Source organism: Nocardia vinacea, from assembly GCF_035920345.1.
Taxonomy (GTDB): Bacteria; Actinomycetota; Actinomycetes; order Mycobacteriales; family Mycobacteriaceae; genus Nocardia; species Nocardia vinacea_A.
The window spans coordinates 6,022,268-6,079,938 of the sequence record NZ_CP109149.1; the positions used below are offsets into that span (position 1 = coordinate 6,022,268).

Sequence of the window (57,671 nt, forward strand, 5' to 3'; positions counted from 1 at the left end):
CTCGCCGATCGAGCTTGCCATTGGCATTGACCGGCATTTCGTCGAGGACAACCACCAGCGACGGCACCATGTAGTCCGGTAGGTCCCGGCGGGTGGATTCCAGCACGGTGGCCGGATCAACGGTGACGCCATGGTGGGCCACCACATATGCGACCAGATGATCGCCGCCCGCATGCCGATGCAGCAGCACCGCGGCCTGCGCGACCTGCTCATTGCGCAGCAGTGCCGCCTCGACCTCGCCGAGTTCGATGCGCAGCCCGCGCAGTTTGACCTGGAAGTCGATGCGGCCCAGATATTCCAGTTCGTCCGGACCACCCCCGCCATCGGTGCGCCAGCGGACCAGGTCGCCGGTGCGGTACATCCGGTCGCCCGGCGCGCCTTCCGGATTGGCCACGAAGCGGTCGGCCGTCAGTCCAGGACGGGCCACATAGCCGCGAGCCAGCTGCACGCCGGCGAGATAGAGCTCACCGATGACGCCACTGGCCACCGGCCGCAGATTGTCGTCCAGCACCAGCAATTCGGTGTCATCGGCGGGCGCGCCGATGGGGACGGTCGTGCTGTCGGCGGCGGTGACCTCGTGCGCGGTGACATCGACGGCAGCCTCGGTGGGGCCGTACAAGTTGTGCAGTGTCGCGCCGCTGATATCGCGGAAGGCGGCCGCGGTGGCGGCCGGTAGCGCCTCGCCGGAGGCGAATACCAGGCGCAGGGTCCGTGCCGCACTTTCGATCTGCGGTTCGGCCGCGAAGACCGCGAGCATGGAAGGCACGAAATGCGCGACCGTGACACCGCGTTCGGCGATCGTGCGCGCCAGATATGCCGGATCGCGATGACCATCCGGCGCCGCGATCACCAGTCGCGCACCGACCTGCAACGGCCAGAAGAACTCCCATACCGAGACGTCGAAGGTGAACGGCGTCTTCTGCAGCACCACATCATCGCCGCGTAGTCGATACAGCCGCTGGCGCCACCGCAGGTTGGCCAAAATCGAACGGTGCGATACCGCAACACCTTTCGGGCGTCCGGTCGATCCGGAGGTGAAGATGACGTAGGCCGTATTGTCCGCCGCGGGACGCGGGCGGTCATCGATCGACGCCCCTGCCTCGGCGGTGTCGAATTCGTCGATCCGCAGTACCCGAATATCCGGTCCGAGCTCGGGCTGGTCGTAGGTCGTGGTGAGTACCAGGACCGGTGCGGCGACCTCGAGCACGTAGCCGATGCGTTCGGCCGGATGCTCCGGATCGATCGGCACATACGCACCGCCCGCCTTCAGGATCGCGTACATGCCGATCAGCAGGTCGAACGAGCGTCGAACGGCAAGCCCCACCGGGCTGTCCGGGCCGACACCCAAGTCGATCAATCGCCGCGCGAGGGCGTTCACCCGGCCGTCGAACTCCGAATAGGTAAGCGTCGCGTAGCGACTCGATGGGGGGTGGTGGTCGGGCGACGGGTGGGCCAGCCTCGGGTGGGCCGGCGTCGCACCCGCGTACTCCAGGGCTACCGCGTCCGGTGTCCGGCGCACCTGTGCCTCGAATTCGCTGATCAGGGTCTCGATCGGCGCGAATACCGACGGCAGCACGTGGGCCGCCGCCGTCAGGGCGTCATCGAGCAGTCGCTCCAGCACGGTGCCGAGTGCGCCGTCCCCGGACTCCAGCAGGGCGGGCAGTTGGCTGGAGACCACGACCGATACCAGTGCGTCGGCACCGAGCCCGCCACCCATCGCCTCGTCCAGCACCATGATCTCGGTGGCCAGCACACCGTAGGTGATGGTGGTCCCGTCGTACCGCAGAGCGACCCGCTCCGGATCCAATTCGGCGACCTTATCGATCAGGATGGGTAGATCGTCGAGTCCGTACGCCCGGCGCAGTGCCGAATGATCGTATGCGGCACTACGATTGCCGAGTTTGCTGGATGCGACCGATTCTGCCTGGGACATCAGTTGATTCCTTCCGAATCGACTTCCGAATCCGAGTTGGAGAGCACAGCCCGCGCCTCGGTGCGCAGCGACCGCAGGACTGCGGCGAGACCACTGCCGCCGAGGGCGGCCAAGAGGCCGGGCACCAGCCCGGCGAGGGCGACATTGATGAGCGCTTCCGGTTTCGCGGTCGTCCCCATGGCCTTGGTGACCGTCGCGAGCTTGGCGGCCAGCTCGCCGAAGGTCACCGCGTGCGCGTCGTGGGTGAAAGCGACGGCACCGGGATCGATTTCGGCGGCAGCGGCGATCAGCGCGGGCAGGTCCGCCGGGCTGTCCGACCGTTCGCCACGGGACTGTTCGCCGCGAATATCGATGGCGCGAATCACGATCGCCGGATCATCCGCGACTACCTCGAATATCCGAAGTAGTCGCTCGGCGAACAGCCGGACCGTTGCGGCATCGAAAATGTCGGTCGCGTAGCCGAATCTCATATCCAGCCCGACCAGATCCCCTGCGGCGTCGAACAACTCGATGCCGGTGAGCTGCAGGTCGTATTTGGCGTCGGCCAGCGCGAGATCGAGCACCTCGACCTCGAGTCCGGGCAGCGCGACGCGGCCGGACGGCATGTTCTGGAAGGTGAACATCACCTGGAACAGCGGCGTATAGGCACTGGACCTGGTCCGGCCGACGGCATCGACCACCCGCTCGAACGGCACGTCGGCGTGTGACAGCGCCGCGATATCGCGATTCCTGGCCTGCCGAAGCAGATCCGCGAAACCGGTACGCGCGTCGACCTCGGTGCGCAGCACCACGGTATTGACGAACATGCCGATCAGGTCGTCTAGTTCACGTTCGCCACGGCCCGCGACCGGTGCGCCGATAGCGATATCCGGGGTGCCGGACAGTTTGGCCAGCAGGACCGCGAATGCACTGTGGATCAGGGTGAACAGGGTTGTGCCGTGCGCACTGGCAACCGCCTCCAGCCGCGCGGTGAGTACCGTGTCGACCTCGAAACCGACTGTGTCACCGCGCATATCCCTGCGCGGCGAACGCGGTCGATCGCTCGGCAATGAAAGTACTTCGGGCAGGCCCGCCAATTCCGTTGTCCAATAGTCGAGTTGCCGGGTCAGCAGGCTGTTCGGATCACGATCGGAGCCGAGCAACGCGCGTTGCCACACGCTGTAATCGGCGTACTGGATCGGCAATGGCTCCCAGTCCGGCGCGTCGCCCGCGATCCGGCTGAGGTAGGCACGCATGAGATCCCGCGTCATCGGGGCGACCGAATAGCCATCGGCGCTGATGTGGTGCAGCACCACCACGAGGACGTGCTCGTCGACGTCGGTGCGGAACAATGCCGCGCGGACCGGCGGCGACGAGGTGATATCGAAACCGGCGGCGACGAACTCAGCGATGCGCTCGTCGATATCACCCTGTTCCAAAAGGATCGGTTCCAGATCGACCTCGGCAACGTCCAGTACTTGCTGCACCGGTTCGGGCTCGGCATCCGGATATCGGGTGCGCAGGGTTTCGTGGCGTTCGATCACGTCCAGGATTGCCGCGCCGAGGGCAGCGATATCCAGTGCGCCGGTCAGACGCAGTGCGGCGGGGATGTTGTAGGCCGAGGAATCCGGGTCCAGCCGATTGACCACCCACATCCGCTGCTGTGCCAGCGATAGCGGGGCGGGCGCGGTGCCGGAACGTCGGGTCAGCGCGGGCCTGGTATCGGTTCCCCCGAGTTCGGCCAGTCGCGCGGCGAGCAGCCCGAGGGTCGGTGCGTCGAATACCGCGGCCACCGGGACCCGCACTCCGAGTGCCGAGCCCAGCTGCGCCGCCAGCCGGGTCGCCAGCAGAGAATTGCCCCCGAGCGCGAAGAAGTCGGTATCCAGCCCTACCGTTTCCTCGGCTGCGATCACCTCGACGAAGGTTGCCGCGACCAAGCGCTCCAGCTCACTGGTCGGTGCGCGGAAAGGAGCCGTGGTGAACAACGGCGCGGGCAGTGCGGCCCGATCAACCTTGCCATTGGCATTGAGCGGCAACGACTCCAGCACAACGATCGTGTTGGGCACCATGTAGGTGGGCAGCTCTGTAGCCACCGCCGCACGCAACGCATCGGCCAATTCGGCAGGAGCCGTCGAGGCCGGAACGGCAACATAGGCGATGAGCCGAGCTCCAGCATGCGCCACCGCGACCGCAGCGCGCACGTCGGGCAGCCGCAGCAGCGCGGCCTCCACCTCGCCGAGCTCGATCCGGAAACCGCCGATCTTGACCTGGAAGTCGGTGCGCTCCAAATATTCCAGCGTGCCCTCCGGACGCCAGCGGACAATATCGCCGGTCCGGTACATCGTCGCGCCGACGGCGCTCGCGAAGGGATCCGCGACGAAACGGTCGGCCGTCAGCGCGGGCCTGCGTTGATAGCCACGCGCCAATTGCGCACCGGCCAAATACAACTCACCGGGCACACCCACCGGGACCGGCTGCAGCCGTGCATCGAGCACGTAAACGCGACTGTTCCAGGCGGGCGTGCCGATCGGCACGATGTGGGTCGGGTCCGCATCGACTTCGAAGGCCGTGATCGACACGGCTGCCTCGGTCGGGCCGTACAGGTTGAACAGTCGTGCGCCGGAATGTCCGGCCCGACGACGGAATTCGATCGCGGTGGCGGGCGGCAGCGCCTCACCGATGGCAAGCACCTGCCGCAGTGAATTCGGCAGCGGCGCATCCGTTACCGCGAGCAGCATGCCGACCAGCGACGGTACGGCGTGCAGCACCGTCACCGCATGGCGTTCGATCAGGGCCCGCAGCCGGTCCGGATCGCGTTCGGTGCCGGGCTCGGTCACCACCAGGCGACCACCCGTCGTCAGGACCGACCAGAATTCCCACACCGACAGGTCGAAGGTTGCCGGAGTCTTGAGCAGCGCATTCGCCTCTGGCCCGAACGCGAATCGGTCACGCAGCCAGGCCAATTGGTTGACGATCGCCGCGTGCGAAATAGTGACGCCCTTGGGCGCTCCAGTCGAACCGGATGTGAAGATCACATATGCCGGATGCTCGATCCGCAAGGGGCGCGCCCGCTCGTCATCCGAAATCGAAGTCGCCGCGTAGTCAGCCAACTCGAGCCGATCCACTTCCATTACGGCAAGGGATGTTTCGATGGGCAAACCATCACGTGACGTGGTGAGCACACACACGGGCGCGGCCGTTTCGATGATGTACGCGATGCGGTCGACCGGATGATCCGGATCGATGGGCACATACGCACCACCGGCTCGCACCACCGCGTACATCGCGACAACCAACTCGACCGAGCGCCGCATAGCGAGCACCACGGTTGCCTCCGGACCGACCCCGTCGGCAATCAACTTGCGCGCCAACCTGTTGACTGCAGCATCGAATTCGGCATAGGTGAGTACTGATTCGGAGCTCGCATCGATCAACGCGACCCCCTCAGGCGTCAGCGCCACCTGAGCATCGACGAGATCCGCCAACGTCGCCGAGGCCACCGGATACGCGGTCCTATTCCACTCCTCGAGTAACCGCGCGCGTTCTGCCGAACCGAGCAGGTCGAATTCACCGACAGCCGTATCTGACTGGGCAACAACGGATTCGAATATCCGCAGCAGCTGCTCACTGAACCGCTGCGCACTAGCGGGCTCGAACAAGTCCGTCGCGAACCCGAGCGCAAGATCGATGCCCTCAGGCGAGCCGTCCGCACCGTAGTGATCGATAGCGAACAAGTGCAGATCGAATTGTGCGACCCCACTGTCGAATTCGACCTCTCGCACTTCGAGCCCGGGTAGCCGCAGTTCGCCGCGCTCGTGATTCTGGAACGAAAGCCCGACCTGGAACAGCGGATGCCGCGCCGTCGATCGTTCCGGATTCAACACCTCCACCAGGCGCTCGAACGGCACATCCGCATGCGAGAAGGCGGCGATATCGGCCGCCCTGACCCGTTCGAGCAATGCATCGAAGCTTTCACCGCCATCGACCCGAGTACGCAGCACCAGCGTGTTCACGAACATACCGATGACATCGTCGAGTTCCGCATCGCCCCGGCCCGCGATCGGCGTACCGACCGCGATATCCGAACTACCCGAAAGCCGAGCGAGAAGTGCGGAGAATGCCGCGTGTACAACCATGAACAGCGTTGCGCCACTGCGTCGTCCGAGCACGACGAGCGCACTGTGCAACGGTGCGTCGATCGCGAACTCTACTTTCGCACCGCGCAAACTCTGCCGCGCGGGCCGCGGGTGATCGGTAGGCAGCGCCAGCTGATCCGGCAGTCCGTCCAGCGTCCGTGTCCAGTACGCGATCTGCTGTGCCGAAAGCGATTCGGGCGCATCCTCGCTGCCGAGTAGCTTCCGCTGCCACAGTGCGAAATCCGCGTACTGCATGGCGGGCGGTGTCCAGCCGGGCGCGCTGTCATCCAGGCGTGCGCTGTACGCAAGCATCAGATCACGGACGAATGGTGCGAGCGAGGATCCGTCCGCCGCAATGTGATGCAGCACCGCCGCCAATACGAACTCCGCGCGCCCCGCTATCCGGAACAGCCGCATCCGCACCGGGATATCGACGGTCACGTCGAACGTGGTGGCGGCCAGCTCCCGAATTCGATCCGGCAGTTCGGCCGCAGAGATATCAATCGGATACAGCGACGGGATCGCCTGCACGACCGGCGCGATCAGTTGGGTCGCCGCACCGTCCACTTCCGGATACCGCGTCCGCAGCGACTCATGTCTGCCGATCAGATCCGCGACCGCGGCTCGTAGCGCCGCGATATTCAATGCGCCGGTGAGCCGCAGCGCCACCGGAATGTTGTAGGCAACGGAGTGCTGGTCGAACTGGTTGAGGAACCACATCCGCTGCTGTGCCGGGGAAAGCGGAATCCGGTCCGGACGGGCGCCGGCCACCAGCGCGGGCCTGGTCGCAGCCGTATCGCTCGCGTTGACCGCTGCGGCGAGGTCGGCGACCCGCGGCGATTCGAACAATGCGCGGACTCCGACGGTGCGCCCGAGCGCGGCGCCGATGCGAGCCGCGGCTTTCGCGGCCAGCAGGGAGGAACCGCCGAGGGCGAAGAAGTCGTCATCCGCGCCGATCAGACCGTCCATGCCGAGCACATCCGCGAAGACTCCGGCGACAATCTCCTCGACGACCGTCCCGGGCTTGCGATAAGTCGTCGCCTCGAACTCCGGCGCGGGCAACGCCGCCCGATCCAGCTTCCCGTTGACGGTCAATGGAATTCGATCCACCATCACGATCGCGGCGGGCACCATGTGCTCAGGCAACCGGCGCGCGAGCTGTTGTCGCAGCTCCGCCGTATCGACCGCGTCGAAGCCGACCACATACGCGACAATCCGCGGCTCATCCACCAGATCGCTGCGCACGACCACCGCCACCTCGCGCACCGCTGCGCTCACATCGAGTAGCGCCGCCTCGATCTCCCCCAACTCGATGCGGAACCCACGCAGGTTCACCTGCTGGTCGGCCCGGCCCAGATACTCCAACTCGCCGTCGGCCGTCCACCGTGCGAGGTCACCGGACCGATAGGCCAGCGCACCATCACCCGCGTACGGATCGGCCACGAACCGGCTCGCGGTGAGCGCGGGCCGTCCGAGATAGCCACGCGCCAACTGACCACCGGAGACGTAGATCTCGCCGGGTACCCCGACCGGCACCGGCCGCAGCCGCGCATCGAGCACCCGCACGACCAATCCGGGTATGGCCCCACCGATCACACTCGCCGAGCCGGTACCCGCCTCGATCGGCCGATAGGACACATGCACGGTGGTCTCGGTGATGCCGTACATATTCACCAGTCGAGGCGACCGCGGATGCCGAGCGAACCAGCCGACCAGCCGCTGCGGTTCCAATGCCTCGCCACCGAAAATCACATAGCGCAGGGCGAGTTCGGCAGGCTCCGCGGCAATCAGCTGATAGAAGGCCGACGGCGTCTGGTTCAGAACCGTCACCCGTTCCGCGGCCAGCAGTTCCAAGAACTGCTCTGGTGAACGCGAGGTGTAGTAGTCGACCACCACGAGTGTGCCGCCGTGCAGCAGCGCACCCCAGAGCTCCCAGACCGAGAAGTCGAAGGCGTAGGAGTGGAACAGGGTCCAGATATCCGAAGGCCCGAACTCGAAGTGGCACTGGGTGTTATCCAGCAGGCGCAGCACATTGCGGTGCGGGATGACCACACCCTTCGGGTTCCCGGTGGATCCGGAGGTGTAGATGACGTAAGCCGTATGAGCCGGATTCAGCGGCCTGCGTCGCTCCGCCTGGGTGATGGCGGTCGTACACTGATTCGTGGCAGCGATATCGATCACCGGCCCGCCGAACCAGCCGGGTGCCAATTCGGTTCCGGCGCTGGTTATCGCGCAGATCGGGCGGGCGTCATCGAGTACGTATTCGATCCGATCCGCCGGATAATTCGGATCGATCGGCAGATAACCGCCGCCCGCCTTGATCACCGCGACCAATGCGACGACCAGTTCCACCGACCGCGGCAACGCCACCGCAACCAGCGCTTCCGGGCCGACCCCCGCCGCGATCAACCGCCGGGCCAGCCGATTCGACCAGCTGTCGAGCTCGGCGTAGGTCAGCGATCGGGTGCCTGCGCGGACCGCGACGGATGTCGGATCGATCGCGGCGGCCAGCGCGAACCGGTCGGCCAGCGTGGCCGTCTCGGTGACATAAGTCCGTGTCGGAGTAGACCATTCGTGCAGCGCGCGATGCTGTTCCTCGGCGCTGAGCAATTGGATATCCCCGACCACGACCGTGGCATCGGCGGCGATGGCGGCCAACACCTGGGTGAACCGGCGGCCGAGTACCGCGATCGTGCCCGCATCGAAAAGATCTGTCGCATAGGTGATCTCGATTTCCATGCCATCCGCACGGCCATCGGCGTCATCGGATTCGACCACCGTGAACTGCAGATCGAATTTGGCTGCCGTCGCGTCGAATTCGACCGGACGCACCATGAGATCGGCGAGTTCGAGCGGCGGCAGCGTGAAGTTCTGGAAAGTCAACGCGACCTGGAACAGCGGATTTCGATTCTGCGCCCGCGTCGGCGCGATGATCTCGACGAGCCGCTCGAACGGCACGTCCGCATGCGACAGCGCTTCGATGTCCTGTGCGCGCACGGTATCCAGCACCGTCTCGAAGCGCGCCCTGGTGTCGATATGGGTGCGCAATACCAGGGTGTTGACGAACATCCCGACGAGCCCATCCAGCGCGGCATCACCGCGACCCGCGACCGGCGTGCCGATTGCGATGTCCTCACTCACCGACAAGCGAGACAACAAGACGGCCAGCGCCGCATGCATTGTGCTGAACAACGTTGTTTCCCGCTTGCGGGCCAGTTCGCGCAGTTCACTGTGCAGATCGGAGTCGATGCGGAGCCGGTGGGCGTCACCGCGATACGACGAGACGGCGGGGCGCGGCCGGTCCGTGGGAAGCTCGAGTTGTTCGGGCAGACCGGCCAGCGCACGCCGCCAGAAGGCGAGCTGCCGGTGCGCCTGCGACTCCGGATCCGCGTCGTCGCCCAGTGTTTCGGCTTGCCAGATCGTGTAGTCGGCGTACTGCACGGGCAATGCCGCCCATGCGGGCGCGATACCATCTCGACGTGCGCTGTAGGCGGTCATGAGATCGCGCGCGAGCGGTCCGAGCGAGAAGCCGTCGGCCGAAATATGGTGCAGCACAAGTGCTAGCACGTGTTCGTGGCCATCGGTGAACAGTCGGGCCCGCAGTGGCACCTCTGTGGTCAGATCGAACGTCGTCGCCGCGAATGCGGAAAGGTGCGGCTCGAGTTCCGCTTCGGTGATCAGCTCCGGTCGCAACGACGGAACAGCCGCGGCGATGATCACCTGCTCCGCGCCATCGGTTCCGTCGGGATAGACCGTCCGCAGTGTCTCGTGCCGAGCGACCACATCCGCCAGCGCGGCGGACAATGCCTCCACATCCAGATCGCCGGTCAGCCGCAGCGCCACCGGAATGTTATCGACGGCATCGCCCGGACCGGCGCAATCGTCGGCAAGGAACCGGTTGAGGAACCACATGCGCTGCTGAGCCGGTGAGAGCGGAATCCGCGCCGGGCGCGGGCGCGCGCTCAACGCGACATATCCGCGCCCCTGATGCGCCTCCGTCGCGGCCGCCAACTCCCCGACCGTGGCAGCCTCGAACAGCATCCGCACCGGCAGCCGCATATCCAGCGCCGCACCCAACCGGGCAACGACCTGGGTGGCGTTCAGTGAATTTCCACCGAGAGCGAAGAAATCATCGTCGAGGCCGACCAGCTCGACATTCAGCACCTCGGCAAAGGTCCGCGCAACGATTTCCTGGGTCGCCGTGACGGGAGCCCGGAAAACAGCAGCCTCGAATACGGGCGCCGGCAGCGCCTTCCGATCCAGTTTGCCGGACGCATTGAGCGGAAATTCATCGAGCACGACGAACGCAGACGGCACCATATACGCGGGCAGTTGCCTGCTCAGAGCGGATTTCAGGGCATCGGTATCGACACCGGGTTCTGCGATGACATAAGCGACCAGTTGCTGCCCGTCCAGCAGCACAACCACCGCCTGCGCAATCGAATCCAAGCCGGTGATCGCGGTTTCGATATCACCGAGCTCGATCCGCAGACCACGCAGCTTGACCTGGAAATCGGTGCGCCCCGAATACTCGAGCGCCCCATCCGCACGCCAGGTCACGAGATCCCCGGTCCGATACATCCGCGCACCATCGCCGAACGGATTCGCGACAAACCGATCACTCGTCAGATCCGGCCGTCCGATATATCCGCGCGCCAATTGCACACCGGCCAAATACAACTCGCCCGCAACTCCCACCGGCACCGGACGCAACCGCCCATCGAGCACATAGACCTGGGTGTTGAATACCGGCCCACCGATCGGCACGGTATCCACATCGGCATCGGTGACCTCGTGGCTGGTGACATCCACCGCCGCCTCGGTCGGGCCGTACAGATTGTGCACTGCCGCACCGGTCAGCTCACGCATCCGATGAGCAGGCTTGGGCGCCAACGCCTCCCCTGACGCAAATACCATCCGCAGCGAATCACAGTCAGCCGCTGCCGGTTCCGCGACGAACACCACCAACATCGACGGCACGAAATGCGCGACGCTGACGCGCTCGCGACGAATAACCCGCGCCAAATACGCCGGATCACGATGCCCATCCGGCCGCGCCATCACCAAACGCGCCCCGACCTGCAACGGCCAGAAGAACTCCCACACCGACACATCGAAGGTGGCAGGCGTCTTCTGCAGCACCACATCAGCAGGTGTGAGCGCGTAGGCGTCCTGCATCCACACCAGACGATTGACGATCGCCGCGTGCGAAACAGCGACACCCTTCGGCCGCCCCGTCGAGCCGGAGGTGAAGATCACGTACGCGGCATTGCCCGGGACCAAGGGGCCGAGGCGATCGTCATCGGTGACCGGAGCGTCCGAATAGTCGGAGGTATCGAACAGATCCACATCGAGCACCGCCCACGCGCCCGAACGCTCGTCGGTGTCGAGATCCAGCCCATCCTCCGAGCGCGTCAGCACGCACACCGGACGCGCCAGCCTCAGCGCCTGGGTGATCCGCTCGGCCGGATGCTCCGGATCCACGGGAACGTACGCACCGCCCGCCGTGAGCACGGCGTACGTGGCCACGACCAGATCCACCGAACGCCGCATGCCGATGGCCACGGTGACATCCGGACGAACCCCGATCGACACCAGCAGCCGCGCGAGCCTGTTCACCCGACCCGCGAATTCCCCATATGTCAGCGTCGCGCAGCGACTCGTTGGGGGGTGGCGGTCGGGCGACGGGTGGGCCAGCGTCGCGTAGCGACTCGTTGAGGGGTGGTGGTCGGGCGACGGGTGGGCCGGCGACTCGCCCTCGAAGGTGATCGCAGTGGCATCCGGCGTCCGCGCGACCTGCGCCTCGAACAGCGATACCAGCGTCGCACCGGCATCCACCGGATGCGCTGTCGCATTCCAGGCGTCGAGAATAAGCGCCCGCTCGTTGTCCGCGAGCAGATCGATATCGCCGATCCGCACGTGCGGATCCGCGACCGCATCGAGCACGCGCTGTAGCCGAGTCGCGAACGAAGCGATCGTCCGCGCGTCGAACAGATCGGTGGCGTACTCGAACGTCGCTGCCACACCGGCTGCGCCGACAGTCTCGGTCAGCGTCAGTTGCAGATCGAATTTCGCAGTCCGCGTGTCGATATCGAGCATCGAGGCCTCGAGCCCGGCCAGTTCCAGATTGGTCTGCGCGGTGTTCTGGAAGTCGAGCATGACTTGGAACAGCGGATGTCGTGCCGCGGAACGCTCCGGATTCAATACCTCGACCAGCCGCTCGAATGGCACATCGGCATGTGCGAGAGCACGCAGATCACCGTCGCGGGTCGCTGCGATCAAGTCGGCAAAAGTCAGTTCGGGCCGCACATCGGTCCGCAGCACAAGGGTGTTGACGAACATTCCGACGAGCCCGTCCAGCTCCGCGGCGCCGCGACCGGCGACGGGGGTTCCGATCGCAATATCCTGCTGCCCAGCGAGTTTCGCCAGCAGCGTGGCGAATGCCGCGTGCAGCACCATGAACAGGGAGGCATTCGCGCCCTCCGCCACACCACACAGCCGACGGTGGGTCGCGGCATCGATGGTGAAGGCATGGCGCGCACCACGACCCGACGCGACCGCCGGACGCGACCGGTCCCCCGGCAGTGCCAGCACATCCGGAAGATCGGCCAATTCGGCCGACCAATAACGGATCTGCGCGGCGATCAGTGATTCCGGATCGTCCTCCGCACCGAGCGTTTCCCGCTGCCACAGCGTGTAGTCGGCATACTGCACCGGCAGCGACACCCAGTTCGGCTCCGAGCCCATGCAACGTGCGGCGTATGCGACCATCAGATCCCGGGTAAGCGGCGCGATGGACCAACCGTCCGCACTGATGTGATGGATGGAAACAACAAGCACATGCTCGGTCCCAGTGCGCAGCAGGGTGAGTCGAACGGGTGCCTCCCGGTCCACCGCGAAAGGCATTGCCGCCAGCGCTCGAATCCGATCAGCCAACTCCGTTGCATCGACCGGCTCCGGCACCAGTAACACCGCATCCCCTGGCAGCACTTCCTGCTGCGGCACACCGTCGACCGCTGGATATCTGGTGCGCAGCGCCTCATGCCTGGCAATGACATCGGCGACCGCATCCGTCAGTGCGCCGAGATCGAGCGTGCCGACCAGTCGCACCGCGGCCGTCAGATTATTCGCGACCGAGGCGGCATCGAACTGATTGAGAAACCACATCCGCTGCTGTGCATAGGAAAGCGGCACCACATCGGGCCTGGCTTGCGCGATCAATGCTCGTCGCGCCGTCCCTGAACCGGGCAGATGCGCGGCCAACCCGGCCACCGTCGAATGCTCGAACAGCAGCCGCACCGGAATATCGGCATCGACGACTGCGCCGATTCGCGCGGCAATCTGCGTGGCCACCAGGGAGTTTCCGCCGAGTGCGAAGAAGTCGTCGTCCAGCCCGACCCGATCGAGGCCGAGCACCGCCGCGAACACCTCGGCAACCGCATGCTCGCCAGACGTGACAGGTGCACGAAATGTCCCAGCGGTCAGCACCGGGTCGGGCAATACCTTGCGATCCAACTTGCCCGAGCTGGTCAGCGGCATTTCCGCCAGTCCGACATAGGCCGTCGGCACCATGTACGAAGGCAGTACAGCGCGCAGCCGCTGCCCCAGCACATCGGCCAGCTCCACCTCTGGCATGTCCGCGACCACATAGGCGACCAGCAGCTCACCCGCCGCGTGCGCGAACACCCGAACAGCCGCGGCACGCACATCGTCGGCAGCGACCAGAGCCGCCTCGATCTCACCGAGCTCGATCCGCTGCCCCCGCAGCTTGACCTGAAAGTCACTGCGCCCCAGATATTCCAGATCCCCGGCCCGATTGCGCCGCACCAGATCACCGGTCCGATACATCCGGGCTCCGGCCGGTCCATACGGATTGGCCACAAACCGCTCAGCGGTGAGTTCCGCCCGCCCGTGGTACCCGCGCGCCGTCTGAACGCCGGATAGGTAGAGCTCGCCGACGACCAGGTCCGGCACCGGCCGCAACCGCGCGTCGAGCACCAGCACCTGACTCGAACGCACCGGCCGACCGATCGGCACCGCCCCCGGCAGCGCCGCATCGACTGGCGCACAGGTGGCGTGCACGGTGAATTCCGTTGGGCCGTACAGATTGTGCAGAGCGGCTCGGCACACAGCGGCGAAACGAGCCGCAGCTTCACCGGTCATTGCCTCACCGGCAACGAAAACCATACGCAACGAAGCGATCTCGGCAATACCGGTGGCATCGGCGAACACCGTCAACATCGACGGCACGAACGAGGTCATCGTCACCCGGTGCGCCGCGATGGTCGCGGACAGATAGGCGCTGTCCCGATGCCCGTCATGCTCGGCGACCACCATGCGCGCACCGCGCGCCAACGGCGCGAACAGCTCCCACACCGACACATCGAAGGTCGCGGGAGTCTTGAACAGAACCACATCGTCGGCACCGATACCGTATTCGTCGGCAATCCAGTCGATCTGATTCACCACCGAGGCATGCTGTACCGCAACACCTTTCGGAAGCCCCGTGGATCCGGAAGTGAAAATGACGTACGCCGTATTGATCGCCCGCAACGGACGCAGCCGATCCGAATCCACCACCGGCGCATCCGAATAACCCGAGCAGTCCAGTGCGTCGACCACCAGAACCGAAGGTCCTGTCGACCACCCGTCACCCGCCCGAGTCAGCACACACACCGGCCGAGCCGAGGCAACGACCTGCGCACGCCGCGCCGCCGGTTGATCCGGGTCCACCGGCACATACCCGCCACCGGCGGTCAATACGGCATAGGCCGCGACAACGAAATCCACCGACCGCCGCATACCCAGCACAACCAGCGTCTCGGGTCCGACACCGACGGCGATCAGCCGACGAGCAAGCCGATTCACCCGCCCCGAGAACTCCGAATAGGTGAGCGTCGCGGAGCGACTCGTTGGGGGGTGGTGGTCGGGCGACGGGTGGGCCAGCGTCGCGGAGCGACTCGATGAGGGGTGGTGGTCGGGCGACGGATGGGCCAGCGCACCATGCCCATCGACCAGTGCGACAGCATCGGGTGTCCGCCGCACCTGCGTCTCGAACGCGGCCAGCAGCGTCGCGACCCGGCTCGACGACTCCGCGATTCCGCGCTCGATCGCACGCTGCCGACCCGCGACATCCAGCAGCGGCAGATCCCCCACCGCCAGCTCGGCATCGACCACGATCGCGCGCAGCAACCGAACCAACCACTCCGCGTAGTCAGCGATGGTGGATTCGTCGAATAAATCTGTGGTGTAGGTGAATTCCGCACGGACCCCCGCCGGTGCCGGACCTTCCCCGAGTCCGGCACCGGCGAAGCCTTCGGTGACCGTGAGCTGGAGATCGAATTTGGTCACTCCGGTGTCCAGGGTACTGGTGCAGACCGACAAATCGGGGAGTTCGAATGCGATGTCCGCGGCATTGTCGAAAGCGAGCAATACCTGGAACAACGGATGCCGCGCCTGCGAGCGCGGCGGGTTGATGGCATCGACCAGCTGCTCGAATGGCAATTCGGCATGGCCGAAGGCAGCGAGATCGGTCTCGCGCACCCGTGCCAGCAGCGACGAGAAGGGGGCGGCGGCATCGACCACGGTCCGCAGCACCAGGGTGTTGACGAACATGCCGACGAGATCGTCCAGCGCCCGTTCACCACGGCCGGCCACCGGCGTGCCGATCACGATGTCGTCGCTTCCGGACAGCCGCGACAGCAGCGCGGCGAGCGCGGCATGCAACACCATGAAGTTCGAAACACCCTGGTCACGGGCAAGTTTCACGACCTCGACGTGCACGTCGCCCGGAATTTCGAAACCGAACACCGCACCCCGCCCGGATGCGACCGGAGGGCGGGACCGATCGGCGGGCAACTCGATCAGATCGGGTGCACCGGCGAGCGTGGCCGTCCAGAACTCCAGCTGCCGGGCCGACGCGGCATCGGGATCCTCGACTGAGCCGAGCAATTCATGCTGCCAAAGGCTGTAGTCCGCGTACTGCACCGAAAGCGGCAGCCATTCCGGCACCTCGCCTGCGTGTCGAGATCCGTACGCGTACATCACATCTCGTGCCAACACCCGCAGCGATACGCCATCTGCGGCAATGTGGTGCAGCACCAGCGCCAGCGCGCAGCTCTCCTCATCGACCAGAAAAATCCGTGCCCGAATGGGTATTTCACGCTCCAGGTCGAATCCGAGCGCCGCGAACCGAGCCAGCTCGTCGTCCAGTTCGTCCGCACCGATCGACTCCGGCTCACCCACGACGACAACCTCGTCCGCGGACAACACGACCTGCTGGGCCGCCACTCCAGCCGATACCGCGGGAAAGATCGTGCGCAGTACCTCATGCCTGTCGACCAGATCGGCCAAGGCCAGCCGCAGCGCAGAAATATCGACCGCGCCGCGCAACCGCACCACGAACGGCATGTTGTACCCGGCGCCGGCAGTCTCGAACCGGTTGAGGAACCAGATCCGCTGCTGCGCCGGAGATAGCGGAACCAGCGGCGGCCGGTGCCGCGCCCGCAGCTGCGCGAGCACCGGCACGCCACTGGATCCACCCGCCCGCTCGATGAGTTCGGCGAGTGCGGACACCGTGGTAGCGGTGAACAATTCGCGAACCCCGAGCCGACAGCCCAGTTCGGCGCCCAACCGCGCCGCGACCTGGGTGGCCACCAAACTATTGCCGCCGAGCGCGAAGAAATCGTCATCGCGCCCGACCAGATCGCGTCCGAGTACCGCACCGAAGACCCGCGCTACCGTGGCCTCCACCGGCGTCGTGACCTCGGTGTAGTCGGTCGAGATCCGCTCGGGTGCGGGCAGCGCGGCACGATCCGATTTGCCGGAGGCATTGACTGGTAACGCATCCATCACCACGAACGCGGCAGGCACCATATACGCGGGCAGCGCGCGTAGCGCCGCAGTACGCAGTTCGGCTGGAGACACCGCGCCACTCTCGGCTTCGACCACATAGGCGACCAACTGCTCGCCCACCCCGGCGTCATCGCGCACCACGACCACCGCGCGCACTACCGAATCGACGGCCCCGAGCACGGCTTCGATCTCACCGAGCTCGATCCGCAACCCGCGCAACTTCACCTGAAAATCGGTGCGGCCCAGGTACTCCAGCTCACCGTGGGAGGTCCAGCGCACCAGGTCACCGGTGCGATACATCCGGGTGGCCGACCCGAACGGATCCGCGACGAACCGATCGGCGGTGAGCCCGGGGCGGCCGATATAACCACGGGCGAGCTGTACCCCCGACAGATACAGCTCGCCCGCAGCCCCGACCGGTACCGGCCGCAGCCGCGAATCGAGCACGTAGAGCCGGGTGTTGAAGACCGGCGCGCCGATCGGCACCGAGAGGGTATCGGTATCGGTCACTTCATGGAAGGTGACGTCCACCGCCGCCTCCGTGGGACCGTACAGGTTATGCAGCCGCACACCGGTCAGCAGCCGCAGCCGCTGCGCCAACGCCGCGGGCAGCGCCTCGCCGGACGCGAAGACCATACGCAGCGCGGTGCGGCCGATGGAATCTGACTGTGCCAGAAACGATTCCAGCATAGATGGCACGAAATGTGCTGTCGTCACGCCATATTCGTCGATCACTGCCCGCAGGTAGGCCGGATCACGATGACCGTCGTGCTCGGCAAGTACCAGCCGCGCGCCGATCTGCAACGGCCAGAAGAACTCCCACACCGACACATCGAAGGTGGCGGGTGTCTTCTGCAGTACGACATCGTCTGCCGACAGCCGATACTGCTGCTGCATCCAGACCAGCCGATTCACGATCGCCTCGTGGGTGACGGCCACCCCCTTCGGGAGTCCGGTCGACCCCGAAGTGAAGATCACATACGCGGGCTGCCCCGGCCGCAGTGCGGCGGTGCGTTCCCGATCCCAGATCGGACCATCCGCGTAATCCGCGAGATCCAGCCCATCGAGGCGGATGACCGGTACTCCGGTGAGCTCGGTGGCGTCAGTCGTCAGCACGCATGCCGGTCGCGCGGTCGCCAGAATGTGTGCCGTGCGCTCGGCCGGATGATCCGGATCCAGCGGCACATACGCCGCCCCCACAGCGAGCCCGGCATACATGGCGATCACCAGTTCCGGCGACCGACGGATGTTGAGCGCGATCAGCGTCTCGGGTCCGACGCCGAGCCCGATCAAATGCCGCGCCAGCCGATTACTGCGCGCCGCGAGCTCCCGATATGTCAGGTCCGGCACACCCGCGAACCGCACCGCAACCGCATCCGGCGTCCGCGCTACCTGCGCTTCGAACATCGAAACCAGCGTCGGCGCACCGGCGACCGCCGCGGGCACATCGAATCCGGTCGCATTCCAGATCCGGGTGCTGACCTCGAGTTCCAGCTCGGTCGCCACCGCCACCGCCACCATCGGCGTATCGACCTCGGTGGCCACCAACCGCTCCAGATACCGCACGAACCGTGTCTGATGGCGCGCAATGTCGTCGGCGGCATAGAGATTCGGATTCGCCTCGAAATCGAGGTGCACGCTGTCGCGCTCGCCGTAATAGACATCGAAGCTCAGATCCTCCACCGGCCCGGTGGACAATACGTGGTACCGGCCGACCGTATCGCCCAGCGTCAGATCGCTGCCGAACAGCATGATGTTGGCCAGCGGTCCGAACAGCGCACGGCGCGCCGGACGCCCGCCGTGCTCGGCATCGCGGCGGATGTCCTCGTGCCGATACCGCTGGTGCCGCAGCGCACCCGCCACCTCGACGCGCGTCGCCCGCAGCAGGTCCCCCCAGGTGCCGTCGACCGCCAGCCGCAGCGGCACGATATTCGACAGCATTCCGGCCGACCGCCGCGTGAGCGCGGTGGTGCGTGCCGTCACCGGCAGACTCAGCACCACCTCGTCCCGATCGGTGAGCCGCCCGAGATATCCGGCGAAGGCCGCGAGCAGTACCACCGCGAGCGTCGAATCCTGGTTCGCCGCAAGCGTATTCATCCGATCGACGAGCGCATCCGGCAGTACCCGTCCCACCACCAGATTGGTGGCCGAGCGCGGTGCGGTCCGCCCGTCCAGGCTGGTCGCGCCCTCGAGCCCCGCGATCCGCTCGGCCCAGTGCGCCCGGTCGGTCTCGAAACGCGAACTGTCCCGGTAGTCGAGCTCACCGTCGACCAATTCGATCAGCGCACCCGGCTGGACCGCCTGCGGCTCGGTGCCGAGCACCCTGGCGGTATACAACTGCGCCACCCGTTGCGTATTGGTCAGCGCGCCGAACCCGTCGAGCACGATGTGATGCGCCCGCATGTACCAGAAGCACCGCTGGTCCGCGACCCGCAGCACGGCGCCGGCGAACAGCCGATCGGTCAGCATGTCGACCGGCGCGCCCGCATCCGCCCGCATCCATTCGTGCGCCGCGACCACCGGATCGGCACATTCGCGCAGGTCGACTGCCTGGATATCGACGGAATTCGCCGGATCTACGTACTGATTCGGCACACCGCCGGATTCGCCGAGGCGCACCAGCACCGATTCGTATTCCCGCGCCGCAATGACCGAAACCTCCTGCAGGATCGCGGGATCCAGCACCCTGGGCACGTCGACGTATTGGGCCACATTGATCGGCACGTCGGGATCGAGCAACTGCGCGTACCAGACCCCCAACTGCGCCGGTGCGAGCGGAAACGGCTGGTTGTCCGGAGCGTCCGGTAAGCAGTCACTCGCCAGGCGCGCGGCCCCGTCCGGTCGCGCCCCACCCAACTCCGCACCGTGCACCAGAGCCTCCTTGTTCGGCGTAAAACAGCAGGCCGAACGCATTCGGGCAGCACGAATAAGCCGCTGCGGCAACGCTGTTCAGCGTTGACACATGGCTTCGACGCCACCACAAGAAGATTCGGCGAATGCGCGGGGCATGCGGACACCCGCGCGGGATCGAAACAGATTGCGCCCCGCGTGCGCCTAGCTCTTGATCGCTCCTCCAACGTCGCTGCCGCGGTGCGGGCGCCGCGGCGGTGTCAGCTACATCACACGGATGTGATCCGCATTGCGAACATTAGGCGCTTCGTTAATAAAAGGGAACTTTTTGCACTAAAAAAAGTTGGTCGGCCGTCCAGCGTGCTCAGCTGGGCCGACATAGCTGGGCAAAGCTGTGTCCGCGACCACAATTCGGTCGCGAATGTGAGCCACAGCACTTTCGGATGTGCAGACTATGAGCGGGAACGTTGCATCCGCGTTGCATCGGCGCCGAGCCGCCGATCGAGCACCCGAATTTTGGCCTCGATCTGCGCATACAGCGGCGAATCGCGATCTACGGTCGCCCGGTACGCGACCCAGGCCGCGGCATCGTCGCGCCCTTCCGCACATGCGGTCCATCGACGCAGCACCGCGGCGTCACCGGAACCGAGGACCGCGGCGCGCAGCCGGACCCGAAGTTCATCGCGGATATCGATAATTCCCGGCGCGGTCGAGCGTGGCAGCACCGGACCCGCATACAGGCGTAATGCGGTATCGACAGCACCGGAATCGAGCGCGGCCCGCAGCGCCTCGATATCAGTTGCGATATGCACCCGCAACCGATATGGGCGCGAACCGAATACGTTCGGGCCGACCACCGCGCGCAACCTCGACATGGCGGCGCGGATGGTGCCGTTATCCAGATCCGTGTCGTCGAGCAGCAGTGCGAGATGGTCCGCGCCCAGCCCCTCTGGATGTTCGGCGAGTAGCAGCAGAATTTCGGCGTGCCGCTGCGACAACGGAACTCGATCACCCGCGACGGTCAGCAGCGGCTGTCCGAGCCCGAGCACATCCAGACCCAACCGCGCCGCCGAGATTTCACCGGTCGAACTCACCGCCCCGTGCTGACCAGCACGCATCGCGGTCAGCAGCAGATCCATTTCGGCCGCGGTCGAGGTCGCCTTCACCAAGGCCAGAATCTCCGGCTTCGCCACCCGCACGCCCCCGGCGATCATCAGCACCCCGACCAGCCTGCCGTCGGGATCGTGCACCGGCGCCGCGGCACCGGTGATCTGATGCATCCGGTGCAGAAAGTGTTCGGGCCCATGGATCCACGCGGCCCGCCCGGTGCGCACCACCAGGCCGACGGCATTCGTGCCGATGCGGCGTTCGCTTAGATCATCGCCCGCGCGCAGACCGATTTCGGCGGCGGCATCGACCTGATCGGGATTGCCGTGCACCCACAGCACCCGGCCGAACTGATCGGCGACCGCGACGATCAAACCCGTTCTGGCCGTGTCCTGTACGAGCAATTTGTCGATCAGCGGCATCAATGCGGCAATCGGATGTGCGTCGCGGTAGCGCTGCAGATCCGCGCCGCGCAGGCCCCGCCCGTCGAGCGGATCCATCGGGTCGACGCCGCCGCGCACACTGCGCAACCAGGATTCGAGCACGACGGGACGCAGCAGACCGGCAAGCTGCGACAGCTGCTCACCACCCGCGCTAAGATATCCGTGTGCTTGTGCGGCATAGGCTTCCAGTGCGCCGAGCTGAGTGCCGGGTTCGACGCCGTGCCGTGGGGGCCGCCCACCTGCAAGATTGCTGACCATTTGCCTTTCTTTCCGCCCCGAACTGTACCGGCGCGCATAACTCGGACAAGGGCGGTTGCCTTCGTTTGTCCGCCAGGTCACACCACATTCAGACCTCGCGCAAATGTGACCTACCCATCTTCCAGGCCCCTAGGTGAGGTACTCGGCGACGCGTTCGGCAATCAGTACCGTCGTCGCCTGCGGACCGCGACTCAGCGGCACCGGAACAACGGAAAGATCCACCACGGATAAACCGGTCGTGCCGTGCACGCGGCACTGCTCATCGACTACCGCGCGTTCATCATCCGCACCGCCCATTCGGCAGGTGCCCGACAGATGTTGCGAAGTAGCCAGATTCGCGTGCAGCCACGCGTCGTCCGGTATCGATTCCGGCGCGTGCACCAGTGGTATCGCGTGCAATATCTCGCGCGCCGCGGTAACCGCCTCCCGTAACCGAATCCGATCCGCTGCCTCGGATAAGTAGCGGTAATCGATGTGCGGCGGCACGGTCGGATCGGCGGAGCGGAGTCGGAGGACACCTTCGGAATGCGGGCGCATGAGCGCCACACCCAAACGTTGGGTATACGGGGTAAACGTTACGGCGTACGGACGGATTTCGACATCGTCGAGTTCCAGCACATATTCCAGCGGGATGCCTTCGGCAGTCGAGTGCGACGGATCGAAGCGGTAGTCGATGCCGATCTCGGGGTGATCGCTGAACCCGGCGCCGACGGGCGCGGGATGCACCACCGGAATATCCAGCGCCCGAAGTCGTTCCGGATCGCCGATACCCGAGCGCAACAGCAGCGCCGCGGATTCGATTGCGCCCGCGCACAAAACGATGCGATCCGCGTCGAGTGCGCCCGGCTTGCCCTCGTGCATGTAGTCCACCCCGATGGCGCGCGTGCCGTGGAAACGGATGCGGGTCACCAGCACGGCGCTGGTCACCGTGAGATTCGGTCGCGCGAGTGCGGGTGCGAGATATGCCGATCCGGTGTCGACGCGCCTGCCATCCTCGATATTCCACGGCACCGGCCCGAAACCATCGGTCGGACCTGTGCCGGGCACTGCGTTCAGATCAGGTATGAGCGGAAGGCCGAGTGCCGTACATGCCGAGCCGAATTCGCAGCTCAGAGGCGCGGGAACAGCGGTGCGACGCACCGGTATCGGGCCTGTCGTACCGTGTCCCGGCTGGTCGCCGAAGTCATGATCGCGCTCGAGTCGGCGATAGGCGGGCAAGACCGCGTCGAAGGACCAGCCGTCGAGTTCCTTACTCCACGCGGCGAAATCCGCGGCCGTCGCCCGCACGAAGTAGCCGCCGTTGACCGCACCCGATCCGCCGATCACCTTGCCGCGCACGATATTCCCGGTGACCTCACCTGCCAACGTGACAGGGTATCGCCACACCCACGGTGATTCGTGCCCGATCGGCATCCGAGTCGCATCGAGCAGTACCGCAGGATCGGTCGAAACCGGCCCCGCCTCCAGCAGCCGCACCCGATGCTCCGGGTCCACGCTCAGCCGGGCCGCAAGTACACACCCGGCCGAACCACCACCGATGATCAGTGTGTCGATCATCTACATCAGCTCATCGGGTGATACAGCCATTACACGTTCGATTCAGCTCCGGGGCGTACTCGGCTTGAGCGATTCCAGGCTGCGCGCGCGGAATGCGCCCAGCCACAAGCCCGTTCCGTAGGCGATATCGTCCATCCGCTTGTAGGCCACGTAGCGGAACGGGTCGAGCCCGCCCGCGTCGCGATGGGTGAACCAATCGGCCAGACCGTCCGCCACCGCCATGGTGACCGCGATGCGCCGGACCCGCCGGGAAAGAATCATCGCCAACATGGTGACCGGCCAATAGTGCCGACACATCGCCGAGGCCAGTCGCCAGATACCCGCGAAGTAGCCGCGCGCCAGATAGATCGCCGCGATCCTGGTCGGGTTGTCCAGTCCGGTGAAGACCCGGCGTAGTCGGGCCAGCGCGGTCACCAGGGTGATGAGTCCGCCGAGCAGTCCCCCCTTCGTCAGCGTGGCGAACAGCATGGTCGCGACCACCGTCCAGAACGGCACCGACAGCGGCGTCACCATGCCCGCATGCCGCTCGCCCAGCGGCGCGGCCCCGGTGCCGTAGAACAGCTTGCGACCGAACCACGCGCGGAACGAGATTCGATGATCGTGCGCGACGTGCGCCGCAGGCTCATAACGCAGCCGCCACCCCGCCTGCTCCAGCCGCCAGCACAGATCGACGTCCTCGGCCACCTGCATCGTCTCGTCGAACCCGTCCTGCACGAGCAGCGCCCGGCGGCGCACCAGCATGGCCGCGCTGGGCACGTACGAGACCAGTCCGCGCGACTGCACGGCCGATTCGCGCCGACCGAGATCGAGCGAGGATCGGGTGTGCTCATAGCGCGCGAGCGCGTTCGACTCCGGATCCAGCGCGACGATCCGCGGCGCGACCAGCGCGACCTCCGGATCACTGAAGTGTCCGAGCATCACCTCGAGCCAGCCGCTGCGCGGGACCACATCGGAGTCCAGGAAGGCGACGAAGTCGGTTGTCGCGGCCCGCAACCCGGCATTGCGCGCGGCGGCCGGGCCCTGTCTGCGGTCGTGGCGCAGCACGGTCACCCGGCAGCGGGTGCCGCGGTTGCGCGGGATCTCGACCGGCTGATCCGAACCGTCGTCGACGACGATCACATTGTGTCCGCGCAATGCCGCGAGCAATCGGGCGAGGCCGTCGGCATTGTTGTGCAGTGGCACGATCACGGTCACATCGTCGAGGGACGGCAGCAACCGGGGACGCGGATTAGCGACGCCGGAGTCGAGCAGCCGTCTGGCAACAACGGCGGACTTCGGGCCGGTGACCTCGAGGTACCCGTCGCCGATCATCTCGGCGGCCTCCGGGGCAAGTCGCAGCAACCGGGCGGGTGAACCGCCGATCAGGATGCGTCCCCCGGAGTATGCGCGTACCCGTGGATCGATCCGCACCCCGAATCCGTCGGGCAGGCGATCGTGGCGCATTCCTGGCATGTTAGGCGGTGATTCGAGCATTGGCACCATCAGTCCGGAAAAAAGGATGGAATTCCGCACGAATGCGCCCGTGTGGCGCAAGAACTCCCGCCGAATCGTGTCTTCGGCGGGTCGCAAGCGACTCGCCGAAGACAGCTGGCAACGCGAGGGCAATCATCGATTTGCCGCTCGATAGCCATCGCCGATCAACGGGATAGCGCATGGCCAGCTACCGGCCCGACATCAGTTCAGCGGACTTTCGTCGCAGGCCCGCGCGGGGCGCCGCTCCGGCGACAGGCGTTCGGACGCGGGCCGAGATACCGACAGTGTCAGCGGAATCGGGCCCGACTTACGCGAGCCGGGTCGGCTCGGCGCAATGCGCCGGGAGTGGTCCACCGACGAGCGCGGAATCATCCGCCCGGCCTCGGCCAGCGCCGCCTCGCCGTAGCCCTGGACGCATTCCGGATCCGGTCCGTCGGCGGGCAGGCCGGTGAAGAACTTCGCCGCCATGCAGCCACCGCGGCAGGAGTCGTAGTGCGCGCAGCCGGAGCACGCACCGCCGCCGCTTGGCTCGCGCAGTTCGGCGAAGAGGTCCGATTCCTGCCACACGGTGCGGAAACCGCCGTCCGCCACCACATTTCCGGCGAGGAACTTGTCGTGGATGGCGAAGGGGCAGGCATAAACATCGCCGAGCGGATCCACCAGGCAGACCACCCGGCCCGCGCCGCACATATTCAATCCGGGCAGCGCCGAACCGAAGGCGGAGAGATGGAAGAACGAGTCGCCGGTGAGCACACCCTCGCCGTTGCGCACCAGCCAGTCGTAAAGCACCCGTTGCTGTTCCGGCAGCGGATGCAGGTCGTCCCACACATCGGCGCCGCGTCCCGACGGCCGCAGGCGGGTCAAACGCAGTGTGGCGCCGTACTTGTCGGCGATCGCCTTGAACTCGTCGAGCTGGGCGATATTGTGCCGGGTCGCGACCACGGAGAGTTTCGCGTCCGTGAATCCCGCGGCCGCCAGATTCTCCAGCGCCCTGATCGCCATGGCATAGGAGCCCGGCCCGCGCACGGCATCATTGACCTCGGCGTCCGCGCCGTCCAACGAAATCTGTACGTCCACATAGTCACTGGCGGCCAGGCGCGCGGCGACCTCGGGCGTGATGCGAACTCCGTTGGTGGAGAACTTCACTCCGACATGATGCGCGGTCGCGTAGTCGACGAGCTCCCAGAAGTCCGGGCGCACAGTGGGTTCCCCGCCGCCGATATTCACATAGAAGATCTGCATGCGCTCGAACTCGTCGATCAGCGCCTTGCACTGCTCGGTGCTCAGCTCGCGCGGATCGCGGCGGCCCGAGGACGACAGGCAGTGCACACAGGACAGATTGCAGGCGTAGGTCAACTCCCACGTCAGGCAGATCGGTGCGGCCAAACCGTTTTCGAACTTATCGATCAGTCGCCCACCGGTGACGGTCGACGGCTGCCCGGCGAGCGGCAGCGGCGCGACCGCGGGGATCGGAGCACTGCCCGGCGCGGCCTGCCTGATCATGTCGGAGTCGGCCAGCTGATCCAATGCCCGAACATACTGTCCGGCCAGGTCATCCGTCACACCTGCGGCATGCAGGGCCGCGCGTGCCGAGACATGCGCTGGCAGCGACCGCACGATCTCGAGTATCCGCGGACTCTTCAGAAACGAGAGCTTGCGGGTGCCGAAGTGGTAGAGCAGCGCACCGAAGGACTCCGGCCGCAGCGCCACCCGCGGATGCAGCTCCCATCGGGTATCGAGATCCAGCATGGTCGCAGCGCCTGTCAGTAGACGCCGCACATACCGTCGATGGAGACCTCTTCGATGAGGGTCTCCTCGACCAGCGGCGCTTCCTCGATCGAACGGGACTCGGCCGCCCCGATCCGTCCGGTGTTGTCGGTATCGGTGTGTCCGATGGATCCGTACTCCGGCATGCCTACCTCCGAGATGTGACCGGGTTCCGCGGCCACTGCTGTAGCCGTCATCACACAATAACGTCATGAGCTGACAAAATGGAACAGGGAATGCGCAGCTCCCGCTCAACGCCCGTGCGGACGCACGCCGACCTACTCACAGCCGCGCGTTCTAGACTGCGGGTGGCAAGCAGCTGAACAGGACGTGACGGGCGATTCGACCCGCGGTGTTAGAGGTGGCATGGGAGTCGGACGAATGCAGACGAGCGGGGGCGGCAATACCCCGCGGTGCGAGCTCAAGGCCCGGAGGCGGAAGCTTGCGTAACCACGTAGGGCCTGGGAGCACCGCAAGTAGGACACTGTCGGAGTCCGAGATCGTCGAGGCCGCGTTGCGGGTGGTACGTGAGGATGGTGTGGAGAAGCTGTCGATGCGACGGCTCTCCCGTGAGCTCGGCGTTTCCCCGATGGCGCCGTACTACTACGTCGCGGATAAACGCGAGCTGCTCGATCTCGTCGCCACCGCGGCGCTGACCGGAGTGCGCAAACCACCGGCCGATTCCGGACCGTGGCAGCAGCGGCTGCGCGATCTGATCGACCAGATCGATGAGAAGCTGCGCAAGCATCCCGGACTCGGCGATGTGCTGATCGAACAGATGCTGGGCAAACAGCTCGACCTGATCGCCGCGATCATGGAGATCCTCTTCGAGGCCGGTTTCAACGATCGCAATGTGCTCGCCGGGTACGCGACGATCCACACCTACCTGTTCGGCCGCCGCCGGGTGAACCCGAGAGAGCCGCAACCGCTGGCGGATATCGCACTGCCCGAGTCGGTGGCACGAGCCACCAAATACATGCCCGACCTGCGCGGAAAGTACGCCTACGACTTCGGCATGGAAGTGCTGATCGCGGGTCTCGAGGCCCAGCTTGTCCGTCAGCCCGATCCCGACGTACGATGAAACTGAAACACGTTCTAGTTTTGGTTCGGTTCGAGAGGACGAGATGACCATCGTCGAGGTTCCACACGGTTCACGTTCGGTCGTGCTGCGGGTAGCCGCGGTCATCACCGAGACGCCGGATACCTGTTCGCTGGTCTTCGACGTCCCCGACGACCTGCGTGAGCGTTTCAGCTATCAGCCGGGCCAGTTCCTCACCCTGCGCATCCCGAGCGATCTGACCGGGTCGGTGGCCCGGTGCTATTCGCTGGCCAGCTCGCCGTACACCGACGACAAGCCCAAGGTGACCGTCAAGCGCACCGTGGGCGGCTACGGGTCGAACTGGGTGTGCGACAACGTCAAAACGGGCGACGCGATCGAAGTGCTGCCGCCCTCCGGCGTTTTCACGCCGAAGGATCTCGATGACGATCTGCTGCTGTTCGGCGCGGGCAGCGGCATCACACCGGTGATGTCCATCTTGAAGTCGGCACTGGCGCGCGGCTCCGGCCGAATCGTATTGGTCTACGCCAATCGCGATCACGAGTCGGTGATCTTCGCGGGCGAGCTGCGCGAATTGGCCGAGAAGCACCCGCAGCGACTCACCGTGATCCACTGGCTGGAGCACCTGCAGGGACTGCCGACCGCCGACGGTTTGGCCGCCCTGGTCGAGCCTTACACCAGCTATCACGCCTTCATGTGCGGGCCCAAGCCGTTCATGGACCGGGTGCACGACGCACTCGGCCGGCTAGAGGTGCCGCGCTCGCGCACCCACGCCGAAGTGTTCAATTCCCTTGCCGGAGACCCGTTCGCGGATCAGGCGCCGGTCGAGGTGACCGACGAGGAGGCGGCCGATGCGGCCACCGTCGAGGTCGAACTCGACGGCGAGGTGCACGAGCTGAAGTGGCCGCGCAAGCAGACTCTGGTCGACATCATGCTGTCGAAGGGTCTGGATGTGCCGTACTCCTGCCAGGAGGGCGAATGCGGTTCCTGTGCGTGCACAGTACTCGAGGGCAAGGTCGAAATGGACAATGCCGAAATCCTCGATCCGGAGGATATCGAGAACGGCTATATCCTCGGCTGCCAGGCGCATCCGGTCACCGATCACCTGCGCATCCAATTCTGAGCTCCTGTGGGCGCGACCCCCACATCCCCGAAACTGCGGGGCTACGCCCCTTGGATCTCCGGTCGGGCGGGCGCAATCCTTTACAGTTCGCGATAGTGGACGCGTAAGGCGGGATCGAGGCGTTCGGTCGCGTAACTCAGTGCGGTGCGGCCCATTCGCGTCGCGTGCTTGTCGAGGAAGCCGGTGAGCAGTCGCTCGTCGATGCGCTTGCCGATTTCGCGCAGCATCCAGCCGAGCGCCTTCTGGATCAGGTCGCGGCGGTCGTCGAGTAGCTGTTCGCCGAGTTCGAAGGTGGTCGAGGCATCGCCCGCCTTGATGAACGCGAAGGTTGTCAGCAGCGCTACCCGACGCTCCCAGAGCGAGTCCGCGCCTGCGAGTTCGAAGAGCAGGTCGCGGGGTCGGTCGAGTAGCCAAGGGCCGATGATGTTTTCGGCGGACACGTCGACCAGATCCCAGTTGTTCACCCGGCCTCGGCGCACCGCGGCGAGGTAGAGCTCAACCATTGCCGCCTGCGCATTGATATCGAGCGTGCGCGGTTTGGCCGCCTCGGCGAATTCGGCGTTCAGGATGATCAGCGCGGCCAGGCGGTCCTCGTGCACGGCACTGTTCAGCAGTGTGTCGATCTCGTCGAGCGGAAGTGCCGCAAAGCGTTTCGCGATCGATCGCGTGACGGGCACGCGCACACCGAGGAAGACATCGCCCTCGCCGTACTCGCCGGGCCCGGTCTTGAAGAACCGCTGCAAATGGATGGCATCGGCCGGGTCGGCGACCTCGGCCAGCGCCGCATGCACATCGGCGGCGGTCGGCGGCGCCGCGCTACTCCTGGGCACCCAGAATCCGCCCCGACTCGAAAGCCGCCGCGCTGGTGGGTAATTCACCCGGCCGACCGCTGTTCAGCACCCGCACCTCACCATTGCCGGTGGTCGGCCGGTCGAGCGCCTCCATCCGCCGAATCGTCTGCGCCGCAACGGCTTGCGCACTGTCGAACAGTCGCACGCCGTCCGGCAGTGCGGCCACAATCGCATCGATGACCAGCGGATAGTGCGTGCAGCCGAGCACCACACCCTCCACATCGTCCGGCGTCTGTTCGGCCGCGCGCGCAATCGAATCACGGGCCGCGACCAGATCACCGCGATCGATCGAATCCGCCAGACCATGGCAGGCGATGCCGGCCACCTTCGCATCGCCGCCGAAGCGGGCGATCAGATCGGCCTGGTATCGGCTGGCCGTGGTCGCGGCGGTCGCCCACACCGCGACCGATTTGCATACCGCCGCGGCGGGTTTGATCGCAGGGACCGTGCCGATTACCGGAATACCGGGCCCGACCTCGGCGCGCACCTCGTCCAAGGCGGTGACGCTGGCCGTATTGCACGGCAGCACGAGCACTTCCGCGCCGAGCCGCACCGAGCTCCGCGCGGCGTCGACCACCCGGTCGGTCACCCACTGTTCCGGCTTGGGACCCCACGGCGCGCCATCCGGGTCCAACTGGAGTAGCAGGTCGACATCGGGCCGCAGCTTGCGCAGCCAGGCGGCCGTGGGCAGCAACCCCAGCCCGGAATCGATGAGCGCGACGATCACCCGACCACCGTATTACAACGGAACAATCGCTACGGCTGGGCGGCCTCGAGCAGGTCCGCGATCGGCGCACCCGCGGCGATCTTCGCGCGGACCTTCATCACCTGAGCGGTCTTTCCCGCGCCGACCACGCCGGTCAGATTGCCGTTCTGCGAGTAGTAGGCGAGGAACTTGCGGCCATCATCGGAGACGATGTGGATTTCGTCATCGGCATTCGGGGTGCCGAGCGCCTGGATCTTCACGTCGTACTGATCGCTCCAGAAGTACGGCACCCGCGCCGCGGTCGGCGGTTCGGCGCCCAGCAGCGCACACGCCAGCAGCCGCGCCTGCTCACCGGCATTGGTCCAGTGCTCGACGCGCTTGCGCTGACCGGTCTCGTGCAGCCATGCCGACACGTCGCCGACCGCCCACACACCCTCGACCGAGGTCCGCCCCACCTCGTCCGCGAGTACCCCGCCACCGGCCGACGGTTCGGCGAGTGCGATACCGGAATCGGCGAGCCATTCGGTCACCGGCCGGGAACCGACACCGATGACCACCAGATCGGCGGCCACTTCGCTGCCGTCGGAGAGCCGGGCGCCGCGGACTCGGTCGTTGTCGGAGACGAAGGTGTCCAGGCCGGTTTCACAGCGCAGATCCACGCCCTCATCACGATGCATGCGGGCGACCAGCGCACCGATCTCGGCGCCGAGCACCGAGGCCAGCGGCGTCGGCTGCGGTTCGACGAGTACGACCTCGACGCCGCCGGCCCGGAAGCTCGCCGCGAGTTCACAACCGATGAATCCGGCCCCGACCACCAGCGCGGTACCCGCACCGGACAATTCGTCGCGCAGTGCGGCGGCGTCGGCATAGCCACGCAGAACATGCACGCCCTGCAGATCGGGCAACCCGGGCAGACGACGTGGCCGCAGGCCGGTCGCGATGATCAGCTGGTCGTAGTCGAGCGTGCCGCCGTCGGCCAGGCGCACCTGGCGGGCGGCGGTGTCGACGCCGACCGCCTCGGTATTCAGCCGCAGGTCGATCTGCTTCTCGTCGAAGAATTCGGCGGGGCGCAGGGTGGTGTCGTCGGTTTCACCGCGCACGAACTGCTTGGACAACGGCGGGCGATCGTAGGGCAGCCGCGACTCCTCGCCGACGAGGAGCAACTCACCCTCGTACCCGGCGCGGCGCAATTCCTCCGCCGTGCGCAAACCGGCCAGACCAGCTCCGATGATCACAATCGGCCCGGCTCTGTTGATGGTTCGCTCGCTGCGCTCACTCACGCGGACTTCCCTTCGTCGTGCCTGGCAGGCGCCGGGTCGAGTTGGCATCCGTCACCGAGGGTGACGCAGCTAACCCTAACCTTTGCTTGGGCGCGAATCGCCGTGACGGCCGTCACCCTGCAGTACCCGACCGATCGGTACGCAATCGTATCCATACCTATATTGATCGGGCGGTCAATCAGAGTTAGATCTGAGTAAGGAGAACAATTCAGCCTGAGGAGGCACCCATGTTCACCGAAAGTCGCGCGCAGGACTTCCTAGCCGTTGTGCTGGGCGTCTTTACCGCGCTGTCACCCCTGTGGGTGACCCACAACGACAACGCCATGTGGACGCTGATCGTGCTCGGCGTGCTCATCGCCCTCACCGGCCTCGCGCAGATGTACCGGGCGACCCTGACGGCCGCCGACTACGCGATGGGCCTGTTCGGCGCGTTGCTGTTCATCTCCCCATGGGCGATGGACTACACCGACTACCGCGGCGCATCCTGGACCGCATGGGTAGTGGGCGTGGTGACGGTAGTGGTCGCGGTGGCGGCGCTGCCGACGGTGTCGGGCCGGTTGCACGACATGGCGCCGCATCACTGATGCAGATGCCGAAAGCCCGGCGAGGCGGGCGTCGTCGTAGCGCGAAAGTCGACGGCGACGCCCGTCAGCTCATTCTCGATGCTGCAGAACGACTCTTCGCGGCACAGGGATTCGACGCGACCGCGACAGCGGCTATTGCCGAAGGCGCCGGTGTTCCCAAGGGTCTGGTCTTCTATTACTTCCCCACCAAGGATTCGATCCTGTCCGTACTGATGGCCGAGCGGGTGCCCGCCCAGCCCATCGCCGATATCGGCACCGTGGTCACACCAGGCGATCCGGCGGCCAGTCTGATCAATCTCGATGCCGCGCTCAATCTGCGCGATCACCATTCGTCGGTGCTGCGCGTGATCATGTGGCGCGAGGCCGATACCCATCCCGACGTGCGGCGTCAATTGCGCCGCCTGCGCGATCAACTGCTCGACGTCACCGCTCGGGTGCTGCAGGCAAGCGCGCCCGGCCCGGTCCAGCCCGGCACGTTGCGCGCGTGTGCCGCGGCCTGGGTTTCGGCGATGTTCGCCATTGCCAGCAGCGATCGGCTGCATGCGCTCGACGGACTGCCGCTGCCGACGGCGGATGAAATCTGCAATGTCGCCCAGGTTGTCGCGGCGGGTATGACCCAACTCGGCTGAGCACCGAATTCTGAAAGACTTCGCCTTCTCAATGCGGATGCACGGTGCGTGATACAAGTTCCAGTTGTGGAGATCAATCGAATCCTTCGAGATCTCACCGGTCTCGCGACGCGCGCAGTGATTGTCGGCCTGCTGGTCGGCGCTTCGACGACAGTCCTGAGCGGTACCGAGGCCCAGGCCACACCGATTTATCCGGACCCGGATCCGGACCCTTTTTATGCGACGCCACCCGATCTGGCGAATAAGAAACCAGGTGACGTGCTCGCGACGCGGCAGTTGCCGCCTATATTGATCTTTCCCGATACCACCGTCACGCTGATCAAATTCCGTTCGACGAATTCCACCGGCCGACCGATCGCGGCGACGACCACGGTGTTGACGCCGCGCTCACATCAACCCGATGGGCCGGTGCTGTCCTATCAGCACATCATCAACGGCCTCGGGGCGAAGTGCGCGGTTTCCCATGTGCTGTACACCTCCGATCCGAATCTGCAGGTCCGCGAGGCGATATTGCTCAACGCCCTGCTGCTGAGCGGGTGGAGCATCGCGCTGCCCGATCACCTGGGACCGACCTTCGCCTACGGTGCGGCCCGGCTCGGCGGCCAGATCACCCTGGACGGGATTCGCGCCGTGCGCCGGGTTCCCGAACTCGCCGCCGCACGCAGCCGGATCACGATGGCCGGATATTCCGGCGGCGGTATGGCCACCGCATTCGCCGCCGCGATGGCGCCGAAGTACGCACCGGAACTCGAGATCGCGGGCGCCGCGACCGGTGGCGTACCGATGAATATGGTGAAAATGCTGGAGGGGGTCAACTTCAATCCGCATCCGGCGTTCGGACTGCTGATGGCCGCCGCTATCGGGCTGGAACGGGAATATCCGGACCGCTTTCCGATCAGCAATTATCTGAACACACGCGGGGTGGCGGCACGCAAGGCCATCGCCAACGGCTGCACCAATGAAATCCTCGCCACCGGCGCGGGGCACAACGTCCGGGATTACGCGAGCAGTATGACGATGATCAGTGATCGCAACGCCAGGGCCGTGGTCGAGGAAAACAGTCTGGAACTGTTCGAAGGGATCCCGAAAATACCGATATTCGAATGGCATTCGCCCAGTGATCCGCTCATCCCGACCGATTCGATCCTCAATGTCAACCGCCGCTACTGCGCGGCCGGAGTGCCGCTACAGGCCGAACTCACCTACTCCCCCGAACACCTGAGTGCCGCCGTCCTCGGCATCCCCTCGGTGCTCTCCTGGCTCGCCGCGCGCTTCCGCGGCGAACCAGCGCCGAGCAACTGCTAGTCGGCGAGAAAGGCGACGACGTCGGGAACGAACCGCTTCACGACCCCGATATGCGTGGTTTCCGGGTAGATGATCAAGTGCGAGTCCGGGATTCCGTCGGCGGTGCGACGGAAGGTCTCGGTGCTGTAAGCGCCGTCGCGGTCGCCGCCGAGGACGAGGGTCGGCGCGGTGATATCTCCGAGCCGACCGGCGAGGTCGAAGGAGTCCTCGGCACGGATGAAAGCCAGCGTGTCCGCCGGATTCTTCGGGCGTGCAAGAGGATCGGCCAGCCACATACTCGCAGCGGCGATGCGCTGCGCGATCGGCGAGGTGGAACCGACGGCGGCCATATGGTGCAGTGCGCGCCTACCCGCATAGGCCGCTTCGCCATAGGCCAGTTGCGCCGCGCGGGTGGCGTTTTCCAGAGTGTAGCCAGACGAGGCGATGATCAGCCGGCGCACCGCGGCAGGTCGATCCGCCGCGAGTTGCAGCGCCAGCGATCCACCCGAGGAGACGCCGAGAACATCGACAGGCGTACCGAATTCGGCCCACAATGCGTCCGCGTGCTCGGCGGCGATATCGGCCATCGTCGTCCCCTCGGCCATACCGGGCGCGCGGTTCACCGCGTACACCCGAAAATGCGCCGCGAGCGGTGCCAACGTCTTGATTTCGGACTGCCGCATCCACCCCGTCGGATTGGCATGATCCGGAGTGAACCACCGCAGGAAGACCAGCGGGCGCCCAGCTCCGAGCGCGAGATACGGCATACCGTGCGCCAACGTCCCCTCGGTGACGTCGAGCGCGCTGGCCAGCACCGAACTCCTCATTGCATCCTCCGATCAACCGGTCTTTACCCCTTTTGCCCGACGTTAACCAAAGTGGCCGCGACACGCGATGACCACCGACGTCATGGACAGGAATACCGTTCCCCGGCAGGACGCACGGAAAACCCGGGCGGCGCCGCACCTTTCGATGCGGCGCCGCATTTCGTCTAGGCGGTCGCGATGATCTGCTTCGACACGGCGGCCGGAACCTCCGCGTACGAATCGAACACCATGGAGTAGTTCGCCCGGCCCTGGGTCTTCGACCGCAGATCACCGATATAACCGAACATCTCCGACAGCGGAACCAGCGCCTCCACGACACGGGCACCGCCGCGTTCCGCCATGGCCCGGATCTGACCACGGCGCGAATTCAGGTCGCCGATGACCTCACCCAGATACTCCTCCGGCGTCACGACCTCGACGGCCATTACCGGTTCGAGCAACACGGGATCGGCCAGCTCGATCGCTTCCCGCACCGCCTCGGCAGCGGCGGAGCGGAACGCGAAGTCGGACGAATCCTTCTCGTGCACAGCGCCATCCAGCAGCAGCACCCGCACGTCGACCACCGGATACCCGGCGAGCACGCCGGACTGCACGGCATCCTGGGCCCCGGTATCGACCGATGGAATGAATTCCTTCGGCACCCGGCCCCCGGTCACCCGGCTCTCGAACTCGTAGCTCGCGCCGTCGGCGACACCGAACGGTTCGACCGCGATGATCACCTTGGCGTACTGGCCGTTGCCACCGGTCTGCTTGCGCAGGGTGTACTCGTGCCTGGATACGGCCTTGGTGATCGTCTCTCGATAGGCCACCTGCGGCTTGCCGATATTCGCCTCGACCTTGAACTCCCGGCGCATCCGGTCGATCAGGATATCGAGGTGCAGCTCGCCCATACCGCCGATGACGGTCTGGCCGGTCTCCTTGTCCAGTGTCACCGAGAAGGTCGGATCCTCCCTGGCCAACTTCTGGATCGCGATACCCAGTTTCTCCTGATCTGCCTTGGTCTTCGGCTCGATGCAGACCTGGATCACCGGATCCGGGAAGGTCATGGACTCGAGCACGATCTGGTGCCGCGGATCGCACAGGGTGTCACCGGTGGTGGTGTCCTTCAGCCCGATCACGGCGTAGATATGCCCCGCCCCGGCCTCGCCGACCGGATGCTCCTTATTCGAATGCATCTGGAACAGCCTGCCCAAACGCTCCTTTCGTCCCTTGCGTGGATTCACGACCAGCGCACCCGTTTCGACGCGGCCCGAGTACACCCGCAGGTAGGTGAGCTCGCCGAAGAACGGGTGAGTGGCGATCTTGAACGCCAGCGCCGCGAACGGTTCGTCCGCATCGGCGGTGCGCCGGATGACCTCGGCCTCGTTGCCCGGCGCGTGACCGATCGCGGCACCGGTGTCGAGCGGTGACGGCAGGTAGTCGACCACCGCGTCGAGCATCGGCTGCACGCCCTTGTTCTTGAACGCCGAACCGCAAAGCACCGGATACACAACGGAATTCACCGTCAGCGCCCGGATGGCACCCTTGATCTCCGCCACCGAAAGCTCCGCGCCGTCGAGGAACTTGTCCAGTAGCGCGTCATCCGATTCCGCGACGATCTCCAGCAGCTCACGGCGATACCGTTCGGCCCGCTCATGCAGCTCCGCCGGAATCTCGACAACCTTGTATCGGGCCCCGAGTTCCGTTGCACCGGACCAGATCTTGGCATTCATCTCGACGAGATCGATGACACCAACGAAGGTGCCTTCCGCACCGATCGGCAACTGGATGACCAAAGGTCGTGCGCCGAGCCGCTCTTCGATGGTCCGCACGGTGAAGTCGAAATCCGCACCGAGCTTATCCATCTTGTTCACGAAACAGATCCGCGGCACGTCGTACCGATCGGCCTGCCGCCACACCTGCTCGGACTGCGGCTCGACACCTTCCTTGGCATCGAATACCGCCACAGCACCGTCCAGCACGCGCAGCGAACGCTCCACCTCGACGATGAAATCCACATGGCCCGGAGTATCGATCAGATTGATCTGATGCCCGCCCCAGAAACACGTGACCGCGGCCGAGGTGATCGTGATGCCCTTCTCCCGCTCCTGCGGCATCCAATCCGTGGTCGCACCCCCGTCGTGCACCTCACCGATCTTGTAGGTGGCACCGGTATAGAACAGAATCCGCTCGGTAGTAGTCGTCTTACCCGCATCGATATGCGCCATGATCCCGATATTCCGAACCAGGCCGAGCTCACCGAACACACCACGCGTCATGGGAATCCCCACTCCATCAACTAGATTCGTCAATTTCTGACGCTCGCCTAGTTGTTGCGCTCCGGTGACGGCACGAGCATCCCCCGCGGCGCCGCCCCACGCCCGTAGACGCTCAGCCGAACCTACCGCGCACGCGGACGCACTGGAAACATGCCCTCATATGTACCGGCACCGCCCGCCCCTGTCGATCGAATTTCCCCCGAAATGCCGAACGGCGCCGCCCCTTCCGGGGCGACGCCGTTCGAAAGCGATTCAGGGAATCACTTGATGATCTTCGTGACACGACCGGCGCCGACGGTGCGGCCACCCTCGCGGATCGCGAAGCGCAGACCCTCGTCCATGGCGACCGGCTGGATCAGCTTGACGGACATCTCGGTGTTGTCACCGGGCATGACCATCTCGGTGCCCTCGGGCAGAGTCACAACGCCCGTCACGTCCGTGGTACGGAAGTAGAACTGCGGACGGTAGTTGTTGAAGAACGGGGTGTGGCGGCCGCCCTCGTCCTTGGACAGGATGTAGGCCTGACCCTCGAACTCGGTGTGCGGGGTGGTGGTGCCCGGCTTCACGACAACCTGGCCACGCTCGACATCTTCGCGCTTGATACCACGAACCAGCAGACCGACGTTGTCACCGGCCTGGCCCTGGTCGAGCAGCTTGCGGAACATCTCGATACCGGTGACGGTGGTCTTGGTGACCTTCTCGCGGATGCCGACGATCTCGACTTCCTCGTTCACGTTGACGATGCCGCGCTCGACACGACCGGTGACGACGGTGCCACGACCGGTGATGGTGAACACGTCCTCGACGGGCATGAGGAACGGCTTCTCGGTCTCACGGACCGGGTCCGGGATCGACTCGTCGACGGCGTTCATCAGCTCGACGATCGACTCGGTCCACTTCGGGTCGCCCTCGAGCGCCTTCAGACCGGAAACACGCACGACCGGCGCGTCCTCGTCGAACTCCTGGGCGGCCAGCAGCTCGCGGACCTCCATCTCGACGAGCTCGAGGATTTCCTCGTCGTCGACCATGTCCGACTTGTTCAGCGCGACCAGGATGTAGGGCACGCCGACCTGACGGGCGAGCAGCACGTGCTCACGGGTCTGCGGCATCGGGCCGTCGGTCGCGGCGACCACGAGGATGGCACCGTCCATCTGCGCCGCACCGGTGATCATGTTCTTGATGTAGTCGGCGTGACCCGGCGCGTCGACGTGCGCGTAGTGGCGCTTCTCCGTCTGGTACTCGACGTGGGAGATGTTGATCGTGATACCACGAGCCTTCTCCTCCGGCGCCTTGTCGATCTGATCGAAGGCAAAGCTCTCGTTCAGATCCGGGTACTTGTCAGCCAGCACCTTGGTGATCGCTGCGGTCAGCGTGGTCTTGCCGTGGTCGACGTGACCGATGGTGCCGATGTTGACGTGCGGCTTCGTCCGCTCGAACTTCGCCTTCGCCACTTTGGTGTCCTCCTGGACTTGTTGGTGCGTGCAGTTGCAGCAGTGCGGTTTACAAATTGGGGGTCGTGCTGACTCCCGGCTAGGTGGAGCAAGTGCTTGCGGCTTGCCCCCGAGGGACATGCTGCAAGTCTTGCACTTGCTCCACCGGGGTACTACTCGCCGGTCGCCTTGGCGATGATCTCCTTCGACACGTTGGCCGGAACCTCCGCGTACGAATCGAACACCATGGAGTAGTTCGCCCGGCCCTGGGTCTTCGACCGCAGATCGCCGATGTAACCGAACATCTCCGAGAGCGGAACCAGCGCCTTGACGACACGGGCACCACTGCGTTCCTCCATGGCCTGGATCTGGCCACGGCGGGAATTCAGGTCGCCGATCACATCGCCCATGTAATCCTCGGGCGTGATGACCTCGACCGCCATGAGCGGTTCGAGGATCACCGGACCGGCCTTACGGGCCGCTTCCTTCAGGGCCTGCGAGCCAGCGATCTTGAAGGCCATTTCCGACGAGTCGACGTCGTGGTAGGCGCCGTCGAGCAGCGTGACCTTCAGGTTCACCAGCGGGTAGCCCGCGAGCACACCGTACTGCATGGCATCCTGCGCACCGGCGTCCACCGAAGGGATGTACTCACGCGGCACGCGGCCACCGGAGACCTTGTTCTCGAACTCGTAGGTCGCGCCGTCCTCGCCGACAAACGGCTCGAGGGCGATGATGACCTTCGCGAACTGGCCGGAGCCACCGGTCTGCTTCTTGTGGGTGAACTCGAGCTTCTCGACCTTCTTGGTGATCGTCTCGCGGTAGGCCACCTGCGGCTTACCGACGTTCGCCTCGACCTTGAACTCGCGCCGCATGCGGTCGACGAGGATGTCGAGGTGGAGCTCGCCCATGCCGCCGATGACGGTCTGACCGGTCTCCTGGTCGAGCTTGACCGAGAAGGTCGGGTCCTCTTCGGAGAGACGCTGGATCGCGGTGCCCAGCTTCTCCTGGTCGGACTTGGTCTTCGGCTCGATGGAGACCTGGATGACCGGGTCCGGGAATGTCATGGACTCGAGCACGATCTGGTTCTGCGGATCGCACAGGGTGTCACCGGTGGTGGTGTCCTTCAGGCCGATGACCGCGTAGATGTGGCCGGCCACGGCCTCGCCGACCGGGTTCTCCTTGTTGGAGTGCATCTGGAACAGCTTGCCCAGCCGCTCCTTCTTGCCCTTGGTCGAGTTGATGACCTGGGCACCGGAGTCGACCTTGCCCGAGTACACGCGCACGTAGGTCAGCTTGCCGAAGAAGGGGTGCACGGCGATCTTGAAGGCGAGACCGGAGAACGGCTCAGCGGTGCTGGCGTCGCGGTGGATGATCTCGTCTTCCTTGCCCGGCACGTGACCGTCGGTGCCACCGTCGTCCAGCGGCGTCGGCAGGTAGTCGATCACGGCGTCGAGCATGGGCTGCACGCCCTTGTTCTTGAACGCCGAACCACACAGGATCGGGTACAGCTCGGAGTTGACCGTCAGCTTGCGGATGGCGCCCTTGATCTCATCGATCGTGAGCTCTTCGCCACCGAAGAACTTCTCCAGCAGCGCCTCGTCGGATTCGGCGACAGTCTCCAGGAGCTCCTGGCGGTACTGCTCGGCCTTGTCCTTGAGGTCGGCCGGGATCTCTTCGATCTCGTACTTCTCGCCGAGCTTGGTCTCGCCCTTCCAGACCTTGGCGTTCATCTCGACCAGGTCGACGATGCCCTCGAAGGTGTCCTCAGCGCCGATCGGCAGCTGGATGACCAACGGCTTGGCACCGAGACGGTCCTTGATGGTCTGCACGGTGAAGTAGAAGTCCGCACCGAGCTTGTCCATCTTGTTGACGAAGCAGATCCGCGGCACGTCGTACTTATCGGCCTGACGCCACACCTGCTCGGACTGCGGCTCGACGCCCTCCTTGCCGTCGAACACCGCAACGGCGCCGTCGAGCACGCGCAGCGACCGCTCCACCTCGACGGTGAAGTCGACGTGCCCGGGGGTGTCGATGATGTTGATCTGGTTGTCGTTCCAGAAGCATGTGGTAGCCGCGGAGGTGATGGTGATACCACGCTCCTGCTCCTGCTCCATCCAGTCCATGGTGGCGGCGCCATCGTGGACTTCACCGATCTTGTAGGTGATGCCGGTGTAGAAGAGGATGCGTTCGGTTGTGGTCGTCTTGCCCGCATCAATGTGGGCCATGATGCCGATGTTGCGGACCTTGTTCAGGTCGGTGAGCACGTCCTGTGCCACGGAAATCTTCCCCGCTCGTAGCTAGTTGGGATTTTCGGGGACGACCCTGTGGTCGTCTCTATGTCAACGCCGGAAGCGGCAGGTTAGTGCCGCTTTCCGACTGTGCCTCCCGACCCGGAAACGACGGGCCGGGCAGACGTCACCAGCGGTAGTGCGCGAAGGCCCGGTTGGACTCGGCCATCTTGTGGGTGTCCTCACGGCGCTTCACCGAAGCACCCAGACCGTTGCTGGCATCGAGGAGCTCATTGGCCAGACGCTCGACCATGGTCTTCTCGCGGCGAGCGCGGGAGTAGTTGACCAGCCAGCGCAGGGCCAGCGTGTTGGAGCGGCCCGGACGGACCTCGACGGGCACCTGGTAGGTGGCGCCACCGACGCGGCGGGGCTTCACCTCGAGGGCAGGCTTGACGTTGTCCAGCGCGCGCTTGAGGGTGACGACCGGATCGGTGCCGGTCTTCTCGCGCGCCTGCTCCAGCGCGCCGTAGACGATGCGCTCGGCCGTGGACTTCTTGCCGTCCAGCAGGATCTTGTTGACCAGCTGAGTGACCAGCGGCGACCCGTAGACCGGGTCGTTGATCAGCGGACGCTTGGGTGCGGGGCCCTTGCGTGGCATATCAGCTCTTCTCCTTCTTGGCGCCGTAACGGCTGCGGGCCTGCTTGCGGTTCTTCACACCCTGCGTGTCGAGCGAGCCACGGATGATCTTGTAGCGGACACCCGGAAGGTCCTTCACACGACCGCCACGAACGAGCACCATCGAGTGCTCCTGCAGGTTGTGGCCCTCGCCCGGGATGTAGGCCGTGACCTCGACCGCGCTGGTCAGGCGAACACGCGCGACCTTACGCAGCGCGGAGTTCGGCTTCTTCGGGGTGGTGGTGTACACGCGGGTGCACACGCCACGACGCTGCGGGCTCCCCTTGAGGGCCGCAGTCTTGGTCTTGGAGACCTTGTCGCGACGACCCTTGCGGACCAGCTGGTTGATGGTTGGCATAGACCGGCTTTCCTTAATTAGTTAACGCGGTGTCTGGAACTTCATGTCTGTGTTCAATTCGCGATGCTCGTGGGGCCCTCGTGGTCACGCTCCGCTACCTCCTTCGGGCCCGTCACTCCCATCGCCGTGTTCAATTAGCAGCGCTCTCGGGACCCTCCGTGGTCACGCAAGCTACCGCCTCCGGGTCCGTCGTTCACGCTGCGGTCATCGAGCTTTCACTCGCACGTCCGGCCACGTTTCTCGCGTCCCGAGGTCGGGCGTGTCGCACGCAAGACATATCCCGAATTCCGGGCACGCCGGAAAGGTCAGCCGCTCTCGCTGGCTTACGTTTGCGCACGAACCTGCCCGCATGCTTCCGGGCACAGCGGTCCACGATACTCGTGACCGCGACACAGGGTCAAAGTGGGGTCGGTTGTCACACCCTACGGGCCATTACCACCTGCCAGGCTACCGCGCCAGATTCAGCGTCAACTCGACCAATTTCTGGGCGCCCGCGCACGGATCGGGATGGCCGCCGGGATGATAGTTGATCCACCAGCCGATGATGCCCGTGTCGGCGGCGCCCGCACTCACCCCGCACGAGTCGGGATCGTTCGGACGCGTCGTCTTCAGACCGCGCCGCCCCTGCACGGTGATGTTCTCGGTGTTGTAGCCGAGCTTGTCGTTATTGGACTTCTCGTTGTTCAGCGAGCCTTCCTCGTACCAGTTCAGGGTCACCATGGCCGAGCCGCCGGGCGCGTCCTCGACATCCCACATGCACACCGCGCCGTTGAAGGACGGGGAAACGACCGTCGCATTGCCGACCGCCGCACCGATCTGGTCGAGGCCGACCACCTCGCATTCGCGCAGCAACTTGTCGAAATTGGTATTGATCGTGGTGGTGCCGCTGCCGCCCGCCGGATGCGCCGAACCCTTGACGGTCTTGCCGCAGCCGCCCGCGGACATCGCGACCGCGAGCACCGCGGCGGCGACGGCCGCAACCCGCAGACCAGGACGTGAACTCATCCGCATTCCCCTCACTGCAGCCGCTGCACGGTCAACTCGGCCAGCTTGCGGGTCCGGTCACACGGATTGCCCTGCTCGGAGAACAGTCCGTAGGACATCGACCATTCGAAGAAATCGTCATCGAGCTGCACCGCGAGATCACAGACCGAACCGCTGGGATCGAGTGCCTGGAAGCCCTTGCGGCCACCGACATCGATTGTCTCCGGATCGCGCCCGACATTGGAGACCCAGGCCTTCTCGCGATCGATCGGGCTACCCCGATAGGACGCGAAAGTCACACTCGGCGAAGCGAGTCCGGCGGATTGGAAGTTGCAGCCGACCGAATTCCGGTTGACCCGCGCCAGTTGGCTCAACCCGGCGATATCGCGCACCTCTTGATCGGTGACATGACCGCACTCACCAACGAACGGGCCGAGCGTCGCGACCTTCGGCGGCGGACGCAGCGGGGCGTTCGAGGAATCGGAGTCACCGTCCGAGCCGCAGGCCGACAGCGTCAATGCCAAGGCCAGACCGGTGATGATCGCCGACGGGATCCGCATGCGATGAACTCTACTGAAATCTTGGCCGCGCGGGCGCGGCGTGTTCGCGGCCCCCTGGTGTCTCGCGAACGGGTCGCTCGTAAGACTCGCCCCGTCGTGGCTGGTAGTGCGGTGATCGGCCGTGCGGCTAAAGGTTTCCGCGCGCGGCTTGTTCGCGCTCTATCGCCTGGAACAGGGCCTTGAAGTTGCCCTTGCCGAAGCCGAGTGAGCCGTGGCGTTCGATGAGTTCGAAGAAGACGGTGGGGCGGTCGGTGAGCGGTTTGGTGAAGATCTGCAGCAGGTAGCCGTCTTCGTCACGGTCGACCAGGATGCCGCGGCGCTGCAACTCGCGCACCGGGACGCGGACGTGACCGATGCGAGCGCGCAGTTCGGGATCGGAATAGTAGGTGTCCGGCGTTTCGAGGAATTCGACGCCCTCGCGACGCAATATATCGACGCATTCGAGGATGTCGCTGGTGGCCAGCGCGATGTGCTGCACGCCCGGGCCGCGGTAGAATTCCAGGTATTCGTCGATCTGAGAACGCTTCTTACCCATCGCGGGTTCGTTGAGCGGGAACTTCACCCGGTGATTGCCATTGGCCACCACCTTGCTCATCAGCGCCGAGTATTCGGTGGCGATATCGTCGCCGACGAATTCGGCCATATTCGTGAATCCCATGACGCGGCGGTAGAACTCGACCCACTCGTCCATCATGCCGAGCTCGACATTGCCGACGACATGGTCGATGGCCTGGAACAGCCGGGTCGGAGTGCCGACGCGGGGCTGATATCCGGAGCGACGGGCGACATATCCGGGCAGATACGGCCCGTAGTACTCCGAGCGGTCGATCAGCGTATGCCTGGTCTCGCCGTAGGTGGCCAGGGCGGCCGAGCGGACGGTGCCGAATTCGTCTGTGTCGTCATGTGGTTCGACCAGGACCGTCGCGCCGTGCGTCCGTGCCCATTCGATGCAGCGGTCCACATCCGGAACCTCGAGCGCGATATCGACAATGCCGTCGCCGTGCCGATCGTGGTGTGCGACCAGCGGACTGTCCGGGGCGACCGCGCCGCTGACAACGAATCTGGCCGCACCGCTGCGCAGCACATAGGCCTTGTGATCGCGGTTGCCGGTCTCCGGCCCCGAGTAGGCCTCCAGCCGCATGCCGAAGGCGGATTCCAGGAAGTGCGCGGTCTGGGTCGCGTTGCCGACCACCCAGACCAGTGCGTCCCAGCCGATGACCGGGAACGGATCGACGCTGTCGTCGTGATCGACCAGCCCGACCAGGCGGCGCAACTCACCGTCGGAGGGCAGCGGGCCGCTCTGTCGCTGGGCGTTCCGCAGATGCTCGATGGTCATGATCCAAGGAAATCGCCACCCCCTCGGATAGGCAACATCACCGATTTCGGTTAGACACTATGGCGAAATCGGCTAGCAAGTCACCCCTGATGCTGGACAATTTGAATAGCATCACAAGTGACCCGCACTACGCCGGTCGCGCCCCGAACGGAGGCCGTCATGTCGCGCACGCCCGCGAAACTCGATGAACTCGATCTCGCCATCCTCACCGCGATGCACGAGTATCAGAAGGCGGGCATTCTCGAGCTGTCCCGGCGCACCCGGGTCGCCAGGGCCACCGTCCAGTCGCGCATCGGGCGGATGGAGGAGTCGGGCGTCATCTCCTCCTATGATCCGCAGATCGATGTCACCGCAGCGGGTTTCGATGTGCAGGCCTTCGTCACCTTGGAGATCGCACAGGGTGCGCTGGATGTGGTGGCGGCCGAACTCGACGCGATTCCCGGTGTGCTGGAGGCATATGCGACCACCGGCTCCGGCGATGTGCTGTGCCGGATCGGCGCGGATTCACATGCCGGACTCCAGGCGGTGTTGTTGAGCATCGACCGGACGAGTTCGGTGGTGCGCTCGCACAGTGTGATCGTGCTGTCGACGGTGGTCGCGCACCGGACGCTGCCGCTGTTGCGCACGCTCACACCGACCGGAACGACGAAAGCGCCCGCGTACCGGGACAACCCGGAGGGCTGAATCCATCTAAGCTCGTACTTCCTGTGTCACCGAGTACGAGATTTCGATGAGCGAGCCTGCCGAATCCACTACCGCAACACCCCATGCCCGCGCCACCTGGGCGGAACTATTCTTCGACCTGGTCCTCGTCTTCGCGGTCACGCAGACCGCGCATGTACTCGGCCACCACACCTCGATCGGCACGCTCGGCCATGCGCTGGTGCTGTTGGCGCCGCTGTGGTGGGGGTGGGTCGGGGTCACCATCCTGGTGAATACGGTGGAGGAGAACAACGCTCAGCGCTTGGTGCTGTTCGGGTCCGGGCTTTGCATCTTCCTGATGGCGGTGGCCGCGCCTGCCGCGCTGGACCAACCACGCGGGGCCGCAATGGTTTTCGCGGGTGCGCATTTATTGCTGCGGATCGTCTTGTTCGTCGCCGTCACCCGCACCAATGGCTTCGCGACCACCATCAACCCCTTCAGTATCGGATTGGTCACCGGCATAGCGATTTTCGCGAGCGCGCCACTGCCGGAACATTCGCGCATCTGGGTCTGGACGGGGGCGCTCGTCGTACAATTGGGCGCGCCGCTGCTGTACAGCAGGGCCTTGCGCAACCGCACGATCGGGGTTTCGCATCTCGCGGAGCGGTTCGGCCTGTTCATCATCATCGCGCTGGGCGAATCCGTGGTGGATGCGGGTGCGCAGGCTTCCTCGACCGGCCTCGATCCGGCTGTGGTGACCACGCTGGTGCTCGCCTTCGTGGTCGGCCTCGGACTGTGGTGGATCTACTTCCATCGATCCGCGCGGCTGATCGAGCATGCATTGTCCACCATGCCCTCACCCGGACTGATCGTGCGAGATGTGTTGAGCTACGGGCATTTCGCGCTGGTAACCGGGTTGGTGGCGGTTGCCGTCGGGCTCGGACATTCGGTCGCCGACCCCGGTCATACCGCGCACGGCGTGGCCCCCGCGCTGGCGCCGGGCGGCGCCGCGCTGTTCATGGTGGCCCTGGTGGTGAATCGGTGGCGGATGCTCGGCAATGTGGCGACCACACGCGCTGTTCCGGCCATCGCATTGATCGCCATCGCGCTGACCTCGTCGCTACTGCCCGCCATCGTCGTGGTCGCACTGACCGCGGCCGTGCTGGTAACCGCAAATATCGTCGAGCAACTGGTGGCCGCACCCGGTCGGCCGCTGCCCGTCGTGCCCATCGGACGCCGGCGTTCGCGATAACGCTGCCGGTTCAGGGACGCAGATCCGCATTCACGTCGAGGATTTCGACGCTCGTTCGCTTATCGGCCTCCAGGAATGCGACCAGCGCGTTGGCTTCGGCATCAACCGCCGCACATTCCGCGGCCGACCACTTCCGGGTCGGGGTAATGCGTAGGCGGGCGACGCCCTTCTCCTGGAAGATCTTGTAGAAGCCCGCGAGGAAGCCGTCGACCAGGACCGGGGATACCGCGGTGGCGAATGCGCGCAGGGGTGGGGCCGTGCCGTCGGGGACGATCCTGGTTCGGTCCTGGTGCGAGAGGATCGCATTGTCGTACCAGCCGAGCAGGCGAACCGGCGCGGGCAGGTCGGGATCGGCGAGTTCGCCGTCGGCGATGTCGTAGAGGGTGCGGCCGCGTTCGTCGGTGTAGGTGCGCAGACGGTCGCCGAGCTGTTCGACTGCGGCCTTCATGCCGGTCAGCTTCGACCAGGTCTGCATATCCATGGTGCTGGCCGGACCGAAGGCGCGCAGGTAACGAAAGACCAACTCCGCCAACGGATAACCATGTTCGAGTGGTGCCCCGAGCCAGGGTTCGACGCGGGACCAGACCGGCCTGCTGTTGTCCTTCCACTTGCCGCGCGGCGGAGTCTGCAATACGGGCAGTTGGTACAGCCAGGTCTGCAGCACCGCACCGGCGTCGCGATCCGGGTAGATCGCCGCCGCCTCGGCACGCAGGTCGGCCGCTGACATCGGCTCGGCACCGAGCGCGGCCTCGCCGTGCTCGCGCACCTCGTCCGGATCCAACCCGACCATCGCGCCGTAGTTGAAACCCTTTCGAAAGGGGACCTTTTCGAGCTCGGGCTGGATATGCGGTGCGATGCGCAGCGCATCCGGCGGCGTGACCATATGAATCGTGCCGCGCATCAAGGTGATTCGCACCAGCGTGCGATCCTCCAGGCCCGCCGAAACGGTCGCAGGATCGAAATCCGCTATGCGGCTCCACAATCCGACGAACGGCGGCGGCGAATCCTGGGCCTGCAACCCCACCAGATGCTCGCACATCTCGAAAACACTCAGCGCCGAACGCTCCAGCAGATGCTGGCGTGCGAGCAACGTCCGGTTCAGTACCCGATTAGACAGCATCTGCGCAGCGATTCCATGAGGGGTGGTGGTTGGGCGACGGGTGGGCCGGCTTCATGATCAGATCACCGTACCGCCGGGCGCGAATTGTCGCGCCGTGCATCGAATGGTCGGAGAATTCAGAGCGGCGCACCGATTCGGGCGCGGCTCGCGGTCAGCGCAGGGTGACGACAACCTTGCCGGTGGCGGTGCGGTTGTCGAGGGAAGCGACCGCCTCGGCGGCCCGCTCCAATGGGTAGAGCACCGGCTTCGGTGGGGTGATCTCGCCAGCGGCCAGCAATGGCTCGACTTCGGCCCACTGCTCGGTCAGGTAGCCGGGGTGGGTCATCACCCATTCGCCCCAGGCCGCGCCGATCACCTCGACGTTCTTGAGCAGCAGTCGATTCACCTTGACCGTCGGGATCTCACCGGCGGTGAAGCCGACCACCAGCAGACGACCCGCCGGAGCGAGGCTGCGGATGCTGTCGGTGAACCGGTCGCCGCCGACCGGATCGAGCACGATATCCACACCGCGGCCACCGGTCAGCTCCTTGACGGCCGCGAGCCAGCCGTCGGTCAGCACCACATCGGTGGCGCCGTTGGCGCGCGCGACCGCCGCCTTCTCCTCGGTGCTCACCACCGCGATGACCCGGCCCGCACCCAGCGCGACCGCCATCCGCAGCGTCGAGGTGCCGATGCCGCCCGCGGCGCCGTGCACCAGCACGGTCTCCCCCGCGGCCAGTCTGCCGCGGTTGCGCAGGCAGAAGTGCACGGTCAGATCGTTGAACAGGATTCCGGCCCCGGCCTGCAGCGATACGTTGTCCGGCAACCGGAACACCATCTGTGTCGGCGTGACCGCCACCTCGGCGAGGGCATTGCCGAGCATCGTCAGCGCGACCACCCGATCCCCCGCCTTTATGTGCGCCCCCTCCGGAGCCGCGCGCACGATCCCAGCCACCTCGCCGCCGACGACGAACGGCAGCTCGGGCTTCATCTGGTACAGACCCCGCGTCATCAGCACATCGGGAAACGCCACCCCGGCCGCGTGCACGTCGATGACCACACCCCCGGGATATGCCGCCGGCTCCGGAATCTCGACGACCTCGACCGCTTCCGGCCCCTCCAGCTTGCTGACCTGGGCTGCACGCATATGCCGACCTCTCTGTCCATTCGGCGAAACTCACATCATCACCGACGCCCTGACCAACCTAACCACCCACCGTCGGGCCCCTGTCCACACCACCCGTTTTTGCTATGCTGACCGCGACCTGAGCTGGGGACGAAGGGGGAGTTTTTCGTGGTAGACCAAATAGACCCAGGAACGTTGCGGGTCGATGCGGGCGCGCTGCAGACATTCGCCAAGAGTCTGGGCGATGAGGCGAATGGCATCAAGAAACTCAATGTCGGTGACGGCTTCAACATCGCGGTAAACGCACTGCCCGGCACCCAATTCGGAACTGCCGTGCAATCCGCCACCGACACCGTCAACCGCAGCCTGACCCGAATCGGCGAGCGCCTCGACAAGATCGCCTCGATCACCCACAACGTCGCGGGCGCCTTCGAAGTCGCCGAGACCGACTTCACGAACAGCCTGAAGACGATCGGCCTGCAACTCCCATGACCCTCACCATCGACGACGTAGCCAAGTGGGAACCCGACCACCTCACCACCGCAGCGAATAACGCAGCCAAGCTCTCGACGGATCTGGACACCGCGATCCGCAAGGGCACCGAAGACACGGCCGAACTGGGCACCGACAAGACGTGGTCCGGCGTCGCCGCTGCTGCGGCCAACACTCGAATGGAAACCGAAAAGACCCGCGCTTCCGTGGTGAGTCAAGCGGTGCACGATCTCCAGACAGCCTTCACCGCCGAGGTGGGCAACCTGAACCAGACCAAGCAGAACGTGCTGTCACTGCGTGATCTGGCTACCAACCCGACCTCCACGGCCCCCGGCACGAATACCGAGCCGGGCTTCCATGTCGCTGCGGACGGCACAGTCGATGCCAATGACCGAATCGCTTGGTACAAGGCGAATCTGAACGAATCCGAAGCCAACCGACTCACCGTTCAGGCCGCCCTGGACGCCGCGCACTGGCAAACGCAGATCGTCAACGCGCTGGCGGCGGCAGAAGCCGCGGCCGATCGAGCTGGACAGTCGGTGGATCAGGCCGTCAAGAAACTCCAAACCGCCTACGACGGCCTCGGCGACCCCGCTGCCGTTACGCCGCAGACACAGAACACCAGCACAACAGCGACGTCAACTACGTCCACCTCCAACACGAGCAAGCCGAGCTATGTGTCGAGCAACCACAATGGCAGCGGCTCCGGATCCCCTTCGAGCTCGCTGTATTCCGGTGGTACCAGCTCCAGCGCACCAACCGGGGCGAAGCCGAGCGGCGATATGGCCAAGTGGATCGAGGACGCGAAGAAGGCGCTCATCGCCATGGGTTACGACCCGAAAGATATCGATGAGAACGCGATCGCGTTGATCATCCAGCACGAGTCGGCCGGCGACCCGTACGCCGAAAACCGCTGGGACAGTAACTGGGTGGCCGGGCATCCTTCCAAAGGACTCATGCAGACCATCGATAGCACTTTCAACGCCTACAAAGCGCCCGGCCACGACGATATCTGGAATCCGGTCGACAACATCATCGCCGGGGTTCGGTATTCGATCGACACATACGGATCGCTCGGCAATGTGCCAGGTGTCGCCGCGGTCAATTCCGGTGGCGCATACCGCGGCTACTGACGGTGAGCGAACAAAGCGTCATCGACTGTTGGCGAACAGGGCGTACTGGGCGTCTCGGCGAGAAGCACATTGGTCGGTTAGAGGTCGCGGTGCACCATGCCCGCGCGGTGGATCTCCATGAGCGCCGAGGCCAGACCCGCTCCCCTCGGTCCTCCCCGGGCATAGTACCGAGGTGATCGCCGCGGTGGAGCGCTCAGGCGAAGCTCTGGCCGCGTTCGGCGAGGGCGGTACGGAGTTTGGCAATGGCGGTGGGACCGACGCCGTGCAGTGCGGCGAGATCACGTTCGGTCCATGCGGTCAGGTCGGCCAGGCGGCGGATTCCGGCGGCGGCCAGGGCGCGTTCGGCCGGTTTGCCGAGTTTTGCGGGGAGGTCGGAGTCGGGCATGGCCCCATACTGCCCCGTGGGACCGACAACTGTGAGTAGAGGCGGCTCGACGCGAGGGTGTGACGTACGCCCCGTAAAGTCGTCTCAGAACAGCAGCGTAAGAGAACGCGGCACACCGTGCAGCGCGAGGAGCACCAGTGTCACTCGATCAGCCACTCGCCCCGCTTCCCCAGGAGGGCATGGGGTTTGCGTCGGCGTGGCCCATCCGGGCTGGCGATGTAGATCCGTACAACCGCTTGCGGTTCGACGCCGTCGCACGTTATCTGCAGGACATTGCCTGGGAACAACTGCAACAGACGAATCTGCATACGACCGACCCGAGCTGGATCGTGCGTCGCACGGTCATCGACGTCATCCGGCCGATCCTGTGGCCCGACGAGGTGCGGCTGCTGCGGTGGTGTTCGAGCATGTCCACCCGGTGGACGAATATGCGGGTGCGCATCACCAGCGCGAACGGCGGATTGATCGAGACCGAGGGCTTCTGGATCAATATCAGCGAGTCCAACAATATGCCCGCCAGGATCAGCGATGAGGGCCTCTCCTACCTGGCGCAGACCACCCGTGAGCACCGCCTGCGCTGGCGGCCCTATCTCACCGACGCCACCCCGCCGGAATCGGATACCGATATGCCGTTCCCGGTGCGGGCCACCGATATCGACCAGTACAACCACGTCAACAATGCCTGTTACTGGCAGGCGGTGGAACAGTTCCTGGTCGAATACCCCAAGCTGGTCGCGGGGCCTCATCGCGCGGTGATCGAGTACGTCGCGCCAGTGCTGGCTCGTCAGCATGTCACCGTGCGCAGCCGCTACGAACCCGGCGACCGCTCCGGACGGCCGGTGCTGCGGTTGTGGTTCGTGGTCGGCGGCACGACCACGACCGTCGTGCGCATCATGCCCCTGTAAAGAAAAACCGGCTCCGTTCACTGGGAACGGAGCCGGTCGCTGTTCAGCCGCGTGCGGCCTTGAGCAGATCCTCACGGGTTGTGAGCTTGACCCGCGGACGGCCCGACGCCTTACCCGCGGACTTCTCCGCCGTATCGATCGCCTTCCAGCCCTCACGGTCGACCAGATCGGCCTGCCGCTGTCCGATCAGCGCCTTCAGCGCGGCCCGATCGGCCTGTGGCACACCGAGTTTGCCCGTGGTGAAGTCGGCGAGGAGGTGCTCGACGGTCTCCTCGGAGTCGGTGCGGTTGGAGCCGATGACACCGCGCGGACCGCGCTTGATCCAGCCGCTCACGTACACACCGGGCACCGGAACACCGTCTTCGCCGATGACCCGGCCGTGCTCGTTGGGAACGACAGCGCGGCGCTCGTCGAACGGCAGATCCTTGATCGCTTCACCCTTGTAGCCGATGGAACGCAAAACCAGTCCGGCGTCCAGGGTTTCGCTGCGATCGGTCGTCCGCGCCACCAATTGGCCGTTCTCACTGACCAATTCGTTGTGCGCGAACTCCACCGACTCGACGTGATCGGCACCGTGCAATGCCGTCGGCGAGACCAGGTAGCGGAAGACGATCCGCTTATTGGCCGGATCACGCCGCCCCGCCGCGTATTCCTTGGCGAGGGTGTACTTCAGCTCCAGCGACGGCTCGACCTCGGGATCGTCCAGCAGCGCCTGACTGCCCGGGTCGAGCGTCAGGTCGGCCTCCTCGACGACGACATCGACGCCCTTCAGATGCGTCAGTGCCAGGAATTCCGGCGAGGTATAGGCCGCCTGCAGCGGACCGCGCCGACCGAGCACGACGACCTCGCGGATATTGCTGCCGCGCAGCGCATCCAGGGCATGGTCGGCGATATCGGTCTTGGCGAGTTCGTCCGGGCCCACCGTCAGCACGCGGGCGACATCCAGCGCGACATTGCCGTTGCCGACGATCACCACGCGCTCACCGGACAGGTCGAACTTGCGATCCGCGTAGTCCGGATGGCCGTTGTACCAGGCGACGAATTCGGTCGCCGAGTGGCTGCCAGGCAGATCCTCGCCCGGCACGCCCAAACGGCGGTCGGAGGACGCGCCAACGGCGTAGATAACCGCGTGGTGGTGAGCGAGCAGTTCCTCGTGGCTGATGCGCGTGCCGACCTCCACGTTGAGGTAGTACTGCAGCGTCTCGCGCCGGAAGGCCGACTCGAACAGCCCGGAGACCGTCTTGGTGCCCGGGTGGTCTGGGGCGACGCCCGCGCGCACCAGACCCCACGGCGTCGGCAGCCGATCGAACATCTCGATCTCGACATCACAGCGGCGCAGCAGTTCGTCGGCCGCGTAACAGGCCGCGGGACCCGCGCCGACGATCGCGACGCGCAGTGTGCCGAGTTCCTTGGGCGGACGCGCGGGCGTGACGATCGGATCGAAGTTCGATTCGAGTGGATGCCGTTCGAAGTAGGCGGCGTTGATGTCACGGAACCTGGCCAGCGACGCGGTCAGATCATCCTCGGAGAAGATGGCCTCCACCGGGCACGCGTCGACGCAGGCACCGCAGTCGATACAGGTGTCGGGGTCGATGTAGAGCATCTCGGTCGTCGCGAATTCCGGCTGGTCCGGGGTGGGACGGATGCAATCGACCGGGCACTCAGTGACGCAGCTGGCGTCATTGCAACAACGCTGCGTGATTACGTAGGCCATATTGTGCAGATCCTCGAAAATGTACCTGGGCTATAGCCACCCAAGGGGGTCGGGAGTGGTCGGGAGCGTCATCGTCGCGGTGCCGGCGGAGGGTGCTCCACGTGGCGCCGTGATGTGATGCCGCTTTCAGTTTGCCTCGAGTGTGTTCGAGGCCTCTCCTCCGGAGGGCTTACGGTATCTCCATGGTGCGGACTCTGATCCTCATGCGGCACGGTAAGTCGTCCTATCCCGACGGTATCTCCGATCACGAGCGCCCGCTCGCTCCGCGTGGTCAGCGCGAGGCCGGACTTGCCGGTCAGTGGTTACGCGAGACCCTGCCGCCGATCGATGCGGTACGTTGCTCGACCGCCACCCGCACGCGGGAAACACTTGCCGCCACCGGAGTTACCGCGCCGGTGGTCTACGAGGCGGGCATCTACGAGGCGTCGCCGCGCACACTCATCGAATTGGTCCAGCTGAGCGATGACGATGTCACGACGCTGCTGGTCATCGGGCATGCGCCCGGAATGCCGTGGACAGCATGGGAGTTGGCGAGCAATCGCGACTCCGATCCGGCGATCGAGCTCAGCCGGAAGTTCCCCACGTCGGCGCTGGCGGTGCTCGAATTCGACCGGCCGTGGGCGCAGGTGGACGAGGGCACCGGCGATCTGGTGCGCTTCCACATCCCGCGCTGATCGCGGACGGCGTCAGTGCAATAGTTTGCCGCCAACGACCACGACGACGCCGAGGACGACGAGCAGCACGAACGCGGCGAATCCGCCGAGCAGCCACCACACGACGCCGAGCGCCAGCACGAACGGCGCCACCGCGATAGCGGTGATCACGGGGCTTTCCTTGACCGTGGCCCAGGCCGAGCGGGCCCTGATCCGGTCGATGTTCTTACCTGGCATGTCACCAGGGTAGGTGTGAAAACCCGTTCTCGCCGTTGAGCGGGTGGGATGCCTCCGCTAGTGACTGCTTGCAGGTCACTCGAAATAATCAGCAGATGGATTGGAAAATCGAACTGGTCGCAATTCCGGTGACCGACGTGGACCGCGCCAAGGACTTCTACACCAAGATCGGCTTCAACGCCGACCACGACCACCGCGTCGACGAGAGCCTGCGCTTCGTCCAGCTGACCCCACCCGGCTCCGGCTGTTCCATCTGCATCGGTGAGGGCATCACCGACGCCGCACCGGGCAGCGTCGAAGGCATGCAGGTGGTCGTCGCGAGCGCTGAGGACGCGTACAAGCAGCTGGTCGCGGCGGGAGTGGAGGCGTCGCCGGTGGTGGATATGGGCTGGGGCCTGTTCACCTTCTTCACCGACCCCGATGGCAACAAATGGGCCGTGCAGGAGCTGCCCAGGCGCGACTGAGTCCGCAGCGGCACGCTGGTCGTCGTCGCGCATTGGATGCGCGGCGATGACAGCGTCCGGTCACTACCCCAGCTGTACAGGCACGGCTGCAAGTAAAACCGATGTTCGGCAGAATTGAGGCTTGCGTGGAGTGCGCTCCAAGTGGCTAACGTCGGTTGTGTTCATCGAGAAGGGCGAGTGCAGTGGGTGGAGCCGTAGGTCAGGTTGTCGGTGATCAGCAAGTTGTCGATGCGGATCGGGAGAAGCCGCAGTATTCGATCGGCGAGGCGGCCGATCGGTCGGGACTGAGTCGCGACACGCTGCGCTGGTACGAGCGGATCGGGCTGATGAACTACATCGGGCGCGATCACGCCGGGAAGCGGCGGTTCAGCAATCGCGATCTGGAGTGGTTGGCGTTGATCGGCAGGTTGCGCACCACCGGGATGTCGGTGGCGGACATGGTCCGCTACGCCGAATTGGTGCGAGAAGGGGAATCCACCGTGCCCGAGCGGCTGCAGATGTTCCGCAATACCCGCGCGGAGGTGCTCGCCAAGATCGACGAACTCCGTCAGACCCTGGCCGTACTCGATTACAAGATCGACCTGTACGAGGGCAAGACCGCCGCCGTCAAACCGGCCGCACTCACACAACCATGCGAAGGGATCAAGATCCCTCCGTCGGCCGGGAACGACCCGTCGTAGCGATTGCTTGCAGGTCGCTCGAAATAGCACCACACAGCAGATCAGGAGGCATCGGTGTCCACACTGACGCTCAATGTCCGATTCACCGCCAAGCCCGGTCACGAGACCGAACTGCGCGAGACGCTCGAGGATTTGGTCGCGCCGACGCTCGCCGAGGCGGGCTGCATCGCCTACGAGTTGTACCTGCACCCGAGCGATCCGAGCCGGGTGGTGCTGCTCGAGGAGTGGGTCGACGAAGCGGCGCTCGCGACGCATTTCGAAACTCCGCATCTGAAGGAGGCCGCGGTCGTATTGAACGAGATCCTGATCGAGCCGTTCCAACTCCGGCGATTCCACGAGGTCGCCTGATCCCCAGCGCAGCGCGGGGAACCGGACCGCAGTCCGGGCACCGTGCTGCTCTAATATCCGGACCATGGAGTCCTCCGGCAGCCGCGTGTTCATCGACAAGCAGACACCCGAGGCGTTTCGAGCGCTGAACACCGTGGCCAGCGCGGTCCGCGCGGCCGGTGCCGCGGCCGGACTCGACCGCAGGCTCATCGAACTGATCAACGTGCGCGTCTCGCAGATCAACGGCTGCGCCTACTGCCTGGACGTGCACCATCGCGCCGCCGTCGCGGCCGGGGCCACCGAGCGCGAACTCGCCGTACTGTCCGCATGGCGGCGGACCGAGCTGTACACGCCGCAGGAGCGGGCCGCGCTGGCACTTGCCGAACTCACCACCACGCTGCCGGACGAGGCCACGATGGACCGTGAGTACGCTCTGGCACGGGAGCATTTATCGGATGAGCAGGTCTCGGCGATCCTCTGGGTCGCCACCACGATCGGCGCGTTCAACCGCGTGTCGATCCTGAGCAAGCACCCGGTACGCCCGACGAAGGAGAAGTCGACCATGACCGAATCGACCCCAGAGCGCAACGTCGTTCGCAACGACGAAAAGAAGCGCTACGAGGTGTTCTACGGCGGCGAACTGGCCGGATTCGCCGAGTACGAGGAGCGCGACGACGAGACGGTGTTCATCCACACCGAGATCGATGGCGCGTTCTCCGGTAAGGGCCTCGGCACCGTTCTGGCCAAGCACGCGGTCGAGGATGCGGTCGCCCGCGGCCGGGTGATCCGGCCGCTGTGCCCGTTCATCAAGGCCTACCTGGAGAAGCATCCGCAATACGACGAGCATGTGGTCGGCAAGGGCGTCACCCGATGAGCGAGCGAACAATCAACACAGCGACAAGGTCGGTCATGCCGGAGCCGAGCGCCGGCGAGGCGCAGGCGTGAGCGATCTCGATCCGCATCCGGAGGAAGCGGTCTGCGAGGCGACACCGGGTTCCGGTCCGGTCGCGGAGCTCTATCCGGCGCGCGAGGTCCCGCTCGGCGGGGTGCGCGGCGTTTACGTGGAACGCGTACTGCCGCAACGTGATCTGCCGACCGTCGGCGCCTGGTGCTTCCTCGATCACTTCGGCTCGCCCACGGTCACCAAGACGGGTGCGTCACCGGATATCGATCCGCATCCGCATATCGGACTGCAGACGGTGACCTGGCCGTTCGACGGACGCATCCGCCACCGCGATTCGATCGGCTCCGATGTGGAGATCGAGCCGGGACAGCTGAATCTGATGACCTCGGGACGCGGCATCGCGCATTCCGAATACGGCGTCGCGGCGGCGCACGCCGGGCACGGCCTGCAACTGTGGATCGCATTGCCCGGCAACAGCCTCGGGATCGATCCACATTTCGAACAGCATCGTGAGCTGCCGGTCTACGAGGCACCCGGGGTGCGAGCGATCGTGCTGATCGGCACGTTCGCCGGGCTGACCTCGCCAGCCAAGGCGTACACACCGATCGTCGGCGCGGATGTGCGAATCGAACCGGGCACCGATACCGCCATCGCCCTCGATCCCGATTTCGAGCACGCGCTCATGGTGGTCGAGGGCGAGGTCACGGCCGATGGCACCGAAATCGCCGCTGGCCCACTGCTCTACCTGGGCACCGGACGCAACGAACTGCGGCTGAGCAGCGCCGAGGGCGCACACTTCGCTCTCATCGGCGGTGAGCCGTTCGGTGAGGAGCTGGTGATGTGGTGGAACTTCGTCGGCCGCAGCCATGAGGACATAGTCGCGGCCCGAAACGATTGGGAGAAGCACGATGTCGAGCGTTTCGCCGATATCGCGGGGCACACGCCGGAACAGCGCATTCCGGCCCCACCGCTGCCCGGTCTGCATCTGAAGCCCCGTAAACGTCGCATGGGCTCGGCCAGGACCTGAATCCGAAGCAACACAAAACAATCGGGACTTTCCCTAATGCGTTGGAATTCGGGGAGGAAACCCTTCAACATCCGATCACGAAACGGTATCTTCGTCCGGAGCA

40 protein-coding genes and 1 pseudogene (1 of these 41 cut by a window edge) are annotated in these 57,671 nt (G+C 65.3%); 17 read left to right on the plus strand and 24 right to left on the minus strand.

Annotated elements, in window-relative coordinates:
• The 7 genes from OIE68_RS27355 to mftA all read right to left on the minus strand — a co-directional run.
• A protein-coding gene (locus tag OIE68_RS27355; RefSeq protein ID WP_327093945.1) for a non-ribosomal peptide synthase/polyketide synthase crosses the window boundary here: on the minus strand, positions 1–1,933 show its beginning. It extends 23,318 nt beyond the left edge of the window; 1,933 of the gene's 25,251 nt are visible here — the first part of the coding sequence; it begins with the start codon at positions 1,931–1,933; its stop codon lies beyond the left edge, outside the window.
• Positions 1,933–19,773: a non-ribosomal peptide synthase/polyketide synthase gene (locus OIE68_RS27360; RefSeq protein WP_327093946.1), complete on the minus strand. Its 17,841-nt coding sequence runs from the start codon at positions 19,771–19,773 to the stop codon at positions 1,933–1,935. The genes OIE68_RS27355 and OIE68_RS27360 overlap by 1 nt, the downstream gene beginning before the upstream one ends.
• Before the next feature lie 431 nt (positions 19,774–20,204).
• Positions 20,205–21,560 carry a GAF domain-containing protein gene (locus OIE68_RS27365; RefSeq protein WP_327093947.1) on the minus strand — a complete coding sequence of 452 codons (1,356 nt, stop codon included), beginning with the start codon at positions 21,558–21,560 and terminating at the stop codon, positions 20,205–20,207.
• Between the two features lie 129 nt (positions 21,561–21,689).
• Positions 21,690–23,117 (minus strand): mycofactocin system GMC family oxidoreductase MftG, encoded by a 1,428-nt coding sequence (gene mftG, locus OIE68_RS27370; protein ID WP_327093948.1) that lies wholly within the window; start codon positions 23,115–23,117, stop codon positions 21,690–21,692.
• A gap of 42 nt (positions 23,118–23,159) precedes the next feature.
• The gene (gene mftF / locus OIE68_RS27375; protein ID WP_327093949.1) at positions 23,160–24,560 is read right to left on the minus strand and encodes a mycofactocin biosynthesis glycosyltransferase MftF; all 1,401 of its coding nucleotides are present in this window, start codon (positions 24,558–24,560) and stop codon (positions 23,160–23,162) included.
• 231 nt (positions 24,561–24,791) lie between these two features.
• The gene (gene mftC, locus OIE68_RS27380; protein ID WP_327093950.1) at positions 24,792–26,339 is read right to left on the minus strand and encodes a mycofactocin radical SAM maturase; all 1,548 of its coding nucleotides are present in this window, start codon (positions 26,337–26,339) and stop codon (positions 24,792–24,794) included.
• Between the two features lie 14 nt (positions 26,340–26,353).
• Entirely contained in the window at positions 26,354–26,428 is a 75-nt protein-coding gene (gene mftA / locus OIE68_RS27385) for a mycofactocin precursor MftA (RefSeq protein ID WP_245720762.1), read from the minus strand.
• A gap of 371 nt (positions 26,429–26,799) precedes the next feature.
• On the opposite strand from mftA, the gene mftR2 reads away from it, so the two are divergent.
• Complete coding sequence (mftR2, locus tag OIE68_RS27390; protein ID WP_327093951.1) at positions 26,800–27,438, plus strand: mycofactocin system transcriptional regulator MftR2; 639 nt, start codon at positions 26,800–26,802, stop codon at positions 27,436–27,438.
• A 43-nt stretch (positions 27,439–27,481) separates the two neighbouring features.
• Positions 27,482–28,537 (plus strand): ferredoxin--NADP reductase, encoded by a 1,056-nt coding sequence (locus OIE68_RS27395; RefSeq protein ID WP_327093952.1) that lies wholly within the window; start codon positions 27,482–27,484, stop codon positions 28,535–28,537.
• Between the two features lie 80 nt (positions 28,538–28,617).
• Here the strand turns inward: OIE68_RS27395 and OIE68_RS27400 are convergent, their stop codons facing one another.
• The 3 genes from OIE68_RS27400 to OIE68_RS27410 are packed head-to-tail and all read right to left on the minus strand — an operon-like array spanning position 28,618 to position 31,374.
• A complete protein-coding gene (locus OIE68_RS27400; protein ID WP_327093953.1) occupies positions 28,618–29,367 on the minus strand; it encodes a DNA alkylation repair protein in 750 nt (249 codons plus the stop codon).
• Positions 29,354–30,115 (minus strand): glutamate racemase, encoded by a 762-nt coding sequence (locus tag OIE68_RS27405; RefSeq protein WP_327093954.1) that lies wholly within the window; start codon positions 30,113–30,115, stop codon positions 29,354–29,356. Before OIE68_RS27405 ends, OIE68_RS27400 begins: the two co-directional genes overlap by 14 nt.
• A 29-nt stretch (positions 30,116–30,144) precedes the next feature.
• Entirely contained in the window at positions 30,145–31,374 is a 1,230-nt protein-coding gene (locus OIE68_RS27410; RefSeq protein WP_327093955.1) for an FAD/NAD(P)-binding oxidoreductase, read from the minus strand.
• A 227-nt stretch (positions 31,375–31,601) separates the two neighbouring features.
• Here OIE68_RS27410 and OIE68_RS27415 point away from each other — a divergent pair, with 227 nt between their 5' ends.
• From OIE68_RS27415 to OIE68_RS27425, 3 genes are all read left to right on the plus strand, one after another.
• Positions 31,602–31,958, plus strand: a complete 357-nt coding sequence (locus OIE68_RS27415) for an SPW repeat domain-containing protein (RefSeq protein WP_327093956.1) — start codon at positions 31,602–31,604, stop codon at positions 31,956–31,958.
• Positions 31,958–32,587 (plus strand): helix-turn-helix domain-containing protein, encoded by a 630-nt coding sequence (locus tag OIE68_RS27420; protein ID WP_327093957.1) that lies wholly within the window; start codon positions 31,958–31,960, stop codon positions 32,585–32,587. The genes OIE68_RS27415 and OIE68_RS27420 overlap by 1 nt, the downstream gene beginning before the upstream one ends.
• 117 nt (positions 32,588–32,704) lie before the next feature.
• On the plus strand, positions 32,705–33,892 hold the full coding sequence (locus OIE68_RS27425) for a lipase family protein (protein WP_419150808.1): 1,188 nt from the start codon (positions 32,705–32,707) through the stop codon (positions 33,890–33,892).
• Here OIE68_RS27425 and OIE68_RS27430 read toward each other — a convergent pair.
• The 9 genes from OIE68_RS27430 to hppD form a co-directional block, all read right to left on the minus strand.
• Positions 33,889–34,698, minus strand: a complete 810-nt coding sequence (locus OIE68_RS27430) for an alpha/beta hydrolase (RefSeq protein WP_327093958.1) — start codon at positions 34,696–34,698, stop codon at positions 33,889–33,891. The genes OIE68_RS27425 and OIE68_RS27430 overlap by 4 nt on opposite strands.
• A 164-nt stretch (positions 34,699–34,862) precedes the next feature.
• Entirely contained in the window at positions 34,863–36,956 is a 2,094-nt protein-coding gene (gene fusA / locus OIE68_RS27435) for an elongation factor G (protein ID WP_327093959.1), read from the minus strand.
• A gap of 260 nt (positions 36,957–37,216) precedes the next feature.
• Positions 37,217–38,407 carry an elongation factor Tu gene (tuf, locus tag OIE68_RS27440; RefSeq protein ID WP_327093960.1) on the minus strand — a complete coding sequence of 397 codons (1,191 nt, stop codon included), beginning with the start codon at positions 38,405–38,407 and terminating at the stop codon, positions 37,217–37,219.
• 152 nt (positions 38,408–38,559) lie between these two features.
• Positions 38,560–40,662 (minus strand): elongation factor G, encoded by a 2,103-nt coding sequence (gene fusA, locus OIE68_RS27445; protein WP_327093961.1) that lies wholly within the window; start codon positions 40,660–40,662, stop codon positions 38,560–38,562.
• 139 nt (positions 40,663–40,801) lie between these two features.
• The gene (gene rpsG, locus OIE68_RS27450) at positions 40,802–41,272 is read right to left on the minus strand and encodes a 30S ribosomal protein S7 (RefSeq protein ID WP_040739280.1); all 471 of its coding nucleotides are present in this window, start codon (positions 41,270–41,272) and stop codon (positions 40,802–40,804) included.
• Between the two features lies 1 nt (position 41,273).
• A complete protein-coding gene (rpsL, locus tag OIE68_RS27455; RefSeq protein ID WP_019049359.1) occupies positions 41,274–41,648 on the minus strand; it encodes a 30S ribosomal protein S12 in 375 nt (124 codons plus the stop codon).
• Positions 41,649–42,095: 447 nt separating this feature from the next.
• Entirely contained in the window at positions 42,096–42,653 is a 558-nt protein-coding gene (locus OIE68_RS27460) for a DUF3558 domain-containing protein (protein ID WP_327093962.1), read from the minus strand.
• Between the two features lie 11 nt (positions 42,654–42,664).
• The gene (locus OIE68_RS27465; protein ID WP_040695838.1) at positions 42,665–43,192 is read right to left on the minus strand and encodes a DUF3558 domain-containing protein; all 528 of its coding nucleotides are present in this window, start codon (positions 43,190–43,192) and stop codon (positions 42,665–42,667) included.
• Positions 43,193–43,319: 127 nt separating this feature from the next.
• Positions 43,320–44,528: a 4-hydroxyphenylpyruvate dioxygenase gene (gene hppD / locus OIE68_RS27470; RefSeq protein ID WP_327093963.1), complete on the minus strand. Its 1,209-nt coding sequence runs from the start codon at positions 44,526–44,528 to the stop codon at positions 43,320–43,322.
• 159 nt (positions 44,529–44,687) lie between these two features.
• Here hppD and OIE68_RS27475 point away from each other — a divergent pair, with 159 nt between their 5' ends.
• A complete protein-coding gene (locus OIE68_RS27475) occupies positions 44,688–45,212 on the plus strand; it encodes an Lrp/AsnC family transcriptional regulator (protein WP_327093964.1) in 525 nt (174 codons plus the stop codon).
• Positions 45,213–45,258: 46 nt separating this feature from the next.
• On the plus strand, positions 45,259–46,422 hold the full coding sequence (locus OIE68_RS27480) for a low temperature requirement protein A (protein WP_327093965.1): 1,164 nt from the start codon (positions 45,259–45,261) through the stop codon (positions 46,420–46,422).
• A 10-nt stretch (positions 46,423–46,432) separates the two neighbouring features.
• Here the strand turns inward: OIE68_RS27480 and OIE68_RS27485 are convergent, their stop codons facing one another.
• Entirely contained in the window at positions 46,433–47,542 is a 1,110-nt protein-coding gene (locus tag OIE68_RS27485) for a winged helix DNA-binding domain-containing protein (protein ID WP_327093966.1), read from the minus strand.
• A 151-nt stretch (positions 47,543–47,693) separates the two neighbouring features.
• A complete protein-coding gene (locus OIE68_RS27490; RefSeq protein WP_327093967.1) occupies positions 47,694–48,668 on the minus strand; it encodes an NADPH:quinone oxidoreductase family protein in 975 nt (324 codons plus the stop codon).
• 147 nt (positions 48,669–48,815) lie between these two features.
• Here OIE68_RS27490 and OIE68_RS27495 point away from each other — a divergent pair, with 147 nt between their 5' ends.
• Both OIE68_RS27495 and OIE68_RS27500 read left to right on the plus strand, forming a co-directional pair.
• Positions 48,816–49,139: an ESX-1 secretion-associated protein gene (locus OIE68_RS27495; RefSeq protein WP_327093968.1), complete on the plus strand. Its 324-nt coding sequence runs from the start codon at positions 48,816–48,818 to the stop codon at positions 49,137–49,139.
• On the plus strand, positions 49,136–50,272 hold the full coding sequence (locus OIE68_RS27500) for a transglycosylase SLT domain-containing protein (protein ID WP_327093969.1): 1,137 nt from the start codon (positions 49,136–49,138) through the stop codon (positions 50,270–50,272). Before OIE68_RS27495 ends, OIE68_RS27500 begins: the two co-directional genes overlap by 4 nt.
• A gap of 193 nt (positions 50,273–50,465) precedes the next feature.
• Here OIE68_RS27500 and OIE68_RS27505 read toward each other — a convergent pair whose 3' ends face one another.
• Positions 50,466–50,657: a DNA-binding protein gene (locus OIE68_RS27505; protein ID WP_327093970.1), complete on the minus strand. Its 192-nt coding sequence runs from the start codon at positions 50,655–50,657 to the stop codon at positions 50,466–50,468.
• 137 nt (positions 50,658–50,794) lie between these two features.
• Between OIE68_RS27505 and OIE68_RS27510 the strand changes: the two genes are divergently transcribed.
• Positions 50,795–51,562 (plus strand): acyl-[acyl-carrier-protein] thioesterase, encoded by a 768-nt coding sequence (locus OIE68_RS27510; RefSeq protein WP_327093971.1) that lies wholly within the window; start codon positions 50,795–50,797, stop codon positions 51,560–51,562.
• A gap of 43 nt (positions 51,563–51,605) precedes the next feature.
• Here the strand turns inward: OIE68_RS27510 and OIE68_RS27515 are convergent, their stop codons facing one another.
• Positions 51,606–53,276, minus strand: coding sequence for an FAD-dependent oxidoreductase (locus OIE68_RS27515; RefSeq protein WP_327093972.1), 1,671 nt, complete (start codon positions 53,274–53,276; stop codon positions 51,606–51,608).
• A 182-nt stretch (positions 53,277–53,458) separates the two neighbouring features.
• Here OIE68_RS27515 and OIE68_RS27520 point away from each other — a divergent pair, with 182 nt between their 5' ends.
• Positions 53,459–53,950, plus strand: coding sequence for a histidine phosphatase family protein (locus OIE68_RS27520; protein WP_327093973.1), 492 nt, complete (start codon positions 53,459–53,461; stop codon positions 53,948–53,950).
• 12 nt (positions 53,951–53,962) lie between these two features.
• Here the strand turns inward: OIE68_RS27520 and OIE68_RS27525 are convergent, their stop codons facing one another.
• Positions 53,963–54,166 (minus strand): hypothetical protein, encoded by a 204-nt coding sequence (locus OIE68_RS27525; RefSeq protein WP_327093974.1) that lies wholly within the window; start codon positions 54,164–54,166, stop codon positions 53,963–53,965.
• Positions 54,167–54,261: 95 nt separating this feature from the next.
• On the opposite strand from OIE68_RS27525, the gene OIE68_RS27530 reads away from it, so the two are divergent.
• The 6 genes and pseudogenes from OIE68_RS27530 (at position 54,262) to OIE68_RS27555 (ending at position 57,568) form a co-directional block, all read left to right on the plus strand.
• Positions 54,262–54,630: a glyoxalase superfamily protein gene (locus tag OIE68_RS27530; RefSeq protein ID WP_327093975.1), complete on the plus strand. Its 369-nt coding sequence runs from the start codon at positions 54,262–54,264 to the stop codon at positions 54,628–54,630.
• 182 nt (positions 54,631–54,812) lie between these two features.
• A complete protein-coding gene (locus tag OIE68_RS27535; protein WP_327093976.1) occupies positions 54,813–55,310 on the plus strand; it encodes a MerR family transcriptional regulator in 498 nt (165 codons plus the stop codon).
• Positions 55,311–55,364: 54 nt separating this feature from the next.
• A complete protein-coding gene (locus OIE68_RS27540) occupies positions 55,365–55,658 on the plus strand; it encodes a putative quinol monooxygenase (protein WP_327093977.1) in 294 nt (97 codons plus the stop codon).
• A 64-nt stretch (positions 55,659–55,722) separates the two neighbouring features.
• Positions 55,723–56,181 (plus strand): annotated as a pseudogene (locus OIE68_RS27545) (carboxymuconolactone decarboxylase family protein); the annotation flags it as partial.
• A gap of 18 nt (positions 56,182–56,199) precedes the next feature.
• Positions 56,200–56,511 (plus strand): GNAT family N-acetyltransferase, encoded by a 312-nt coding sequence (locus OIE68_RS27550; RefSeq protein ID WP_327101823.1) that lies wholly within the window; start codon positions 56,200–56,202, stop codon positions 56,509–56,511.
• A 67-nt stretch (positions 56,512–56,578) separates the two neighbouring features.
• Positions 56,579–57,568, plus strand: coding sequence for a pirin family protein (locus tag OIE68_RS27555; RefSeq protein ID WP_327093978.1), 990 nt, complete (start codon positions 56,579–56,581; stop codon positions 57,566–57,568).
• Positions 57,569–57,671 lie beyond the last annotated feature (103 nt).

Excerpts from the sequence above, each read along its gene's own strand:
- OIE68_RS27490 (WP_327093967.1), bottom strand. The coding sequence starts at position 48,668 with ATGCGTGCAGCCCAGGTCAGCAAGCTGGAGGGGCCGGAAGCGGTCGAG.
- OIE68_RS27550 (WP_327101823.1), top strand. The coding sequence starts at position 56,200 with ATGACCGAATCGACCCCAGAGCGCAACGTCGTTCGCAACGACGAAAAG.
- OIE68_RS27460 (WP_327093962.1), bottom strand. The coding sequence starts at position 42,653 with ATGAGTTCACGTCCTGGTCTGCGGGTTGCGGCCGTCGCCGCCGCGGTG.
- hppD (WP_327093963.1), bottom strand. The coding sequence starts at position 44,528 with ATGACCATCGAGCATCTGCGGAACGCCCAGCGACAGAGCGGCCCGCTG.
- mftF (WP_327093949.1), bottom strand. The coding sequence starts at position 24,560 with ATGCGCCACGATCGCCTGCCCGACGGATTCGGGGTGCGGATCGATCCA.
- OIE68_RS27525 (WP_327093974.1), bottom strand. The coding sequence starts at position 54,166 with ATGCCAGGTAAGAACATCGACCGGATCAGGGCCCGCTCGGCCTGGGCC.
- mftC (WP_327093950.1), bottom strand. The coding sequence starts at position 26,339 with ATGCTGGATCTCGATACCCGATGGGAGCTGCATCCGCGGGTGGCGCTG.
- OIE68_RS27475 (WP_327093964.1), top strand. The coding sequence starts at position 44,688 with ATGTCGCGCACGCCCGCGAAACTCGATGAACTCGATCTCGCCATCCTC.
- OIE68_RS27500 (WP_327093969.1), top strand. The coding sequence starts at position 49,136 with ATGACCCTCACCATCGACGACGTAGCCAAGTGGGAACCCGACCACCTC.
- rpsL (WP_019049359.1), bottom strand. The coding sequence starts at position 41,648 with ATGCCAACCATCAACCAGCTGGTCCGCAAGGGTCGTCGCGACAAGGTC.
- OIE68_RS27480 (WP_327093965.1), top strand. The coding sequence starts at position 45,259 with ATGAGCGAGCCTGCCGAATCCACTACCGCAACACCCCATGCCCGCGCC.
- OIE68_RS27365 (WP_327093947.1), bottom strand. The coding sequence starts at position 21,560 with ATGGTCAGCAATCTTGCAGGTGGGCGGCCCCCACGGCACGGCGTCGAA.
- OIE68_RS27420 (WP_327093957.1), top strand. The coding sequence starts at position 31,958 with ATGCAGATGCCGAAAGCCCGGCGAGGCGGGCGTCGTCGTAGCGCGAAA.
- OIE68_RS27395 (WP_327093952.1), top strand. The coding sequence starts at position 27,482 with ATGACCATCGTCGAGGTTCCACACGGTTCACGTTCGGTCGTGCTGCGG.
- OIE68_RS27505 (WP_327093970.1), bottom strand. The coding sequence starts at position 50,657 with ATGCCCGACTCCGACCTCCCCGCAAAACTCGGCAAACCGGCCGAACGC.
- rpsG (WP_040739280.1), bottom strand. The coding sequence starts at position 41,272 with ATGCCACGCAAGGGCCCCGCACCCAAGCGTCCGCTGATCAACGACCCG.
- OIE68_RS27430 (WP_327093958.1), bottom strand. The coding sequence starts at position 34,698 with ATGAGGAGTTCGGTGCTGGCCAGCGCGCTCGACGTCACCGAGGGGACG.
- OIE68_RS27530 (WP_327093975.1), top strand. The coding sequence starts at position 54,262 with ATGGATTGGAAAATCGAACTGGTCGCAATTCCGGTGACCGACGTGGAC.
- OIE68_RS27515 (WP_327093972.1), bottom strand. The coding sequence starts at position 53,276 with ATGGCCTACGTAATCACGCAGCGTTGTTGCAATGACGCCAGCTGCGTC.
- fusA (WP_327093959.1), bottom strand. The coding sequence starts at position 36,956 with ATGACGCGTGGTGTGTTCGGTGAGCTCGGCCTGGTTCGGAATATCGGG.
- OIE68_RS27415 (WP_327093956.1), top strand. The coding sequence starts at position 31,602 with ATGTTCACCGAAAGTCGCGCGCAGGACTTCCTAGCCGTTGTGCTGGGC.
- mftG (WP_327093948.1), bottom strand. The coding sequence starts at position 23,117 with ATGATCGACACACTGATCATCGGTGGTGGTTCGGCCGGGTGTGTACTT.
- OIE68_RS27520 (WP_327093973.1), top strand. The coding sequence starts at position 53,459 with ATGGTGCGGACTCTGATCCTCATGCGGCACGGTAAGTCGTCCTATCCC.
- OIE68_RS27465 (WP_040695838.1), bottom strand. The coding sequence starts at position 43,192 with ATGCGGATCCCGTCGGCGATCATCACCGGTCTGGCCTTGGCATTGACG.
- OIE68_RS27485 (WP_327093966.1), bottom strand. The coding sequence starts at position 47,542 with ATGCTGTCTAATCGGGTACTGAACCGGACGTTGCTCGCACGCCAGCAT.